We start from the raw sequence: 57671 nt of genomic DNA, 5'->3' as shown, positions 1-57671 counted from the left end.
GATGCCGGCGGTACGAACGACAATTGGCGGATCACCACGCCGTTCGGGCTCGCCCTGCCATACAAGGCGGCCAACTGGGCCTTCGATACCGTGCCGCAGAAGGGATTGAACGGCCGTATCGGCTATCAACCGCGCGGCAAGGGCCTCGGCGGCTCCTCGGCGATCAACGCCATGGTCTACATCCGCGGCCACAAATGGGACTACGACCATTGGGCCGCGCTCGGCAATGAAGGCTGGTCGTACGCCGACGTGCTGCCCTATTTCAAGCGTTCGGAGAACAACAGCGATTTCGACGGCGAATATCATGGCAAGGGCGGCCCGCTGCACGTCAACAGGCTGCGCTCGGACAATCCGATCCATGACGTGTTTCATCAGGCCGCGCGCGAGGCGCAGTTCCGCATCCGCGACGACTTCAACGGCGACGATCACGAAGGGCTCGGCAGCTACCAGGTGACGCAGCACAAGGGCGAGCGCTGGAGCGCGGCGCGCGCCTATCTGCAGCCCCACATCGACAAGCGGGCCAATCTGCGCGTCGAGACCGGGGCCCATGCCACGAAAATCCTGTTCGAGGGCGGGCGCGCGGTCGGCATCGAATATGTGCAGGGCAAGCAGACGAAACAGCTGCGCGCCCGCCGCGAGGTGATCCTTGCCGGCGGCGCGTTCCAGTCACCGCAGCTCTTGATGCTGTCGGGCATCGGCGATGGCGAGGCGCTTGGCAAGCACGGCATCAACGTCACGCATCATCTGCCGGGCGTCGGGCGCAATCTGCAGGACCATCCGGATTTCGTGTTCGTCTACGCCTCGGACTACCCGCACTTCGTTCACGCCTCGATCAGTCGGGTGCCATCCCTGCTCCGCGCCATCCAGCGCTATCGCAAGGAGCGACGCGGGCTGATGACCAGCAATTTCGCCGAGTGTGGCGGCTTCCTGAAAACCCGCCCCGACCTCGATGTGCCGGACATTCAGCTGCATTTCGTCATCGCGATGCTCGACGACCACGGCCGCAAGAAGCACAAGGAGGCAGGCTTTTCATGCCATGTCTGCCTGCTCCGGCCGAAGAGCCGTGGCAGCGTCTGGCTGAAGAGCGCGGACCCGCTCGCCGCTCCAATGATCGATCCGAACTTCCTGGGGGAGGACGAGGACCTCGAGGCGATGGTCGCGGGCTTCAAGACAACGCGACGGCTGATGGAGACGCCCGCGCTGCGCGCGCTGCAGAAGAAGGACATGTTCACGTCCAGCGTGACGACCGACGACGACATCCGCAACATTTTGCGCAATCGCGTCGACACCGTCTATCACCCGGTCGGCACCTGCAAGATGGGCACCGATGCGACGGCCGTGGTCGATCCGAAGCTGAAGGTGCACGGCGTGGACGGTCTGCGCATCGTCGATGCTTCGATCATGCCGACGCTGGTCGGCGGCAACACCAATGCGCCGACCATCATGATCGGGGAGAAGGCGGCGGACATGATCAGGGCGGAGGTGCGGTTGAGTTAGCGGCGTTATCTCCACATCGTCGTCCCGGCGAAGGCCGGGACCCATACTCTCGAGGCGTCGTGATGCGCCGAACTGGTAACCACGAGTCATCGCCAAACTGCTGCTTGTGGTTATGGGTCCCGGCCTTCGCCGGGACGACAGCGGAGTATCTGTCACCGATTGAGGCAATAGTGTTTGATGATGCTTTCTTTACCGACGTCGAATAGTCCTGAATCGACACAATCCCGAGTTGCTGGAGCGAAAGAATACCGACGATTTTAGCGATCTGAAACCGGAACGATCGGTTCAGCGTTCATTCGTTCCACGGCAGGGTTTCGCTCATGAACAGCTTCGATCTCGCGGTCTATGCCGCGCTCGCCATCGCGATCGGCTTCGGCTTCAAGACCGGTCTGCTGCGCAGCGCCATGACCATCCTCGCCTATCTCCTCGCCGCCCCCATCGCGGTCTCGCTGATGCCGATGATCGCGCCGCAGATCACCGGCAATCCGAATGCGCCGCTGGTCCAGAACTGGATCTGGTTCTTCGGCATCTTTCTGGTGGTCGGCATGCTGCTCGGATATATCGGCCGCTTCGTGCTGGACGACACGATCCGCGAGGCCGGGATCGGCGACCGGCTCGGCGGCGCCGCGCTCGGCGCCATCAGGGTCGGCCTCGTCGCCACCACGCTGGTGCTGGTGTTCGACCAGATCGTCCCGGCCAACCACCAGCCGCCCTTCCTTGCCGGGTCGCAGCTGCGGCCGCTGTTCTCGGCGGTCGGGCAGATGGGCTTCAAGTCGCTGCCGCCGGAGGCCGCGGCCGCGATCGACCGGCTCAAGCAGGAGCGGCGTATCTAGGGCGCATTTGCATCGCCACGGCGACCGCCATGCATTTTGACGCGGCTCCATCCCTTATCAGCGGCATCACTCTTGGCTAGAGTGCGCCCCGTCCAAAAACCTGCCTGCTATTTTCGGGAGTGAAACTGTGGATCTTGGGATCAAAGGTCGCCGCGCCATCGTCTGCGCATCCAGCAAGGGCCTGGGGCGCGCTTGCGCCATCTCGCTGGCCGAAGCCGGCGTTGACGTCACGCTGACCGCGCGCGGCGCCGACGCGCTGAAGAAGACGGCCGACGACATCCGCAAGGCCTATCCGGGTGTGAAGGTCACCGAGATCGTCGGCGACATCACCACGCCCGCGGGCCGCGAGGCCGTGCTCAAGGCCTGCCCCGAGCCGGACATTCTCATCAACAATGCCGGCGGCCCGCCGCCCGGCGATTTCCGCAACTGGACCCGCGACGACTGGATCAAGGCGATCGACGCCAACATGCTCACGCCGATCGAGCTGATCAAGTCGACGGTCGACGGCATGATGGCGCGCAAGTTCGGCCGCATCGTCAACATCACCTCGGCCGCGGTGAAGGCGCCGATCGACATCCTCGGCCTCTCCAACGGCGCGCGCGCCGGCCTCACCGGCTTCATCGCCGGCCTGTCGCGCAAGACCGTGATCAACAACGTCACCATCAACGGCCTCTTGCCGGGCCCGTTCGAGACCGACCGCCTGACCGGCACCGCGAAGGCCGAGGCCGACAAGCGCGGCACGACGCCCGAGCAGATTTTGGCCGAGCGCGCCAAACTCAACCCGGCCGGCCGTTTCGGCCAGCCCGACGAGTTCGGCTATGCCTGCGCCTTCCTGTGCGGCGCCAAGGCCGGCTTCATCACCGGCCAGAACATTTTGCTCGACGGCGGCGCTTTCCCCGGCACGCTGTGAGAGCGGTCTGGTACGAGCAGACAGGGCCGGCAGTCGACGTTCTCACCTATGGTGAGATGGCGACGCCGGTCGCGGGCCCAGGCGAAGTCCGCATTCGCCTGGAAGCCTCCGGCATCAATCCGGCCGATGTCGGCAGGCGCGGCGGTTCTTATCGCGCGATGGAATTCTCGCGCGTGATTCCGAACAGCGACGGCGCCGGCTTCGTCGACCAGATCGGCGACGGCGTGACACGCTTCAAGGTCGGCGACCGGGTCTGGCTGTTCAACGGCCAGCGCAACGGCCGCGCCTTCGGCACCGCGGCGGAATACATCGCGCTTGCCGAGCAACTGGTGACGCCGCTGCCGGACACTCTCTCTTTCGCGGAAGGCGCCACGCTCGGCATCCCCGCGATGACCGCGTGGTGCAGCCTGTTTGCGGATGGGCCGATCGTCGGCAAGACCGTTCTGGTCACCGGCGGCGCCGGCGCGGTCGGGCACTATGCGGTGCAACTGGCAAAGTGGGGCGGCGCGCAGGTGATCGCGACCGTCAGCTCGGCGATGAAGGGCGAGCAGGCCCGGCGTGCGGGCGCCGATCTCGTGGTCAACTACAAGGACGAGGACGTCGTTGCGAAGGCGATGGCCTTTACCGGCGGGCGCGGCGTCGACCGCGTCGTCGATGTCGATTTCGGCGGCAACATCGCCACCACGCTGAAACTGATGGCGATCAATTCCACCATCGCGGTCTACGCCACCAACGGCAACCGCACGCCGGTTGTCCCGATGCGCGAGTTGATGGAGAAGTGCATCGTGCTACGCGCACTGGTGTTGTTCGCGCTGCCGCCGGCGCTGCTCGCGGCGGCGCAGGCCGACATTTCAAAATGGCTGGCGGCCGGGCCGCGGCTTCACAACGTCGCGTCCCAGTTCGCGCTGTCGGATACGGCGCAGGCCCATCTGGCCGTCGAGAGGGGCGACAAGCTCGGCACCGTGATCGTCGACTGCGCGCGGTGAGAGTCGAGTGCGCTCCCTCTCCCGCTTGCGGGAGAGGGTGTCTCCGCAAAGGGACAATCCCTAAGAGGAGAGAGCCCCCACCCGGCGCTGCGCGCCGACCTCCCCCGCAAGCGGGAGAGGTTGCACCGAGACTGCCGCTCGATTCTTTTAAATCAACGCTCGCTACGACACGGGCGTCGTCCGCTCGTCGCTCCAGTCGATGCCGAGCTCATCCATACCGTCGGCCAGGAGATCGCCGAGCATCGGCTCTCCCAGCAGATATTGCACCGTCTCGCGCCGGGGAGCCTTGTATTCGCTGCGCGCTTCCACGGCCCGCTCGCGCAGATCGTCCCATTCGTCCACATCGCCATCGCCGCGGCCGAGCCACATCAGCGTGACGAGGTCGAGCTGCTCGTCCTCGTTCAGCGCCCGGATGAAGCCGGAAAGCTCCGCTGCGACCGGATCGGAATTGCTGTCCTCGAGCACATCAATCTCGTCGTCGTCGGACGGATTAGAGCCCGAGTCCGGATCTGAGGCCGCTTCCTTGACGTCGAATTCGCGGGCCTTCTCGATGATGAAGGCGACCTTGTCGGCGGAAATCGCAAGCTCTGGCATGGGCTCCCCCTGCTGGTCGTTTGGCTGGTTCCAGCCTCCCCGGATAACGCAACATCACGACAGATGATCCATTGCGTTCGACGGTGGAAGACCGCATCTTTCGCGAAAGCAAGAAAATGAGGGCACGCCCGATGCAGTGGCAGGTCGGCAACGTCAAGATCACAAAGCTCGTCGAAATGGAGACGGTCGGCTCGACCCGCTTCATCCTGCCGGCCGCAACCAACGACGAAATCCGGAAACTGCCCTGGCTGATCCCGCATTTCGCCACCGAGGAAGGTCGGCTGAAAATGTCGATCCATTCGCTGGTGGTGGAGACGCCGTCGCGCCGCATCCTGGTCGATACCGGGCTCGGCAACGACAAGCAGGGCCGCGGCGTCCCGGTCTGGAATAACCGCGACACGCCATTCCTCGAGATCATGGCGGCGGCGGGCTTTCCCCCGGACAGCATCGACACCGTGCTGTGCACCCATCTTCACGTCGATCACGTCGGCTGGAACACACGGCTAGTCGGGGGCAAATGGGTGCCGACCTTCCCCGGCGCGCGCTATCTGTTCGGCAAGACCGAATATGAATATTGGCGTGACTATTCGGCCGAGCCGGACAAGGTCGCGGTGTTCAACGATTCCGTGAAGCCGGTCGTCGATGCGGGCCTGGTCGACTTGATCCCGAGCGACCACCGGCTCTGCGAGGAGATCAGCGTGATCCCGACCCCCGGCCACAGCCCCGGGCACATGAGCGTCCTGATCGAGTCCGCCGGTGAGCGGGGGCTGCTCAGCGGCGATGTGGCCCATCATCCCTGCCAGATGGCGCATCTCGACTGGTGCTCCGTCGTCGACAGCGATCCCGCCCAGTCAGCGGCGAGCCGGCACACGATATTCTCGCGCTTTGCCGACACTCCGACCCTGGTGATCGGCGGACATTTCTCGGCCGGGCACATCAAGCGGGACGGCGACGCGTTCAGGTTCGAGGCGCTGGGATCGTAGGATTCGTAGGGTGGGTTAGCGAAGCGTAACCCACCTCTTCTGTTTCTGTGGAGGCAGATGTGGTGGGTTACGCCTACGGCTAACCCACCCTACAATGAAGGGCTGCAATGCACCCCTTTTCCGCGGTTGAATTTCCCGCCGCGCTGTTCCATGAAGCTATTCAACCGATCAGTCCATCCCAAGGGAGAAACCAGAATGAAGCTTGTTCGTTACGGCGAAAAGGGTGCGGAAAAGCCCGGCCTGATCGACAAATCCGGCCAGTTGCGCGACCTGTCGGCGCATGTGAAGGATTTCACCGGCGAGGCCTATTCGCCGGAGTCCCTGAAGAAGCTGGCGGCGATCGATCCCGCCTCGCTGCCTGCCGTGTCCGGCAAGCCGCGGTTCGGCGCGCCCGTTACCGGCATCTCGAAATTCGTCGCGATCGGCCTCAATTACAGCGACCACGCCAAGGAGACCGGCGCCGCCATTCCGACCGAGCCGATCATCTTCATGAAGGCCAACACCTCGCTGTCCGGCCCGAACGACAAGGTCGAGAAGCCGCGCGGCTCGACCAAGCTCGACTGGGAAGTCGAGATCGCCGCGATCATCGGTACCCAGGCAAAATACATCTCGGAAGCCGATGCCCTGAACTACGTCGCCGGCTATTGCGTCTGCAACGATGTCTCCGAGCGCGCCTTCCAGACCGAGCGCCTGGGTCAGTGGACCAAGGGCAAGTCGCACGACACGTTCGGCCCGGTCGGCCCCTGGCTCGCCACCAAGGACGAGATCAAGGACGTGCAGAACCTGTCGATGTGGCTCGACGTCAACGGTCAGCGCCGCCAGACCGGCTCGACCAAGACCATGATCTTCTCGATGGCCAAGTGCATCTCCTACGTCTCGCAGTTCATGACGCTGCTGCCGGGCGACATCATCACCACCGGCACCCCGCCCGGCGTCGGCCTCGGCATGAAGCCGCCGACCTTCCTCAATGTCGGCGACGTCGTCACGCTCGGCATCGAAGGCCTCGGCGAGCAGCGCCAGGAGATCGTCGCGGCGTAAGTCGCCGTCCTCCGCCCTCATCCTGAGGAGCGCGCAACGCGCGCGTCTCGAAGGATGTGCCAGGAAAAAAGTCGCCCGACGTTCGCGCCGGGTGACGAGCGAAGATACCTCGTTGTCCATCCTTCGAGACGCGCGCCAAGAGGCGCGCTCCTCAGGATGAGGACCGTCTGTCTCGATAGAGGACATCCCATGAAACTCTCCTTCTCCGCCGCCTCGCCCTTTGCCCGCAAGGTGCGCATCGCAGCGATCGAGCTCGGGCTGATCGACAAGATCGAATTCACGCCGGCGACCGTCGCGCCGGGCACGGTGAACGAGGACTATTCGAAGATCACGCCGCTGAAGAAGCTGCCGGTGCTCATCACCAATGACGGCGACGTCATCCTGGATTCCTACGTCATCGTCGAATATCTCAACGAGATGGCCGGCGGCAATTTGATCCCGTCTTACGGCCCGCGGCGCTGGAAGGCCAAGACCAATCATTCGCTGATCAACGGCATGCTCGATTCCATGCTGCTGTGCCGCTACGAGAAGATGGTACGGCCGCAGGGCCTGCAATGGCAGGCATGGTCCGACGACCACTGGAACCGGGCCTGGACCGGCATGGCGCGCTTCGAGAACATGCCCGATGTGCTGAACGGCCCGTTCGACATCTCGCAGATCGGCCTCGTTTGCGTGCTCGGCTATGCCGACTTCCGCTTCGCCGATTGCGGCTGGCGCAAGGCCTATCCGAAACTCGACGCGTTCCATCAGAAGATGCTGGAGCGGCCCTCGGTGAAGATTTCGGTGCCGCCAGCGGCGTAGCGACAGTGCCGGGAGAATGACGATGCGCGATCAATTCTCCCGGTTCACTGGTCTCAGCGCGGGTCTTGTGCTCGCACTTTCCATCTCAGCCACCACCCTGCGGGCCGAGAGCACGCCGCCCGGACAACAAGGCCAGGCCTGCGGAGCGCCGTCATCGATCGACGATGGCTGGGAGATCGCCTCGCCCGACACTGTCGGCATGGACGGCGCGAAGCTGTGCACCATCGCCGCGCGGCTCGCGCAGCGGTCAACCGCGGTCCATTCGGTCGTCGTCGTCAGGCATGGCAAGCTCGTCTTCGAGCAATATTTTCCCGGCTACGACCAGCCCTGGGGACAGCCCGACGGCCAGTACGAGTTCACCGCCACGACGAAGCACGACATGCGCTCGGCATCCAAGAGCGTGACCTCGCTGCTGATCGGAATCGCGATCGACCGCAAGCTCATCGCAGGCGTCGATGAGCCCGTCCTGAAATTCTTTCCTGATTATGCGGCGGTGAAGCAGGAGGGATGGGACGCCATCACGCTGCGCCATCTGCTGACGATGTCATCCGGCTTCAAATGGGACGAGGCGCGAGCCTGGACCGACCCCAAAAACGACGAGCCGCATCTCGTCGTCGAGCCGGATCCGCTCGGCTATGTGTTGTCGCGACCGATCGCAGCACCGCCCGATACGTTGTGGACCTATAGTGGTGGCAGCACGGAGCTGCTCGGCAATATCATCGAGCGCACCTCGAAGACATCGCTGGAGGCGTTCGCGCGCGAGGCACTGTTCCAGCCGCTCGGCATCAGCGATGTCGAATGGAAGGCCTACAAGAACGGCAAGATCGCAGCGGCCGCGGGCCTGCGCTTGCGGCCGCGCGATGCGGCGAAGATCGGCCAGCTCGTGCTCAATCGTGGCCTGTGGAACGGCCAGCAAATCGTCTCGGCCGACTGGATCGCACAATCGATCACGCCGCGTTTCCAGGCCGTCGGCTATTTCGGCAGCACGCAATTCTATGGTTATCAATGGTGGATGGGTCGCTCGTTCGCCGGCGACAAAGAGATCAAATGGGTTGCTGCCTTCGGCTGGGGCGGTCAGCGCATCTTCGTTGTGCCCGAGCTTGATCTCGTCATGATGACCACTGCTGCGCAATACGGCCAGCCCAAGGAGGGCGTGGCCGCGATCGACATCCTCTCCAATATCGTCATTCCATCCGTGCGCGACGTGCACTGATCACAAAGGAAGCGAGCATGAGCCTGAAATATTCGGTCGGCGATCTCACCATCCAGCGCGTCATCGAGCAGGAAGCCCCTTTCTTCCCCGCTCTGGACTTCTTGCCGGGCCTGACACCGGAGGTGCTGGCCGAGAACCGCTCATGGATGCGAGAGGCCAAGGCACTCGACGATCAGGACGTCCTGATCCTGTGCTTCCAGTCCTATGTAATCAAGACGCCACACCACACCATTCTGGTTGACAGCTGCGTCGGCAACGACAAGCCCCGCCCACAGCGGCCGGCGTGGCACATGAAGACCGACGACACCTATATGCGCGCGCTCAATGCCGCCGGTGTCGCCGTCGATGACATCGACTTCGTGATGTGCACGCATCTGCATGTCGATCACGTCGGCTGGAACACGCGGCTGGAGAACGGCCGCTGGGTGCCCACTTTCCCCAAGGCACGCTACGTGTTCGCCAAGCAGGAATACGACCACTGGTTCGCAGAGAATGCGAAGGCGGAGATCCCACCCTTCGCCGACAGCGTGCTGCCAGTGGTCGAGGCCAAGCGGCACGAGCTCGTCAGCAACGATCACCAGATCGGCGATCACGTCCGCATCGTGCCGACGCCGGGCCACACGCCCGGCCATATCGCGATCGCGATGGGACGCGGCAAGGACGATGCCGTGTTCTCCGGCGACCTCATGCATTCGCCGCTGCAGACGCTCTATCCGGAGCTGTCGATCAAGTTCGACGCCGATCCGGCCAAGGCGGCCACGACGCGGCGCAGCTTCCTGGAACGCTATTGCGACACCGACACGCTGTGCTGCACGGCGCATTTTCCGTCACCATCGGTGGGGAAGATCAAGCGCATGGGCAACGCGTTCGTGTGTGCGGCGGTTTGATCTAGCCGAGATGCCGTAGGGTGGGCAAAGCGTAGCGTGCCCACGTTTCTGTTGCCGTACTGGATAGACGTGGGCACGGCGCTTTGCGCCTTTTGCCCACCCTACGGTACTGCCCGAGTGGAGAGAATCAATGAGCACACTCCCCGACATTCCTCTCCCCGCCGGCATCCGATCGCGATACGTCGACGGCATCAACGGCTTGCGCATGCATGTGCTCGAAGCCGGCTTCGAGACCAGGGGCCGTCCCTGTATCCTGCTGCTGCACGGGTTTCCCGAGCTCGCCTTCTCCTGGCGCAAGGTGATGCCGACGCTGGCCGCCGCCGGCTATCACGTGCTCGCACCCGACCAGCGCGGCTATGGCCGCACCACCGGCTGGACCGCCGATTACGACGGCGATCTCATCCCGTTCTCTCTTCTCAACCTCGCGCGCGACGCGCTCGCTTTGGTGTCGGCGTTCGGCTACCGGCAGGTGGACCTCGCCGGACACGATTTCGGCAGCCCGGTCGCAGCGTGGTGCGCGCTGATCCGGCCCGACGTGTTTCGCTCGGTGACGTTGATGAGCGCGCCGTTCGGCGGGGCGCCCCCGCTGCCGTTCAATACGGCCGATGGTCCGGCGAAGACTGCGGTCGAGGATCCCGTCCATCGCGAACTCGCCGCGCTGCCGCGCCCGCGCATCCATTATCAATGGTACTACGCGACGCGCGCCGCCAACGCCGACATGCAGCACGCGCCGCAAGGCGTGCATGATTTCCTGCGGGCCTATTATCATCACAAGAGCGCGGACTGGATCGACAACAAGCCTTATCCGCTGAAGTCGTGGTCTGCAGGCGAGCTCGCAAAGCTGCCGACTTATTACGTAATGGACCTCGGCGAGACCATGGCCGAAACGGTCGCGATGGAGATGCCCTCGCCGGCTGCGATCGCCGCCAATCGATGGCTGCCGGACAGCGAGCTCGCTTACTACAGCGCCGAATATGGCCGCACCGGATTCCAGGGCGGCCTGCAATGGTATCGCTACGGCACGACGGGCATGCTCAACAGCGAGATGCAGCTGTTCTCGGGCCGCAGCATCGACGTGCCCTCGTGCTTCATCTCGGGCAAGCAGGATTGGGGCACTTATCAACGCCCCGGCGTGTTCGAGGCGATGCAGGGACGCGGCTGCACGAGGATGCTCGGCTGTCATCTCGTCGACGGTGCCGGCCATTGGGTGCAGCAGGAGCAGCCCGCCGAGGTCAGCCGGCTGCTGCTGGACTTCCTGGAAAAGGCCCGCACCGCGTGATTTGACCCGGGAACCACGGCGTCCTATATAGTTTAGAATTATTCTAAACTAGTGAGACAGGGCCGTCGTGAAGAATTTTGCCGATCTGACCGAGCGCGAGGTGCTTGCGGTCGCGATCTCCTCCGAGGAGGAGGACAGCCGCATCTATATGAGCTTCGCCGAGGACTTGCGGGAACGTTATCCGGATACGGCGAAGATCTTCGAGGAGATGGCCGAAGAAGAGCGCGGCCATCGGCACCGCCTGCTGCAACTCTATGAAGAGCGTTTCGGTCCGCATCTGCCGCCGATCCGGCGCGAGGACGTCAAAGGCTTCCTGCGCCGGCGCCCGATCTGGCTGACCAAGAACCTGCCGCTCGACACGATCCGCAAGGAGGTCGAGACCATGGAGCTCGAGGCCGAGCGCTTCTACGCGCGCGCCGCCGAACAGGCCGAGGATGTCGGCGTACGCCGCCTGCTCGGCGACCTTGCCGAAGAAGAGAAGCACCATGAGAACCGCGCGGTCGCGCTCACCGACGAGATCTTGAAGCCCGACGTGCGCGCGGAAGAAGACCGCACGCGGCGGCGGATGTTCGTGCTGCAATATGTGCAGCCGGGCCTCGCCGGCCTGATGGACGGCTCGGTCTCGACGCTGGCGCCGCTGTTCGCGGCGGCCTTCGCCACGCACCAGAATTGGCAGACGTTTCTGGTCGGCCTCGCCGCTTCGATCGGCGCCGGAATCAGCATGGGATTTGCGGAAGCGCTATCCGACGACGGCTCCCTCACCGGGCGCGGCTCACCCTGGCTGCGCGGCATCACCTGCGGCGCGATGACGACACTCGGCGGGCTTGGACACACCATGCCCTATCTCGTGCCCGATCACTGGGCCAACGCGTTTTGGATCGCGACGGGAATCGCCGGCATCGTCGTGTTCTTCGAGCTCTGGGCGATCGCCTTCATCCGCGCACGCTACATGGACACACCGTTCCTGCAGGCCGTATTCCAGATCGTGCTCGGCGGCGCCATCGTGCTGGCGGTGGGGATCTTGATCGGGGCGGCCTGAGGCATTCCGCACCACGGCATGGCAATCGCGATCAAACGGCGGTTGCGGCCTTCCGGCAAACTGCGCATCATCCCCCAGGTGAAGCGCAGGAGCATGTCGTGGCGAAATCGGAATGGAGTTACAAGAGCGCGGTCGAACTGTCGGCCGCTTTGGCAGCGAAGAAAGTCTCAGCTGTCGAGCTCACGCAGGACGCGATCGACCGCATCGAGCGTCACGACGGCAAGGTCAACGCGATCTGCGTGCGAGACTTCGATCGCGCGCTGAGCGCCGCGCGTGATGCGGATGCCGCATTGGCCCGCGGCGAGCGCAAGCCGCTGCTCGGCCTACCGATGACGGTGAAGGAATCCTACAACATCGCCGGCCTGCCGACGACGTGGGGGAATCCAGCGCAAAAGGATTTCATTGCCAAGGAAGATTCGCTGCCGGTCACGCGGGTCAAGGACGCCGGCACCGTCGTGCTCGGCAAGACCAACGTGCCGGTCGCGCTCGCCGACTGGCAGAGCTACAACGACATCTACGGCACCACCAACAATCCCTACGATCTCGGCCGCACCCCGGGCGGTTCATCCGGCGGCTCGTCGGCGGCGCTCGCCGCGGGCTACGGTCCGCTCTCGCTCGGCTCGGATATCGGAGGCTCGCTGCGCGTGCCCGCGTTTCATTGCGGTGTCTACGCACACAAGCCGACCTTCGATCTGTTGCCCTCTCGCGGCCACACGGCGCCGCCGGCCCCGTCGCTAGCCTATGAGCGCGATCTCGCCGTGATCGGCCCGATGGCGCGCAGCGCCGGCGATCTATCCTTGCTGCTCGACGTCATGGCCGGGCCGGACCCAATCGACAACGGCAAGGCCTACAGGCTCGAGCTGCCGCCTGCGCGTCACGGCGCGCTAAAGGATTTCCGCGTCCTCGTGATCGATACCGATCCGGTGCTGCCGACCGACACCGCGGTGCGCGGCAGCATCAACACGCTCGCCGACAATCTCGCCAAGGCGGGCGTCAGAATCGAGCGCAGCAGTCCGCTGCTGCCGGATTTCGCGGCGTCCTCGCGCCTCTATATGCGGATGCTGCTGTCGTTTCTTGCCGCCAGCTTCCCGAGCGAATTCTACGCAGGCGCGGTCGCCGCGGCCGCCACCCTGCCGGCCGGCAACAACAGCCTGCAGGCCGAACGCCTTCGCGGCATCGCGCTCAGCCATCGCGACTGGGTGACCGCGACCGTCGGCCGGACACGGTTGCGCGCACAATGGCGCGAGCTGTTCACATCCTTCGATGCAGTGATCTGCCCGATCATGCCGACACCAGCCTATCCGCACGATCATTCGCCGGATCAGGAGCAGCGCCGTATCGTGATCGATGGCAAGGAGCACGTCTATACCGACCAGCTCGCCTGGCCCGGCATCGCCACGCTTCCCGGCCTGCCCTCGACCGCAATCCCGACCGGCTTCGCGCCGGACGGCCTGCCGATCGGCGTCCAGATCGTCGGCCCGTGGCTGGAGGACCGCACGCCCTTGAGGCTGGCCGAACTGATCGAACGCGAGTTCGGCGGGTTCGTGCCGCCGAAGATGTTTGACGACTAGACGAGAACCTCATCCTGAGGAGACCGCGAAGCGGTCGTCTCGAAGGATGGCCACAGGACAGATCGGGGCCTTCATGGTTCGAGACGGCGCGCCTCCTCACCATGAGGGTCGAATCGGGAGAGACGCATCATGAGCCAGGACCTCGAACAGCTCACCGCACTCAACCGCGACTACGTCGCCTCCGTGCAGAACTGCGACGTCAAACGCTTCGACGAGATTTTGGCGCCGGAATTTTACTGCTCCAATCCCGACAAGTCGCTGGTCGACCGCGCCGCCTTCCTGGAGCAGACCGCGCGGCCGACCGCGATCCGCAATCTGCACGCCTTCGACGTCATCATCCGCATCATGGGCGACTTCGCCATCATCCACGCGGCGACGAGCTACACCACCGCGGATGGTCAGCAGGCGACCGGGCGCTATACGGACTGCTGGACGAAGAAGAACGGCACGTGGCTGGCGGTGTCGGCGCACGTGTCACGGTGAGTTGATGCAGGCCATCCCCACACTCCGCAGTCATGCCCCGGCTTGACCGGGGCATCCAGTACACCGCGGCGGCAATAGTTCGTTCACGCAACTTCCGCCGCAGAGCACTGGATCGCCCGCCTTCGCGGGCGATGACACCGTCCTAGACGTCAACTATCAAACACGATCACGCTCCGCAGCGTCTTGCCGGCTTTCATGTTGGCAAAACCCTCGTTGATCTCGCTGAGCTTCAGCTTGGCCGAGATCCAGTCTTCCAGGTGCAGCCGGCCGCGCAGGTAGAAGTCGACCAGGCGCGGCATGTCGACACGGAAATGGTTGGAGCCCATCGACGAGCCCTGGATCCGACGCTCGCGCAAGAAATCGAAACCGTGCAGCTCGATCTTCTGGCCGAACGGGATCATGCCGACGATAGTCGCGGTGCCGCCGGAGGCGAGCATGCCGAAGGCTTGCTCGGCGGTTTCCTTGCGGCCGAGCACCTCGAAGGAATGCTGCACGCCGCCATTGGTGAGGTCTCGCACCTGCTTCACCACGTCGCCGTCGGCGGGATTGATGATGTCGGTCGCACCGAGCTTGGTCGCGAGCTGGAGTTTTGCGGGATTGGTGTCGATGGCAATGATCCGCCCGGCACCGGCGATCTGCGCGCCGTTGATCGCGGCCATGCCGACACCGCCGCAGCCGATCACCGCCACGGTCTCGCCCGCGGTCACCTTCGCGGTGTTCACCACCGCGCCATAGCCGGTGATGACGCCGCAGCCGATCAGCGCGGCGAGATCAAGCGGCATCTCTTTGCGAATTTTGACGATCGCGTTCTCGTGCACCAGCATCTGCTCGGCAAAGGACGAGAGGTTGAGGAACTGATGCAGCTTCTCCGACCTGTTCCACTGCATCCGGTCCGAGGCGCCCGGCAGCATCTTCACCGTGGTGTCGGTGCAGAGCACGGTGCGGCCCGTGGTGCAATTGTCGCAGGTGCCGCAGAACACGGACAGACAGGTCACGACGTGATCGCCCGGTTTCACATAGGTCACGTCAGAGCCGACCTGCTCGACAACACCGGCGGACTCGTGCCCGAGCACCGCGGGCAGCGGATGCGGGTAGAGGCCTTCCATGAAGTGCAGATCGGAGTGGCAGAGCCCGGCGACGGACGTGCGGATCAGCACTTCGCGCGGCCCGGGCTTCGGCAGGCTGACATCCTCGATGACCAGCGGCTTGTTGACTTCATAAAGGACGGCGGCCTTCATCGAGCACTCCCTATGGCTTTTTTTGCTTGATCGTGCCGAGCAGCCTACGCTGCCAGAACCAGTTCGCCAACCTCGCTCATGGAGGCCACGCGGTCGCCGAGCAGAAGCGCTGCGATTTTCGCTTGCGTGGCATTTTCCGTCAGCCGGAACGGATCGCTCGGCGCAACGCGATGGTCGATCACCAGCCGCGACAGCAGCAGCCGGCGCGCGTCGCCGCGCATGTCGTGGATGCGATGCGCCTCCCAGGCGAGCGCAACGGCGCTTGCGACGTGATAGAGCAGGCTCGTGGCACGGCGCGCATCGGCCTCGTTCTCCGACTTGCCTGCGACCTCGCGCGCGAAGCCGACGGCACGATCGACGAAGCCGCGCAAATTGTCGCGCCAGGCCTGCGGCACGGAGCCGCTGTCGTCGAGGCGGGCGTGCAGATCGGCGGCAAGCGCGGACTCGGCACCATGGCGGCCAACCGCGCGCCGGAGCGCATCGATCGCGACGATGTTGCCGGTGCCCTCCCAGACCGAGCCGAGATGGGCATCGCGCAGCAGGCGCGGCGTCGCGAATTCCTCGATGTAGCCGATGCCGCCGCGCATCTCGAGCGCATCGCCGCAGACTTTTCGCGCATCGCGCGTCGCGCGGAATTTCAGCGTCGGCGTCAGGATGCGCAGCAACGCCGCCGCATCCTGGCTGCCGGCCTCCGCACGATCGAGCGCATCGGCGGTGAGAAAGCTCATCGACAGCGCCTGCTCGACCGGCAGCATGATCTTCAGCATCTGCCGTCGCCCGAGCGGCAGGTCGATGATGCGGTTGCCGAACACGACGCGGTTCTTCGCCACCGTCATCGCGTCGTGATAGGCGCGGCGCATCAGCGCGGTCGATTTCACGCCGTTGGAGAGACGCGACGAGTTCACCATCTCGGCCATCTGCACGAAGCCGCGGTCGAGCTTGCCGACCGCGTACGCAATCGCGCCCTCGAGCTTGATCTCGCCCGAGGCCATCGAGCGGGTGCCGAGCTTGTCCTTGAGGCGCACGATCCGGTAGTGGTTCTGCGAGCCGTCGTCGAGGAAGCGCGGCATCAGGAACAGGCCGACGCCGCGCGTGCCGGGACCGGCACCTTCGGGGCGCGCCAGCAGCATCACCACTTTCGCATCGGCATTCGAGCAGAACCACTTTTCGCCATGAAGGCGCCAATGGTCACCCTCCTGCACCGCGCGCGTGGTCAGCGTGCCGACATCGGAGCCGCCTTCCTTCTCGGTCATGAACTGGCCGCCCTGGGTCAGCTTGCTCATGTCGGTCGAGGTCAGGCCGTCCAGATACTTCGCCTTCAGCGCCTCGCTGCCGAAATTCGCCAGCAATTTTGCGCAGCCGTCGGTGACGTTGATCGGGCAGCCCATACCGAATTCGGTCTGGTTGAACAAGAACGTAAAGGCGTGCTTGGCCACCACGGGATATTTGTCCGGCCAGCCCATGATGCCCTTGCGGATCGAGAGCGCGTGGATACCGAACTCGCCGAAAGCGGCGTTCTCCAACTCGCGATAAGCGGGGTGATATTCGATCCACTGCACGTCGCGACCGAACTTGTCGCGCTGATGAAGTACCGGCGTATGCCGGTCGGCGAGCCGCGCGCAGTCGTCGAGACGGCCGCCGGCAAGTTCACCGAGACGATCGAGATGCGGCTCGATGTGGCGGAATAGCTTCTCCGGCAGATGGATGCGCAAGAGGTCCGTCAGCGCCTGATCGGCGCGGTAGAAATTCATGCCTGACGTATCGGGCGCCAACAGGCCCGACTGCTCCGCCGCGACATTTTTTGGCTGCGCTGTGGCCGGCTTGTGCATGATCGTCCTCTTCGTTTCCGCCCAACGGCAATTCTTATTGCTTGCCGCTTGAGATGATGTCGATCATGCTCCCATCGCGAGAGGCGATAAAGCCGCAAATTGTCAGGGAGGCATGATCGCCGTGAAGGAGCAATTCGCTCTGCGGAATTGTGATCAGCTGGCCTTAGGTCGTGGCTGGTTGTCCGCGCAGCGGATGCCTAGATCAACGGTTTCCCGTCCCCGAAAGATCACGCCAGAGACCACATCATGGAACATCCGAAATACAAGATCGCCCTCATCGTCGGCGCCGGCGAAGGCCTGAGCGCTTCGCTGGCACGGCTGCTGTCCGCGCAGGGCATCCGTGTTGCCCTTGCCGCGCGAAAGATCGAGAAGCTGGGTGCGCTCTGCAGCCAGACCGGCGCGAAGGCCTATGCCTGCAACGCCACCGAGCCTGAGGAGGTCGAGCGCCTGTTCGGCCTGGTCGAGCGTGAGATCGGCACGCCGGACCTCGTCGTCTACAATGCCAGCGGCCGCGCGCGCGGGCCGTTCGTCGACCTGGTCCCGGCTGATGTTGCCAACGCGATTGCGGTCAGCGCCTATGGCGGCTTCCTGGTGGCGCAGCAGGCGGCCAAGCGCATGGTGCCGAACCAGCACGGCGCGATCCTGTTCACCGGCGCATCGGCCAGCGTCAAGGGCTACGCGCAATCCGCGCCATTCGCGATGGGCAAGTTCGCACTGCGCGGGCTGGCGCAGAGCATGGCGCGCGAATTGTCGCCGCAAGGCATCCATGTCGCGCATTTCGTCATCGACGGCGGCATCCGCGGCGCGGCGCGGACGGAGCCTGCGGACAAGCCGGATTCGATGCTCGATCCCGACGCGATCGCGGAGAGCTACTGGAACGTCTTGCAACAGCCGCGCAGTGCCTGGAGCTGGGAGCTCGAGCTGCGGCCCTGGGTGGAGAAGTTTTGAGGCAAGACTGCCGTAGGGTGGGCAAAGGCGCAAAGCGCCGTGCCCACCATCCCAAATACGGAAAGACAACGTGGGCACGCTTCGCTTTGCCCACCCTACGAGAGCGGGGAGAAACAATGTCCACCGAAACCACCATCGACACCGGCACCAATGAGCTCCTCTGCGTCATCCGCGACCGCGTCGCCGTGATCACGCTGAACCGGCCGGAGGCGCGCAATTCGCTGTCGGATACGCTGACGCCGGCGCTGCGCACGATGATCCGGACCTGCGGCGAGAACCGCGATGTCGGCGCGCTCCTGATCACCGGCGCGGGCGAAGCGTTCTGCGCCGGCGGCAACGTCAAGGGCATGGGCGCGCATCGCGATCCCAAAAAGCTGGAGATGTCGCTGGAAGATCGCGTCGCCGATCTGCAGGAGCGGCAGCGGCTGCTCACCGGCGCGCTGGTCTCGGTGCGCAAGCCGACCATCGCCGCCCTGCCCGGCCCTGCGGTCGGCGCCGGGCTTGCGCTCGCCATGGCCTGCGACATCCGCATCGCCGCACAATCGGCCTTCGTCGCCACCGGCTATGCCCGTATCGCGCTCTCCGGCGACTACGGCATCGCCTGGCTGCTGACGCGCCTCGTCGGCACCGCGCGGGCGCGCGAGCTGCTTTTCACCGGCGATCGCGTCGATGCCGTCCGAGCGGAGACCATCGGCCTCGTCAATCGCGTCGTGCCCGATGACAAGCTTCAGGCCGAGGCCTTCGCCCTGGCCAAGTCGCTCGCCGAAGGCCCGCGCCTGGCGCTGCGTTACATGAAGGACAATCTCGACGAAGCCCTGCTGTTCGATTTCGAGACGGCCCGCGACCACGAGGCCGAACGGCTGGTCCGCCTGACCACGACCGCCGATCACAAGGAAGCCGTGCAGGCCTTCATCGAGAAGCGCAAGGCGGTGTTCACGGGGAAGTAGCGGCTGCGCGGCCAAGACCATCAGATCATTCCATAGGGTAGATACCCCCTTTTTTGGGAGAGCCACATGGACTGGTCTGAGGTGGTGCGGAAAGCCGTCATCCTGGCGGAGAAGACCGGCTACGTCACTTTCGATCAACTGAACGAGTTGTTGCCGTCGGCCAAGGTGGAACCGAAAGACATCGAGGCGATCCTGACCGCTTTGAGCGAGCGGGGTATCTGGATTGCCGAGGAATAGGCCGGCACCGTCATCTCCTCGATTGGGCCGCGCCGGCCTCGCCCCGCGCAAAATCCACGAACGCCCGTAGCGCGGCCGGCAACTGGCGGCGGCTCGGGTAGTAGAGGAAGAAGCCGGGATAGGCCGGGCACCAGTCGGCGAGCACGCGGACCAGCTTGCGCCTGGCGAGCAGCGATTCGACCTGGGCCTCGAACACATAGGCGAGACCAGCCCCGTCGAGCGCGGCATCGACCATCAAATCCTGGTCGTTCATCGTCAGCGGCCCGGTGACGTCGATGGCGAGCTCGATGCCGCCGCGCTCGAACTCCCAGTGATAGAGCGCGCCGGAGGTGAAGCGGTAACGGATGCAGGGCAGGCCTTTCAGGTCGCGCGGCGTGGTGGGCGGCTTGTGCGACTTGAAGAAAGCGGGCGAGCCGACCACGGCAAAACGATGCCGCGGGCCGATCGGGACCGCGATCATGTCGGCGGCGATGGTTTCGCCAAAGCGCACGCCGGCATCGAAGCCGGCCGCGACCATGTCGATCAGGGCGTCGTTGATGACGATCTCGACGCCGACGTCGGGGAACGCTTTCAGGAAACGCGTCACGATCGGCAGCAGCACGAGCTGTGCCGACTGGCGCGCGGCGGTGAAGCGCAGCGTGCCGGCGGGCTTGCCGCGGAAATTGTTGAGGTCCTCCAGCGCATCGTCGATGTCGCGGAAGGCGGGCGTGATGCGCGCAAACAGCCGCTCGCCGGCTTCCGTCAGCGCCACGCTGCGGGTGGTGCGGTTGACGAGCCGCAAGCCCAGTCGTTCCTCGATATTGCGCAAGCCATGCGACAGCGCCGACGGTGTGACGCCAAGCTCGGTCGCCGCCGCGCGAAAGCTGCGATGGCGGGCAATGGCGAGGAAGGTCGCGAGGTCGGATGGGTCGATCCGCATTGATGAATTTTTCTCAGGAGCTTGCGAAATATATAGCTGATTATCTCAGTTATGGCGAGCCGCTACACCTTGCCCATCGGCTTCGGCACATCGCCGGCCAAATTGGAAAGGGCAACATCATGCGTGTCTGGTTCATCACAGGAGCATCCCGCGGTTTTGGCGCATTGATCGCCGAGGCAGCCCTGAAGGCCGGCGACGCCGTGGTCGCAACCGCGCGCGATCCGTCGACCATCACCGCGCGGCTGGGCAACCACGAGCGGCTGCTCGCCACCCGGCTCGACGTCACCAGCGAGGCCGAGGGCCATGAGGCGGCCGGCCAGGCGGTGAAAAAGTTCGGCCGCATCGACATCCTCGTCAACAATGCCGGCTACGGCCTGTTGGGCGCGATCGAGGAAGCGAGCGGCGCGGAGACGCAAAAGCTGTTCGCGACGAACGTGTTCGGCCTGCTCGGCGTCACCCGCGCCGTGCTGCCGCATATGCGCCGGCAGCGTTCGGGCCACGTCATCAACATCTCGTCGGTCGGTGGCTACACCGGCTATCCCGGCTGGGGCGTTTATGGTGCGACCAAGTTCGCGGTCGAGGGCCTCAGTGAAGCGCTGGCTGGCGAAGTCGCGCCGCTCGGCATCAAGGTGACCGTGGTCGAGCCGGGCTTCTTCCGCACCGACTTCCTCGACGAGTCCTCGCTGTCGCGCACGACGCAGACGATCGACGACTATCACGAAAGCGTCGGCAAGACTCGCGCGCATGCGGCCGAATTCAATCACGGCCAGCGCGGCGATCCGCGCAAGCTGGCCCAGGCCTTCCTGACGCTCGCCGATGCCAAGAACCCGCCGCTGCGGCTGCCGCTCGGCAGCGACACGGTGGAGCGGATCGAGACCAAGAACGCCTTCGTGGCAAAGGAGCTCGCGGCATGGCGGACGGTCGCGACGTCGACCGACTTCACCAATGACGATCCTGCGTGAAGGCAAAAAAAATGCCCGGCACTGGCTTGGCCAGGCCGGGCTTGGAGTGGTGTCAGGCCGAGGCTGAGGGGCTATCGGCCTGACGGGAAAGCGCTGCAAGACGCCAGCTCGCGCAGGGAATGTCCTTGGGAGCGACGTGGATCTCCTTGTCGAAGCGCACCAGCTTCCAGTCGTCAGGATGATTGACGAAGGCGAAGCCGGATTTACGCGCGAGCGAGATCATGGTCTGGTTGGAACGCAGCGTGTCACCAAAGATGTGCTCGGCACCAAGCGCGGCGGCGCGGCATTCGAGATTCTTCAGAAGTGCGGTTGCAATGCCGTGGCCCTGCCAGCGGTCATCGACCGAGAGGCCGAATTCCAGTGTCGAGGTCTCGATATGGAAGGCGTAACGCGCTTCAGCGACAATGGTCTCGAAGCCGTCGACCATCTTGGTCGCAACGACGGTAAAGCGTTCGCGCGCTCCGATATCGAGGAACTCGCTCAGCAGACCCTTCGGCAGCTCACTGAGGGCGCCGAAGAAGCGGTTGTACCGGGACCGGGTCGAGAGTGAACGGAAATAGTGCTGAAGCTCCTCGGTGTCACCCGGCTCGACGAAGCGGACGTTGAGCGGCTCGCCCTGTCGGGTGCGCAGCACGTCCGAATACTGCTTCAGATCTTCCGGGCGAAGGATGCTCATGACACGAGCCTCAAAGGAAGAGGGACCGCCGGCGCCCCTGTGATCAGGCGGCGCCGGCCTGGCGGCCAATCAGGCCCGCCAGAAGGGTTTGTCGGCCTCGTACGCGACATCGGTCCAGGACAGGCCGACATCGTGGAGATCGCGGGCGGTCCAGTTGGTCAGTTCGCGACGGGTCCGGTAACGCTCGTGCCAGACATGGAGGGTCTCTCCGATCTGGTAGAGCAGGCCGGGTGCATGATGATTTGTCATCGAATTGTCGGTGCAAGTAGACATTTTCAGCTCCTCGAGCTAAATTTGAAGCGAATATCCTCCTGCGCGCGACGCTCGACAAACGACAATTTGTACCTCTTCGCATGAAATAAACTCATGCATCCTGCTGCCAAATGACTGCCAGATTGCCCTCCCTGAACGGATTGCGGGCGTTTGAGGCCGCCGCGCGCCATCTCAGCTTTACGCTGGCCGCCAGCGAGCTGAACGTGACGCAGACCGCGATCAGCCATCAGATTCGGCGGCTCGAGGAGGAACTCGGCATCCGCCTGTTCATCCGCCAGAACCGCGCGCTGGCCCTGACAGCGGAGGCGCGCGACTACCTCCCCGGCGTCCGCGCCGCCTTCAATGACCTCCGCCTGGCGACCGACCGGTTGCTGCGCAAGGACGACGACAAGGTGCTGACGGTCTCGACCCTGGCCTCGCTCGCCGCCAAATGGCTGCTGCCGCGGCTGACCGATTTCCAGGAGGCGCATCCCGGCATCGACGTCCGCATCACCACCTCGACCAGCCTCGTCGACTTCCAGCGCGACGATGTCGACGCCGCAATCCGCTACGGCCGCGGCCAATGGCCGGGCCTGCGCGCCGACTGGTTGATGGCGGATGAGCTGTTCCCGGTGTGCAGCCCATCTCTGCTGCGCGGCGACAAGCCGCTGCGCCGGCCGGAGGATCTCCGCGGCTATCCGTTGCTGCACACATCCAACGCCAACAGCGACGACTGGCGGCTGTGGCTGACCGCGGCGGGCCTGCCGGCCGACATCGCCAAGCAGCCCGGCATCACCTTCGACATGATCTTCATGACCATCCAGGCCGCGATCGACGGCATTGGCGTTGCGATGGGCCGCACCTCCTACGTGAGTGACGACATCGCCAAGGGGCGATTGGTGGTTCCCTTCAAGATCGCCCTTCCGGCCGACGCGGGCTTTTACCTGGTCTCTCCGGAAGGCCGTCGCGAGGCGCCAAAGCTTGCCGCCTTCCGCCAATGGATGATCGCTGCAACGCAGAATAAAGCCTGAAAAATCATCAGCTTCCGCAGCGAAATGGGTTGACTCGCAAGGCCTCGCGCGAGAGGGGTTAGACAGATTGTCACAGCAACAATCTGTCGCCTTGCCGTGAAAATGAGTTCCGGTCCGGCCACGTCTTCCAGGGGAGCAAACGTCAATGGCTGGACCAGCAGCATCAACCAATCCGCCCGAGATCAAGTCGCGCATCGGCGCGATCCTGCGCGCCACGTCGGGCAATTTCCTCGAACAGTTCGACTTCTTCCTGTTCGGCTTCTATGCCGCCGCGATCGGCAAGGCGTTCTTCCCCTCCACCAACGAGACCGCATCGCTGCTCAACACCTTTGGCGTGTTCTGGCTCGGCGCGCTGATGCGCCCGGTCGGCGCGATCGTGCTCGGCGCCTACATCGACCGCATCGGCCGCCGTCAGGGCCTGATCGTCACGCTCGGCATCATGGCCATCGGCACCGTCGTCATCGCATTCTGCCCGAGCTATGCGACCATCGGCATCGCGGCACCGATCATCGTGCTGATCGGGCGCCTGTTGCAGGGCTTCTCCGCCGGCGTCGAGCTCGGCGGCGTCTCGGTCTATCTCGCGGAAATCTCCACGCCCGGCAATCGCGGCTTCTACACCTCGTTCCAGTCGTCGAGCCAGCAAGTCGCGATCTTCGTGGCCTCGATCCTCGGCTACATCCTGTCCGAGCTGATGCCGGCCGATACGGTCGCGTCCTGGGGCTGGCGCATTCCGTTCTTCGTCGGCTGCCTGATCATTCCCCTGATCTTCTTCCTGCGGCGCACGCTGGAGGAAACGCCGGCCTTCCTCGCGATGAAGAAGCACCCGACCGCCAGCGAAGTGTTCGCTTCCGCGCTCGCCAACTGGCGCATCGTCATCCTCGGCATGATGATCGCGATCCTGACCACGACGACGTTCTACTTCGTCACCGTCTACACGCCGACCTTCGGCAAGACCGTGCTGAAGCTGTCGACGCAGGATGCGCTGCTGGTCACGCTGCTGGTCGCCGTCACGAACTTCATCTGGAATCCGGTCGGCGGCGCGCTGTCCGACCGGATCGGCCGCAAGCCGGTGCTGCTCGCCATCGCCACGCTGGCGCTGCTCACCGCCTATCCGGCGCTGAGCTGGCTGGTGGCCGCGCCGACCTTCGGCAAGCTGCTCGCCGTCGAGATGATGTTCTCGTTCTATTTCGGCATGTACAGCGGCACCATGCTCGGTGCACTGGTCGAGATCGTGCCGGCGCATGTGCGCACGACCTGCTTCTCGCTGGCCTTCGCGCTCGCGGCCGCGCTGTTCGGCACCTTCACGCCGTTCGCCTCGACCTGGCTGATCGAGCAGACCGGCAACAAGGCCATGCCCGGCGCCTGGCTGATGTTCGCGGCAGCACTCGGCATCATCGCCGCGCTGATCGTCTATCGCGACGGCGGCAAGGCGGTGCCGACATATGATACGGCGGCGGAACCGGCGACGGGGCATTAGCGGTCACTTGGATCACCGCGAATCTTCACCCTCCCCTGGAGGGGGAGGGTCGGTGCGCATGGAGCGAAGCGGAATGCGGACCGGGGTGGGGTGACGGTCTCTCCACATCGAGTACTGCCCGTGCTGAGAGATCACCCCACCCCGACTTCCATTTCGCTTCGCTCAATGGAAGTCGACCCTCCCCCTCCAGGGGAGGGTAAGCGCAGCTACAGTTCCACCACCACGTAGTCGCTCTCGACCTTCACAGCGATCGTCTCGGCGACATACGGTCCCTTCACCACGCTCGCGCCGGGCTCGACATGGGCCGGATAGGCCTTCACGCGGAAGCGGCGGGGGTCGCAATAGGACTGGCCGGTACGGATGTCGAACTCCCAGCCGTGCCAGGGACAGCGAATGATCTCGCCGAGTTTGGTATATTCGATCTCGCCGGGGTCACGCGACTGTGCGAGCCCGATCAGCGGCCCCTCGCACAGCGCCGCGCCCTGATGCGGGCAGCGGTTCATCAGGCCGAAATACTCGCCCTTGATGTTGAAGACAGCGATCGGCCGGCCGTCGATCTCCAGAAATTTTCGCGTGCCGGGCGGTAACTCATCGACCGCGGCAATCACATGCCGCGCCATCAAGCAATCCCGTAAAGCTGCTTGGCATTGCCGAGATAGAACGCCGAGCGATTGGCTTCGCTGACACCCGCCGGCAGCACGCGCGACGGCTCGTCGTAGTCCCAATGCGGATAGTCTGTCGCGAACAACAGACGGTCCCAGCCGATCCAGTTGATGACGTCGAACAGATCCTCGCGCCGCTCGGGGTCTTCCATCGGCTGCGTCGTCCACCACACCTGCTCGCGGATATATTCCGACGGCGGCCGCTTCACATGCGGCACTTCGCTGCGCAGCCGCTGCCAGACCTTGTCGAGCCGCCACGCCAGCGACGGCGCCCAGCCGAAGCCGGCCTCGATCATCACCATCTTCAGTTTCGGGAAGCGCTCGAACACGCCTTCCAGAACAAGGCTCGCCAGCGCCGATTGCTGGCACTGCGAATGCCCCACCATCTCCTCGATGTAATAGGACGGCCAGCCCGACGGCGTGATCGGATTGCCGCCGAAGCCGAAGGCGTGAACGCCGACGGGAAGACCCGCCTCTTCCGCTGCCTGATAGATCGGCCAGTAGCGGCGCTGGCCGAGCGGCTCGACATTGCGGCTGAGCAGCAGCACCTGCACGAAGTTCTTGTCGCCGGCACGCTCGCGGATTTCGGCCGCGGCCGACAAGCCATCCTCATTGCCGACGACGATCGAGGCCTTCAGCCGCTTGTCCTTGCTGGTCCATTTGTCGATCTGCCAGTCGTTGATGGCCGAGCACAGCGCGGCCGAGAGCTCGTGATTGCGGATGCCCTGCCCGGTGTTGAGCGGATTGAGCACGCCGAGCTGGACATTGTTCGGATCGAGCAGCTGCTTTTGCATGAAAGACAGCGAGGAGCCCTGCGGGCCGCCCTCCGGCGGATAAGCATCGCGGCGCGAGGCGTTGGGCTGCGCCTTCGGATAGGGCGGGCCTTCCATCATGCCCTGATAGGCATGGACGCCGTAGACCTCGAGATGATGCTGCCAGCGTTTGGCGAGATAGGGATAGAGCTCGGTACGGGTCGCGCGCGCCGGATGGATGTCGCAGTCCGCGATCGCGGTCTTGGTCGTCAAGGGAGAAGCGGCTTCGGAGTTTTCGCGGAACTGGATATTCATCGCCTTGCCTCCTTTGGCAGCGCGCTCACGTCAGGCGGGGATAGGTTGCATGCGGATTGTCGATCATGATCTTGCGCACGAGATCGGGAGACAGACCTTGAGGCAGCGCGTCCAGGCCGTCGAACTGCCAGTGCGGATAGTCCGTCGAGAATAGGACTAATTCGTCGGACTGCATATGATCAAACAGGCGAATTAATGTCGCTTCGTCCGGCGGCGCATCAAATGGCTGTAACGAGAAGCGGATGTTGCTGCGCACAATTTCAAGCGGCGCGCGATCGACCCAGGGCGTCTCCATCCGCACCCCGCGCCAGAACTTGTGCAGACGCCAGAGATAGGGCGAGATCCATGAGACGCCGGATTCCAGCATCACCATCTTCAGCCGCGGATATTTGGCGAACACACCCTCGACGATCAGGCTGGTGAGCTGGGTCTGGAACGCCTGGGCCTGACCAACATAATCCTCGATGTGATAGGATCCCCATCCCACCGCGGTCGGCGGATTGTGATAGGCGGAACCGGCGTGGATCCCGATCGGCAGGCCGTGCCGTTCCGCCGCCTCGTAGATCGGCCACAGCGCGCGCTTGCCGAGCGGCGTGTCGCCCATGACAAGCATCAGCACCTGCACGAATCGCTTGTCCTCAGCACAGCGCTCGATCTCGGCGACGGCCTTCTCGATGCTTTGCGTCGGGATCACGATCGAGCCGCGCAGCCGCTTGTCACGGTCGAGCCATTCCTTCGCGAGCCATTGGTTCAGCGCGCGGCAGAACGCGGCCTGCATGTCTTCGGAAAACACCATCTGCACGCCGTAAAGCGGGTTGCAGATGGCGTGCGTCAGTTGGAAGGGATCGAGCACATGGCGCTGCATGTCCTCGAGGCTCTCGCCCGGCTTGCCGTTCTCGGGGCGCCAATCCGGTCGCGCAACGATCGGCGAGTTCTTCGGATAGGATTGCGAGACGAGATCGACCATGCCGCGCGTCGTCACCTGATCGCGCCAATAGTCGCTCAGGTAGGGCAGCAGGCTGGTCAGATGCGGCACGGCCGGATGCACATCGCAATCCACCCCGCCGGCGATCAGGGACGCCATCACGTCTCCCTTCTCACGTTTCCTCGTCATCTCTTGTCGCGGGCGGCGCTCAGCCGCCTCGCCTTGTCCGCCATTCAAGCAGGCCTGCCCTCCGCCCGCAACTCGGCCAAGGCTTCTGTCATATGCTAGGAAGGCTGAGCTCAGTTGCGAGGGAATAAGGGGTCAGGAATGAAAGAGCTCGTCAGCATTGCGGAACAGGTCGCGGCAAAACTGATCGCGCGCAAACAGACCATTGCGGTCGCGGAATCCTCGGCCGGCGGCCTGATCGCGGCGAGCCTGCTCGCAGTGCCCGGCGCGTCCGCCTATTTCCTCGGCGGCGCCGTGGTCTACACCCGCGACGCCAGGCGCGTGCTGATGGATATTTCGGATGAAGGAATGAAGGGCTTTCGTTCCTCCTCGGAGCCCTACGCAAAGCTTCTGGCCGACCAGATGCGCGGCCGCTTCGCATCCGACTGGGGCCTGTCCGAGACCGGCGCAGCCGGCCCGACCGGCAACCGCTACGGCGACGCCGCCGGCCATAGCTGCATGGCGGTCGCCGGACCCGCCACGGAGGTGATGACGCTCGAGACCGGGAACAACGACCGGTTCGCGAACATGCAGGTGTTCGCGGCGACGGCGCTGAACTTGTTGTTGAAGAAGCTGTCAGACTAGCTGCAGTGTTTCAGTGTCGTCCTGGCGAAAGCCAGGACGACACTGGGGCTCATCTTCCCAGATGCCGCGTAAAGATCCGCACGACGTAGCCCTTGAATCGCGGCGCCTCGTCGTAGAGATCCGAGGCCAGCCGCTCGATGGTCTCGCGCAGCGACATGAACTGCGCCTGCCGCGCGCTGCTTTCGGTGCCTTGCATGCCCGCAAGCTCGTCCATCGCGGCATCGCTGATCTGGCAATGCACGACGTCCTCGTCATTCAACATGGTGAAGCGGAAAGCCAGACGTTCGAGGTCGTGGCCGATGATCTTGTCGCGCGCCAGCGGCATCCCATTGTCCCGTTCGCACCCCCGAACGGGACAATGCAAAAAATCCGACGCCTTGTCACCTTGGCCGCAGGACCAGCGCGGCCCCTAATAGGCCAGCGCCGTTCCAGTCGGCTTATCGAGTGCCGCGGCCAGCGATTTGTACTCCGCGCAATCCGTGCCGCAGATGGCTGCAATCCGGCTGAGATGATAGAGCGCCTGCTCGCGGTTACCCCGCTCGAGCTGCCACAGACCGTAGTACTGCCATGTCAGGACGTGGTTCGGATCCGCCTTCAGCGCGCGCTCGTACCAGACCTGCGATTGCTCGTAGTCGCCGAGCTTCCGGTAGGAGTAGCCGATGAGGTTGGCGACGTTCGGATGATCGTCATGGCCAAGCGACTTCAATTGCGCGATCGCGCTCGCATAATCGTTGCGCTCGTAGATGGTGTCATAGGCCACGCGGTAGCCGGCCGCGAAGGCGGGATCGTCGATACTCGACTGGTTGTTCGGCTTCTTGCCTTTCTGGGTCGCCTTGGTGCGGCTCGGGTAGGTCGGGGCCGGCGTGCTCTGGCTGGACGAGGGGTGCGCGAAGGGGTCCATGCCGCCCCCACCGCCACCCCCGCCTCCGCCGCCACCTCCGCCGCCTGCCGCCAAGGCAGGACCAGACCCGGTTAGGGCGACGAGCGCCGCGAGATACGCGCAGCGAACGACAAACCTGATGATCGGAGCGAGCATTGTGGTCTCCTGATGTCTGCTGGAAGTCACCCCGGATGAGATGACAACCCTGCCCTGGCGCGGATATTCCCGGGGACACGCGCGCGAGCACATCAGGGGCTCGGCACGACAGGCGTGCTGCCGTTGTTCAGGCCGCTCCGGCCGGCTTACTGGAACGCGACTTCGGCAAAGCTGCGCAGCTTGCGCGAATGCAGCCGCTCCGATTCCTGCTGCTTGAGCCGTTCCAGCGCCTTGAGGCCGATCTCGAGATGCTGGCCGACGCGGCGGCGGTAGAATTCGCTGGCCATGCCGGCGAGCTTGATCTCACCATGCAGCGGCTTGTCGGAGACGCAGAGCAGCGTGCCGTAGGGGACGCGGAATCGGTAACCGTTGGCGGCGATCGCGGCCGATTCCATGTCGAGCGCGACCGCGCGCGATTGCGACATGCGGCGGATGACCTCGGGCCCCGAGATCTCCCAATTGCGGTTGTCGACGCTGGCGACGGTGCCCGTGCGCATCAGGCGCTTGAGCTCGAAACCTTCCAGACCCGTGACGTCCTCCACCGCCTGTTCCAGGGCGACCTGCATCTCGGCCAGCGCCGGAATCGGCACCCACAGCGGCAGCTCGCGATCGAGCACGTGGTCCTCGCGCACATAGCCATGCGCGAGCACGTAGTCGCCGAGCCGCTGCGTGTTGCGCAAGCCGGCGCAATGCCCGAGCATCAGCCAGGCATGCGGCCGCAGCACCGCGACGTGATCGGTGACGTTGCGCGCGTTGGACGGACCGGTGCCGATATTGATCAGGGTGATGCCGCGATAGCCGGGCATCATCAGATGGAACGCCGGCATCTGCGGAATACGCGTGGGCGCGTCTCCGGTCGTCACACCGCCGCTGCGCGTGATGACGTTGCCAGGCGCGACGAAAGCTTCGAGGCCGGCCTCGCCGGATTGAAGCCGCTGCTGACACATCTGCGCAAAGGCATCGACGTAGAACTGGTAGTTGGTGAAGATAACAAAGTTCTGGAAATGCTCGGGATCGGTGCCGGTGTAGTGATAGAGCCGGCGCAGCGAATAGTCGACACGGGCGGCGCGAAACAACGACAGCGGCTCGGGCGCGCCGGCCTGAAGCTCGAACGTGCCGTCGGCGATCGCGTCGTCCATCGTAGCGAGATCAGGCACGTCGAACGCATCGCGCAGCGAGCGCGTGACGGACGAATTCTCGCTGGTGCTGATGGCGGCTTCGATGTTGATGTCGCGGCGATAGGCGAAATGGATCGGGATCGGCTCGGCCGACTCGCCGATCTCGACGGGAACGCCGTGGTTCTGGATCAGGAGCCCGATCTGCTCGGTGAGATAGGCGCGGAACAGATCCGGCCGCGTCACGCTGGTCTCGTGCACGCCGGGCCCCGCGACGAAGCCATAGGCGAGACGCGAATCCAGCCGCGCATGCGTCGCGGTGGTGAGCCGGACGAAGGGATAATAGGCCCGCACCCGCGTCGTGATCGCTTCGCCCGAGACATAGGCCTCGAACCGGTCGCGCAGGAATTTGGTGTTGCGCTCGTAGATCTCTTCGAGACGGGCGACGGCGAGACCCGCATCGGAGAAGGATTTCGTGGCGATGGGAGATGGGGATTGCATTGTTCGACCGCCGGGTTGATGGGCTTGAGTCGAACTATAGCAAAGAAGAACGTCTCGTAGGGTGGGCAAAGCGGATCGCGCCCACGATCTTCCTCGGCATTCAGAAATCGTGAGCACGGCGCATTGCGCCTTTGCCCACCCTACGAGATCGAACCTGCGGCGCGAGATCCCGGATGCGCGCTAAGCGCGCTCCGGGATGACGCGCTTTCGCGCGTCACTTCTCGCGGAAGGCCCGCATGAACTGGTCGTGCAGCGGCTTCAGCAAGTACGACAGCATCGTACGGTCGCCGGTCTGGACGAAAGCCTCCACCGGCATGCCGGGGATCAGCTTGGAATCGCCGAGCCGGGCGACCTCCTCGGGCGACATCGAGACGCGGATGGTGTAGTAGCTCTGGCCCGTGCGCTGGTCCGTGGTGACGTCGGGCGAGACACGGCTGACGACGCCGTTGAGCTCGGGCGTGGTGCGCTGGTTGAAGGCGGAGAGGCGCAGCAGCGTCTTCTGGCCGATCTGGAGCTTGTCGATGTCGACCGGATTGACCTTGGCCTCGACCTGGAGGTCGTCGGCCTGCGGCACGATCAGCATCAGCGCATCGCCGGCGGTGACGACGCCGCCGACGGTGTGCACCGTCGATTGCAGCACCATGCCGTCCTGCGGCGCGCGAATGTCGACGCGGCGGAGCTGGTCCTCGGCCGCGACCTTGCGCTCGATCAGTTCGCCGCTCTTGTCGTTGGTCTCGCGCAGATCCTTGGAGACCTCGCTCACCATGTCCTTGTCGACCTGGATGATCTGAAGCTCGGTCTCGGTGATCTTGCCCTTGGCCTGCGCCCGCGAGGCGATGTATTGGGCGCGCTCGCCGTTGAGGCGGGCCGAGTCGCGCTCCAGCGTGGTCAGGCGCGAGATCTGCACCAGGTGCTTGTCATAGAGATCGCGCACGCCGGTGAGCTCCTGCTGCACCAGCACGATCTCCTTGTCCTTGGCCTTCTCCTGCGCGGACAGACCTTCGATTTCCTCGTTGAGCTGCTGGATGCGCTCGCGCAGCTGCGCCTTCTGGCCGGCACGGCCGTTGACGCGGACGTCGAACAGCTTGGCTTCGGCGGAAAGCAGTGCCTTGACGTCAGGATCGTCGCCGCGATCGAGCAGCGACTGCGGGAACTCGATCTTGTCGAGACCGCGCTGCTCGGCCTGCAGCCGTGCCGCGCGCGCCTGCGCGGCGTCGAGATTCTTGGTGACGATGGCGAGATTGGCCTTGGTGACGGTGTCGTCGAGCCGCACCACGATATCGCCCGCCTTGACCACGTCGCCGTCGCGGGCGCGCACCTCGCCGACCACGCCGCCGGTCGGGTGCTGCACCTTCTTGACGTTGGATTCGACCACGATCTGGCCCGGCGCGATCAGCGCGCCGGAGATCAGCACCGTCGAGGCCCAGCCGCCAAGGCCCAGGGCCAGCACCAGCACGATCGAGATGCCGAGGATCAGGTGAAAGCGGATCGACTCCCGCACCGTCCTGTTCGCGGCGGGCTTCGTGCCGCCAACCGTCATCGTGCTCATGGTTTGGCCACTCCGCCTTCGCTGACGATCTTGATCGGCGCCGGCGGCGCGACGCGGGGCTGCAGCACCTGGGCGAGCACCTGCTCCTTCGGACCGAAAGCCTGCATGCGGCCGTCGCGAAGCACCAGGATCTGGTCGACCGCCTCGACGCCGATGGGCCGGTGCGCCACCACGATGACGATGGCGCCGCGCTCGCGCGCGCTGCGGATCGCGCGGGTCAGCGCCTCATCGCCTTCGGTGTCGAGATTGGAGTTCGGCTCGTCCAGCACGATCAGGAATGGATGGCCGTAGAGCGCACGCGCCAGCGCCACGCGCTGGGCCTGGCCCGCGGAGAGCGAAGCGCCCTGCTCGCCGACCTGCGTGTTGTAGCCCTCGCGCATCTTGATGATCATCTCGTGCACGCCGGCTTCCTTGGCCGCGGAGATGATGCCGTCGGAGGTCGCCTCGGGGTCGAAGCGGCTGATGTTCTGCGCGATGGTGCCGCCGAACAACTCGACGTCCTGCGGCAGGTATCCGATGTGGCGGCCGAGCACGTCGGACGACCATTGGTCGAGCGCCGCACCGTCGAGCCGCACCTTGCCGCGGACCGGATACCAGACGCCGACCAGCGCGCGGATCAGCGAGGATTTGCCGGAGCCGCTCGGCCCGATCACGCCGAGACCGTTGCCGGCTTCGAGAGCGAAGGTGACGTCCTGCACGATCAGGCGCTGGTCGCCCGGGGCCACCATGGCGATGCCTTCGACCGAGAGGCGGCTGGTCGGCGCCTGCAACTGGGTCGGCGTCGCCTGCGCCGGCATCTGTTCCAGCAGGCGGCTGAGGCGGTGCCAGCTCTGGCGCGCCGCGACGAAGGATTTCCAATGCGCGATCGCCAGATCGACCGGCGCCAGCGCGCGGGCCGAGAGGATCGAGCCCGCGATAATGATGCCGGCGGTCGCCTCCTGATGGATGACGAGATAGGCGCCGACCGCGAGCACCGCCGATTGCAGCATCATGCGCAGCACTTTTGCGATCGCGCCAAGGCCGCCGGCGACATCGCTCGCACGCTGATTGCCGACAAGGTATTTTTCGTTGGCCTCGCTCCAGCGCGCGTTCAGCCGGCCAGCCATGCCCATCGACACCAGCACTTCGGCATTGCGGCGGCTGGACTGGGCGAGATCATTGCGCTGGGCGGCAAGGCCCATCGCCTCCTTCGCCGGCTGACGGGACAGGTACTCGGTGACCAGTGTCAGGCCGACCAGGATGATGGCGCCGACCAAGGCGGTCACGCCGATCATGACGTGGAAGGCGAAGCAGATGGCGAGATAGAGCGGCAGCCAGGGCAGGTCGAAGAACGCGCTCGGGCCCATGCCGCCGAGGAAGGAGCGGACATTGTCGAGGTCGCGCAGCGGCTGCAGCCCTTCGTTGCGGTTACCGACCAGGAGCGGCAGGCGCACGATGGTGTCGAACACGCGCTTGTTCAGGGCTTCGTCGAGCGCGGTGCCGACCCGTCCGAGGATGCGGCTGCGGATCATGTCGAGCACGCCCTGCGCCATGTAGAGGCCGCTGGCGAGAACGATCAGGCCGACCAGCGTCGGAATGCTGCGGCTCGGCAGCACCCGGTCATAGACCTCCAGCATGAAGATCGACCCGGTCAGATAGAGCAGGTTGATCATGCAGCTCATGAAGCCGACGCCGACGAACGCTGTGCGGCAGGCACGGAGCGCGTCACCGAGCTCTGAACGGCGGAGGCCGGGAACGGCTGCCATCAGTCTGATCTCTTTCGGGTAGGGGGTGATACCCCTGATTTTAAAAGGCTAATCGAGGCGTACGCGCCTCGGATTAATATCGGGTTCTCCCCGGCTGCAATGCAATCGAATTAATCCGGGCCTTCGCCACATCTACCCCGGACGGCCCGATCCGCAAGTCCGGTATTTCACAGTCTTTGCGGCTTTTTATAGCAAAGACAAGCGCCTCTCCCCAGGGTCGCGGGGAGAGGCGCTCGGTTCCAATCGATCGAACGGCCTAGAGCCGGCCACCGCCGCGCACCAGCCGCACCACCAGCAGCAGGATGATGGCGCCGATGGCGGAAAAGATGATCTCCGAGACCAGCCCGACGCCAATATGGATGCCAAGCTTCGGGAACAGGAAGCTCGCGACAAACGCGCCGGCGATGCCGATCACGATGTCGCCGATGATGCCGAACCCGCTGCCGCGCACGACCTTGCCGGCGAGCCAGCCGGCGACCAGGCCGACGAACAGGATGACGATGAGGCTTTGGCCAGAAATGTACATAAGTTGAAGTCCCTCTCCATTAACGGGGCCATGGAACCGGAACCGGGATGAATGGGGTCTGAATGGTTCCCGGAGGGGACGCTCAGACAGGAACCGCGAAAACAACCCCATGCACAGTAGAGCGGGGGGTGAAAAAGTGGGGGACGCAAGCGAGGTCTGAGTTCGTGGCTACCCCTCTCCCCCTCCCTCCCCCGGTGTTCAGACCGGGGAGAAGGTGGACAGGTGTTCGGAGACATCGTGGACACTTTCGAGCCGTCCGTCGAGAGGTCGGATGTCGGCGGTTGCAATCGTCTGGGTTCTGAAGAGGACGTCGAAGACGCCATCCTCCATGGTTGGCCGGAATGCGATGTCTTTGCCGCGGAAGGCCTTCGGGACTTTGAGATTGCGACCGCGGAAGCTGACGTGACCGCTCTGCTGAACCCGGCGCACAGCGTCGTTTGGTGCGTATTCGAAGGGCGCGATCGTCTCGACATAATCGCGCGGGCTCGGTTGATAGCGGCTGGCCGGCACTGCGAGCTGGAGCGCTTCGTGCGGCCGTTGCGTGTTGTAGACGGTACGCCATCGCTCGAAAGCCCGCTGAGCGGCAGCGATGTCGGCGAAGGCAGGAGCCGACAACACTTCGGCCTTGAGGCTGCGGTGGAAGCGCTCGTCCTTGCCCATGGTCTGCGGATGATAGGGCCGGGAATGGCTGATCTTGACGCCATGCTCGATCAACCAGACGCCAAGCGGGGTAAACGGGCTGCCCGGACCGTCGCCCCAGGGCGAACCGTTGTCGGTGATCATCCTCTCGGGCAGGCCATAGCGGCGGAAGGCCGCGATGAGGTGCTGCCTGACCGTCTCGGTCTGCTGGTCGGCGCACGCCGCCAGTGTCACCGAAAAGCGCGAATGATCGTCGAGCACGGTCAATGGATGAAGCCGGCCGGTGTGCATGGCCACGTGGCCCTTGAAGTCCATCTGCCACAACTCGTTCGACCGCGACCGCTCGAAGCGAGTGAAGGTGGGCGAGCCGCCACCAAACTTGCCCAGTTCCACCCCATGACGCTTCAGGATTGCCGTCACCGTCGAGGGCGACGGAACGGCTTCCTGCCCCAGATCCTTCAGCCGCCTGGCGATCTTCCGCCCGCCCCAGGCCGGATGCTCGGCTCGAAGCGCAAGCACGGCCTCCTCGATCGCCGCAGCACTGCGTGCCGGCGACGTCTGTGGCCGCCGCGACTGCTCTTGAAGCCCGCTCATCCCGGCCGCTCGCCAACGCTCCAGCCACTTGTAGCCGGTCGTCGGGCTGATGCCGAACCGACGGCACAACTGCCGAACATTGGCTCCCTCGTCCGAGGCCAGCACGACAAACTCCGATCTCGCGTCCATCCGGGACACCTCGTGGAACGGCATCCGACAGCCTCCTTACTGAGCTGTCGAAAGTGTCCACGATGTCTCCGAACACCTGTCCACCTTCTCCCCGGTCTGAACACCCGCAAGGGGGGAGGGAGCGCAGTGGTGCACGAGGCGATGGATGCGCTGAATCTCTTGGGCGCTACGGCGCCGCCACCGGCTCCGCCAGCACGCACCTTGCTGCCCTGCCCGGGCCGACCTCCACATTCGCAGGCAGTTGTTCGACACAGCGCGGCTCGGCGAGCTTGCAGCGGGGGGCGAAGGAGCAGTTGTGGGGTTTCTCGGCCAGCGACGGCGGGGTGCCGGGGATGGTCTCCAGCCGCTGGCCCCGCTTGGCGCCGTGGATGGTCGAGGCGAGCAGGCCCCTGGCGTAGGGATGCACCGGGGAGCGAACGATGTCGCGCAGACTGCCCTGCTCCACAATCTGGCCGGCATACATCACCGCGACGCGGTCGCAGATCTCGATGGCGACGCCGATGTCATGGGTCACGAAGATGACGGACATGCCGAACTCGCGCTGCAGCTCGCGCAGCAGCAGCAGGATCTGGATCTGCACGGTGGCATCGAGCGCCGTGGTCGGCTCGTCTGCCAGCAGGATTTTTGGCCGGCAGGCGAGCGCGAGCGCGATCATCGCGCGCTGGCGCATGCCGCCGGACATTTCGTGCGGATAGGCATCCAGCCGCCGCTTTGCAGACGGGATGCGCACGACCTCGAGCATCTCCAGCGCGCGCGCTCGCCCTTCCGCAAAACTCTTGCCCTCATGACGCACGACGCTTTCGGCGATCTGCGCGCCGATGGTGTAGACCGGGTCGAGCGCCAGTGCCGGCTCCTGAAAGATCATCGAGACGGTCTGGCCGCGGAACGACGACAGCTCCTCGTCGTTCATGGCGAGCACGTCGCGGCCCATCACGTTGACCGTCCCTGAGATCTGCGTGCGCTTCTTCGGCAGCAGCCGCATCAGCGCTCGCAGGGTCACGCTCTTGCCCGAACCGGATTCGCCGAGCAGGCCCAGCACCTCGCCATCACCGAGCGAGAGATTGAGATCGTTCACGGCATAGACCGTGCGCTCCCCGGTGAAGCGGATGTTGAGGCCTGAGATCTCGACGAGCTTTGTCATGACGGCAGTCTGGGTACCCGATCGTGATAGTCGGTGACGCGCTGGAAGGCGGCGCCGATGGTCAGCAAGGTCGCTTCATCGAAGGAGCGGCCGATCAACTGCATGCCGACAGGCAGGCCGCTCCTGGTGAAGCCCGAAGGCACCGTGAGCGACGGCAGGCCGAGGAAGTTCACCGGACGGGTGAACAGCGTGATCCGCTGCAACAGCGCCGGTACATTCGGTCCACCGCCCACATCGCTCTCCTCGATCGTCGGCGCCGGAATCGGCGAGGCCGGTGCGATGATCGCGTCGACGCCTGCGGCGGCCGCATTGTGCGCGGCGAGTGCCGGGCCACGCCAGCGCATCGCCTCGAGGTAGGTGATGGCGGGAACGGCGAGGCCGTTTTGCAACCGCATCAGCGTCTGCGCGCCATAGTCCTGCGGACGCTCGATCATCCAGCGCTTGTGGAAGGCAGCGGCTTCGGCCGCGAGCACGAGCTGGCTTGCCGCCTGCAATTGCCGCTGGTCCGGCAGCTCGACCGTGAGGATGTCGGCGCCCTCGCGCTTGAGCACCGCGATGGTCTCGTCCAGCACGCGCGCGACTTCGCTATCGAGATCGTCGACATAGAACGACGCGGGCACGCCGATCTTGAGGCCCTTCAGCGAGCCCTTGGTCGCCGCGACATAGTCCGACAGCGGCTCATGGCTCGTGGTCGAATCCTCGGGGTCGAGGCCCGCCATCAGCGCCAGCAGCAGTGCGCAATCTTCCGCGGTGCGGGCGAGCGGGCCGACGGTGTCGAGCGATTGCGACAGCGGCATCGCTCCGGCGCGGCTGACGCGACCGACGGTGGTCTTCAATCCGGTGACGCCGCAGAAATGCGCGGGCATGCGGATCGAGCCGCCGGTGTCGGAGCCCAGCGCCGCATAATTCATCCGCGCCGCGACCGACGCGCCGGAGCCCGAGGACGAACCGCCGGTGATATGCGCGACGTTCCAGGGATTGCGCACCGGGCCGTAATGGGCGTTGTGGCCGGTCGGGCCATAGGCGAACTCGGCCAGATGCAGGGTGCCGAGGCGAACCTGGCCCGCATCCTTCAAGCGCTGCAAGGCGGTGGACGTGACGGACGGAACGAAATCGCGGCGGATCAGCGAGCCGCAGGTCGCGACGTGGCCTGCGTCGTAGTACATGTCCTTGTGCGCGAGCGGCACGCCATGCAGGGGACCACGGACCTCGCCCTTGGCGAGCGCGGCGTCGGCGGCATCGGCGGCCTTCAGCGCCGCCTCCGACTCGATCGACATGAAGGCGTTGAGATGCGGCTGCCATTGCGCGATGCGGTGCAGTAGCGCGCGCGTCACCTCATGGGAGGACAGTTGCTTCATCGCGATCGCACGCGCGACCTCGGTGAGCGTCATCAGGGTAGGCTCGGTGCTCATTTCGACACCTTCTGCGTCTGGGCGAGCGGATAGAGCGCGGGCTCGAGGTCGAACGGCAGCGTGCCGGCGATCGCCGCAAAACCTTCGAAGGCCGGCCCGATGGAATTTGAGATGCGCGTCGCGATCTCGTCATTCACGGGAACACCGGCGACTTGAGCCGTCGCCTGGATTTCTTTTGTCGTTGGTCTCGTCATGCGGTTTCCTCTCAGGGCGCGCGGCCATGGCCTGAACCCGGAATCGCCATGTAGCACGCGGCCTCGTGGCCCATCTTATCCACGGCCGTGAGCTTTGGTGCAGCATTTGCGCAGAGCGGCTCCGCAAACGCGCAACGCGTGTGGAAGCGGCAGCCCGCGGGCGGGTCGATCGGATTGGGTGGATCGCCCGAGATCGGCGGCTTCTCGGTGCGGCGGTCCGGGTCGGAGGACGGCATCGCAGCCAGGAGCGCACGCGTATAGGGATGGGCCGGCTGGTCCCAGACCTGATCGACCGGGCCGAGCTCGACCACCTCGCCGAGATACATCACCAGCACACGGTCGCTGATGTAGCGCACGACGTTGAGGTCGTGGCTGATGAAGAGATAGGTCAGGCCGAACTCGCGCTTGAGGTCGGCCAACAGATTGAGCACCTGCGCCTCGACGGATTTGTCGAGCGCGGAGACGGCTTCATCCAGGATCACCAGCCGCGGCGACAGCGCCAGGGCGCGCGCGATGTTGACGCGCTGACGCTGGCCGCCGGAGATCTCGTGCGGATAGCGGTTGGCAAAATTTTCGGGACGCAGGCCGACCTTGCCGAGCAACTCGCGCGCCAGTGCGCGCGCGGCGCCATCGGCGATGCCGTGAACTTTTGGGCCAAAGGCGATCGATTCCTCGATGGTCAGGCGCGGATTGAGCGACGCATAGGAATCCTGGAACACCATCTGCATACCGCGGCGCAACTCCCGCAGCGATAGCGACTGGCCGACGGTCATGCCGTCATAGATGATGTCGCCGGTATCGCGCGGCATCAGGTGCATCAGAAGGCGCGCGGTGGTGGACTTGCCGCAGCCGGATTCACCGACGATGCCGACGGTCTCGCCCTTCGCCACGGAAAAGGAGACATTGTCGACCGCACGCACGGTGCGCTTGGCGGCGAACAGACCGCCGCGAACAGGGAAATGTTTCGTCAGGCCGTTGACCTGCAGCAGCGGCTGCGCGACGCCGCCGACGTCTTCGACGGGCTCCAGCATGGCGACGGACGTGTTGGTCTCACTCATGGCCGCGATCTCCCACCTCTCCCCATCGGGGAGAGGTCGCGCCGAAGGCGCGGATGAGGGGGCGCGGCAAACTCGGTGCAGCGGAGCCCCTCACCCGGCTCGCATCTGACGATGCGATCCGACCTCTCCCGATGGGAGAGGTGTGGCACCGTCGCCTTGGCGAACTGCGTCTTTCTCATCATCTCAGTTCCTGATGTCCATGGCGCTGCGCAGGCCGTCCGAGAGCAGATTGAAGCAGATCGAGACCGCGAAAATCATCGCGCCAGGCAACGCCGCCACCCAGGGGTTGACGTAGATCGCGGTGCGCAGGGTGTTGAGCATCAGGCCCCATTCCGGCTCCGGCGGCTTGGTGCCGAGACCAAGGAAGGAGAGACCGGCGGCCAGAATCATCGAGACCGAGATCAGGCTCGTCGCATAGACGAAGATCGAACCCAGCACGTTGCCGAGGATGTGCACCCGCATGATGGTGAACGGACCCGCGCCCGAAGCGCGCGCGGCCTCGACGAAATCCATATTGCGCACGCCGGTGGTGACGCTTTCGGCGACGCGGGTGATCTGCGGCACGAACACCACGGTCAACGACACGATGGAGTTGAGGATGCCGGCGCCGAGCGCGCCGGAGATCGCGATCGCCAGCAGCACGGACGGGAAGGCGTAGAACACGTCGATCGTGCGCATGATCGCAGTGTTGAGCTTGCCGCCGACATAGCCGGCAACGAGGCCGAGCGAGGTGCCGATGCAGAAGGCGAGGATCACGGGCAGGATGCCGATCACCAGCGACAGCCGCCCGCCATAGATCAGCCGCGCCAGCATGTCGCGGCCGAGCTCGTCGGTGCCGAGCGGATAGCCCACCGTGCCGATGTGGCGCAGGCGGCGGATCATCGAGCCCTTGTAGGGATCTTCGAGACCGAGCCAGGGCGCGAGGATCGCGGAGAGGAAGATCAGCAGCAGCACCAGCGCGCAGGCCATGCTGACCTTGTCGCGCAGGATACGGCGGCCAACGGTTGCCCAATAACCGCGCGCCTTGGTCGCGGGCGCGGCCTGCAGCGCGGCATCGGCGGCGGCGGATAATGGAAGCTCGCTCATTGGCGCAATTTCCGCCGTCGTCCCGGCGAAAGCCGGGACCCATAGCCACGAAAAGTAGTTTGGCGAGGACCCGTGGTGACCATCTCGTCCCACAATCTCCTGCCGGGGTTATGGGTCCCGGCCTTCGCCGCGACGACACTGAATGTGTGGTACGTCATCCCCGCTAGCCCCGCTTGATGCGCGGATCGATCGCGGCTTGTGCGATGTCGACCAAGAGATTGAGGAAGACGAAGAACAGCGCCAGCACCAGGATCGTGCCCTGCAGCAGCGGCAGGTCGCGCTGGAAGATCGCGGAGTTGAGCAGGAAGCCCGAGCCCGGCCAGGAGAACACGGTCTCGATCAGGATCGAGCCGCCGAGCATGTAGCCGAGCTGAAGCCCCATCACCGCAAGTGCGGTGGGCGCGGCATTCTTGATGACATGGCGGAAGACGCCGGTTTCGTGCAGGCCCTTTGCGCGCAAGGCTTCAACGAAATCCTGGCTGAGGATGTCGCCGGTGAGCGCGCGTACGGTGCGGGTAACGATGCCCATGGGAATCACCGACGTCGTGACCGCGGGCAGCACCAGATATTTCAGGTGCTCCCAATCCCAGGCCCAGGCGGCCGAGCCGCCGGGCCCCGCGCCGACCGCGGGCAGCCAGTTCAGCTCCACCGAGAAGATGATGACCAGCACCATGCCGAGCCAGTAATGCGGCACCGAGACGCCGGCGATGGCAAACGACGTTGCCATCTTGTCGATCCAGGTCTCGCGAAAGTAGCCGGCGATCAGGCCGAGCAGGATGCCCATGGTGAAGCCGATGATGGCGGCGGCGATCGCAAGCGTAACGGTGTTGCCGACCGCACGCATGACCTCGGCGAGCACCGGGCGTCCCGTCGCGATGGAATTGCCGAGATCGCCATGCAGCGCGCGCAGGAGCCACAGGCCGAACTGCACCGGCAGCGGCCGGTCGAAACCGTAGGCGGCGCGGAGCTGCGCGGCGAGCTCCTGCGAGGCATCGGCCGGCAGCACCGCGACCAGCGGATCGCCCGGCGTGATGTGCACGAGCAGAAAGCACACCAGCGCCACGCTGATGACGATCGGGATGACATAGACGATGCGTCTGGCGATGTAGGCGAGCACTGGGTAACCTAACAAGATGTTGCACAATACGGTGCGCGGGTTTGAGTAAGGGACGCGAGATGCGAGGGTTCCCTCCCCCCTTGCGGGGGAGGGTTAGGGAGAGGGGTGGCCACACAGGGACCGCCCGTGTGGACCCCCTTCCCCAACCCCTCCCCGCAAGGGGGAGGGGAGCCCTACCAGCGTGCTCACCTCACGGCGTCATCGAGATCGGCGAGAAGTCGATGAACCAGCTCTTCGGCTGGACTACGCCGGTGACCTTCGGGCTCATGGCGCGCGGGCCGACGTCGTGGGCGACGTAGAGGAAGGCCGCGTCGTCGACGGAGGCTGCGTGCAGTTCGGCGAGCGCGGCGTCACGCGCGGCGGGATCAAAAGTCTGCCGCGCCTTCTTCACCAGCTCGTCGAACTTGGGATTGTTGATGAAACCCCAATTGTTCGAGACCGGCGGTGCCATGCTCGATTGCAGGAAGCGCACCAGCGCGAAGAACGGGTCCATCGCCGCATAGGTGACGTTGGTCGCGTTCGCGCCGTTGGCCGAGGGGTCCTTGGCGCCGCGGCGCCAGTTGGTGAACAGCGTGTTCCACTCGATGACATCGAGCTGCACGTCGAAATAGCATTCGGCGAGCGCCTGCTGGAGATATTCGTTCATCGGCAGCGGCTGCATCTGGCCAGATCCTGATGCGGACGTCTGGATCTTCACCGTCAGCTTCTTGTTCGGACCAAAACCTGCCTCCTGCATCAGTTTCTGCGCAGCCGGCTTGTCGTACTTGATCTCGAAGGTCGGCTTTCCCCGCCAGGGGTGGCCGGGCTCGAAGGTGCCGGTCGCGGGCACCATCAGCCCTGCCAGCAGCCCGTCCTTTAGGCCTTCACGATCGACGCAGAGATTCGCGGCCTTGCGGACGCGGATGTCGTTCCAGGGCGAGCCCTCGACGCGCGAGAACTGCCACGGCCAGACATGCGGCTGCTCGTTGGCGTAGAGCTTGAAGCCGCGCTGCTTGAGCTCGGGCAACGCATCCGGCGCCGGCGCCTCGACCCAATCGACCTGTCCGGACAGCAGCGCTGCGGTGCGCGCGTTGGCTTCCGGCATCGGCAAGAGCACCATCTTGTCGATCTTGGGCACGCGGGCCTTGTCCCAATAATCCGCGTTCTTCACCAGCTCGAGCCGCTCGCGCGGCGTGAAGCTCGCCATCTTCCACGGGCCGGTGCCCGCGGCGTCCTTGGCGAAGGCAGTCCAGGCCGCCTGCGACTTCGCCTTGGCGTCGGCGCCTTCCGCCTTGTCGTAGAAGTGCTGCCACTTCGCCGGGCTCGCCATGAAGAGATTGGTGAGATTGATCGGCAGGAAACTGTCGGGCTCCTTGGTGGTGAGCTCGACCGTCATGTCGTCGATCTTCTTTGCGGACGCCAGCGTCGGCATGCGAGATGCGGTGACGCCGACCTGGCTGGCGTCGAATTGCGGCGCGTCCTGCTTCAACACCTTGTCGACGTTCCAGACCACCGCGTCGGCATTGAACGGCGTGCCGTCGTGGAAGGTGACGCCGGGGCGCAGCTTGAAGGTCCATTTGGCCTTGTCGGCGTCATCGACCTTCCACTCGGTCGCGAGCCCGGGGATCACCACGCTGGCCTTCTCGGCGGACGACAGGTCCCAGCCGGTGAGCGCGTCATACATGGTGACGCCGGTGAAGCGATTGCCTTCAAAACCCTGGTCGGGCTGACCGAGCGTGCGCGGAATATCGGCAGCCGTCATGCCGATGCGCAGCACGGTTTCGGCGCTGGCAGCGCGCGGCCATGCGGCCGCCGTCGTCAGGGCCAGCGCCGCGATCAGCGCTGCGCGCGCGGTTGTCTTGATAAGCATTGCCTCAGTCCTCTTCCGGCTTTCAATGATTAATTTTGATGCAATGGCTGTGCCAAATGACCCGCAATGGCGATGCCAAGGAGAAACTTATTCTGCAAATTAGCCCTGCGACGACAAGTCCTTGTGATCGCGGGAAGGCTGAGCAGCCGCGCTGCCTATTCTGGCATCAAGATTGCAAGTTTGGCCCCAACCTTTTCCTTAGGTTTTCCTTGGAGCTTTGGGCCATGCGTATTCGTTTATCGACCTGTCTCGCCGTGCTTGCGCTGGCGTTATCGGCAATCCCGGCGCGCGCCGAAACCGTGGTGCGCTACGGCATCTCGATGGCGGACATTCCGCTGACGACGGGCCAGCCCGACCGCGGTGCCGGCGCCTATCAGTTCACGGCCTACACGATCTACGATCCGCTGGTCGCGTGGGAAATGGACGTCGCCGACCGCCCGGGCAAGCTGGTGCCGGGACTCGCGACCGAGTGGAAGGTGGATGATTCCGACAAGACCAAATGGCGCTTCAGCTTGCGCAAAGGCGTGAAGTTTCACGACGGCAGCGAGTTCAACGCGGACGCGGTGATCTGGAATCTCGACAAGGTGTTGAACGACAAGGCGCCGCAATTCGACAAGCGCCAGAGCGCGCAGGTGAAGACCCGCCTGCCCTCGGTCGCCAGCTACGCCAAGATCGACGATTTCACCGTCGAGATCACGACCAAGACCGTGGATTCCTTCTTTCCCTATCAGATGCTGTGGTTCCTGGTATCGAGCCCGGCGCAATATGAAAAGCTCGGCAAGGATTGGGACAAGTTCGCAAGCCAGCCCTCCGGCACCGGCCCGTTCAAGCTGACCAAGCTGGTGCCGCGCGAGCTCGCCGAGCTCAGCAAGAATCCGGACTATTGGAATCCGAAGCGTAGTCCCAAGGTCGACAAGATCGTGCTGGTGCCGATGCCGGAGGCGCTGACGCGCACCAATGCACTGCTCGCAGGCCAGGTCGATCTGATCGAGACGCCGGCGCCGGATGCCGTGCCGCAGCTGAAGGCGGCCGGCATGAAGATCGTCGACAACGTCACGCCGCATGTCTGGAATTATCATCTGAGCGTGCTGCCGGGCTCGCCCTGGACCGACATCCGGCTGCGCAAGGCGCTGAATCTCGCGATCAATCGCGACGAAGTCGTCGGCCTGATGAATGGCCTCGCCAAACCCGCCAAGGGCCAGGTCGACCCGTCGAGCCCGTGGTTCGGCAAGCCGAGCTTCGACATCAAATATGATCTCGCTGCCGCCAAGAAGCTGGTCGAGGAGGCCGGCTACTCAAAGGCCAAGCCTCTGAAGGCCACCTTCATCATCGCACAGGGCGGCACCGGCCAGATGCTGTCGCTGCCGATGAACGAATTCCTGCAGCAGAGCTTCAAGGAGATCGGCATCGACATCGAGTTCAAGGTGGTCGAGCTCGAAACGCTCTATACCCACTGGCGCAAGGGCGCGGCCGACGAAATGAACGCCGGCATCACCGCCAACAACATCGCCTATGTCACCTCGGACCCGCTCTATGCCATCGTCCGCTTCTTCGCCTCCGACCAGATCGCGCCGGTCGGCGTCAACTGGGGCGGCTACAAGAACCCGAAGGTGGACGCGCTGATCAACGAGGCCAAGCAGACGTTTGATACCGCCAAGCAGGATGATCTGATCGCCCAGGCGCACGCGTTGATCGTCGACGATGCCGTGCTGGTCTGGGTCGTCCACGACACCAATCCGCACGCGCTGTCGCCGAAGGTGAAGCAGTTCGTGCAGGCGCAGCACTGGTTCCAGGACCTGACGACGATCGGGGTGGAGTGAGGGGGCAGTCTGCCCCAACAAACACAGGCGTCGTCCCGGCGCAGGCCGGGACCCCATAACCGCAGGATCGAGTTTGGTGAAGATCGTCAACTCCGATCTCGCGCAACAACTTCTGCTGCGGAGTATGGGTCCCGGCCTTCGCCGGGACGACACTATTGTTGACGCACGAGTGAGCGCAACTCGCGTAGCAGCCCCCTACTTCGTCAGCAGCGCGTACGCTCCCGACCAGCCCTCCGGCGGAGGATTGGCCTTGAATTCCTTGATCCGCGCTTCGTACAGCTTGAACAGCTTTTCCAGCGTGTCGGCGTCCTCGCTGCGGCGGCCGCGCTCGATGGCGTCCTGCGCGCCCTGCCAGTCGCGGCCGCGGTAGCAGCTGAGCATCTCGATGGTGATGTTGCGCAGGCGCTGGAACGCGGCCGACTGCATCACGTCCTCGCGGCCGGCGATGGCATAGATCACCTCCGGCTCGGTCTTGCCCTTGACCATGATGAAATCGAGCTCGAGGATCGCGAACTTGTCCTTGGCGGCGAGCGCCGTGCGGGAGCCGACGATGATCGGAAAGCCGTATTCCTTGGTCTGGCCTTCCAGGCGTGATGCCAGGTTCACGCTGTCGCCGAGCACCGAATAGTTCTTCTTCAGATCGGAGCCCATGTTGCCGACCACACCGATGCCGGTGTTGAGGCCGATGCCCACGTTGAGCGGGATATAGACGTGGCCGCCCTCGGCGGCTTCCTGCTCGCGCTCGCGGTTGACCTCATCGATCTTCTCGAGCATCTGGATCGCGGCCTCGCAGGCATTGACCTGGTGTTCGGCATCGTCGAGCGGCGCATTCCAGAACGCCATGATGGCGTCGCCCATGTATTTGTCGACGTAACCCTTCTGTTCGATGATCACGTCGGTGAGCGGCGTCAGGAAGCGGTTCATCAGCGTGATCAGGCCTTGCGGATCCTGCTTGTAGCTCTCCGAGATCGTGGTGAAGCCGCGCACGTCGGAGAACATGATGGTCAGCTCGCGCTCCTCGCCGCCGAGCACGACTTTCTCCGGCGATTGCGCGAGCTGCTCGACCAGCACCGGCGACATGTATTGCGCGAAGATGCCGCGGATCTGCACGCGCTGCCGCTGCTCGCGCACGAAGCTCGAGAAGATGAAGGTCAGGTAGATCGCGGTGGTTGACAACAGCGGATAGGTGAAGTCGACGAGGTAGCGTTTCTGCCAGTAGTAGAACCAGGACGTGCCGACCAGCACCGCGGCGAACATCGCACCCGCGAGCACCAGCCGCACCGGCCCAAGGTTCGGCGTGAAGATGATGACGAGAAGGCCGATGATCAGCGCGGCCAGCAGCTCGATGCCGAGCGCATAATTCGGCTGCGAGATCACGGCGCCGCCGCTCAGCACGCTTTCGAGTATCTGGGCGTGAATCTCGACGCCCGGCATGGTCGAGGACACCGGCGTGGTCTTGATGTCGTTCAGCCCGGCCGCGGAGGTGCCGATCAGCACCAGCTTGCCGGCGAGCTTGCTGGGCGGCACGGTGTTGTCGAGCACGTCCGCTGCCGACACATAGATCGAAGGATCCCGGCGAGCGTAATGCACCCAGAGCTGCCCGTTCTTGTCGGTCGGGATCTCGACGCCCTTAAGGCGGATGGCACGGATGCCGGTCTTGTCGGTGCGAACCAGCAGTGTCGGGGTACCCGTGACGACCCGCAGGATCTCGAGGCTGAGCGAAGGCATGATATTGCCCTGGGCCCACATGATCATCGGCACGCGGCGGATGAAGCCGTCGCGCTCGGTCTTGATGGAGAACAGGCCACGACCGGCGGCGACCTTCTCGATCACCGGCACGTTGCGCAACAGGCCGGGGAATTCGAACAGGAAGTTTTCCGCATTCGCTTCCCCGACCGTCGCGACTCCGGTGAAAGGAAGCGTCTTGTCGAGTTCGGATTCGACTTGTGGCAGCCCGGTTTCGCCGAGGACCACTTTCGAACGCTTGATCGCTTCGGAGAGAATCTGGTCGTTGCTCGGCAGCTCGCTCAGCTTCATCCGCGTGGCGTCGTCCAGATAGCGCATCTGGTTGGCGACCAGATCCGGATTGAGCCGGTCGGGTTCGGAGAACACCACGTCAAAGCCGATCGCCACCGCGCCGTTATTGGTGAGATTGATGATCAAATCCGCGATCCGCGTGCGCGACCACGGCCACTGGCCGAGCCTGGCGAGGCTCTTGTCGTCGATGTCGACGATGGTGACCGGCCGCACCGTCTTGTGGCGCGGGTCGATCAACTGGAACAGGTCGAAGGTGCGCAGCCGCAATTCCTGGACCGGCGGCGGATCCCAGACGCGCAAGCCGGCGAAGACGACCAGCAGCGCAAGGCACACCAGGCGCGCAAAGCCGAACTTTCGCGCGAACCACCGCCGCAGGATCTTGAGACGTTTCATGCTTACTGAATATCACGCATTGCCGGCCAATGGCAGCGCCGAACGCACCTGCGGGCGATCGGCGTCGTCCGGGCGATCATCCGGAATGGACGATGAAGTCGCTCGCGTGGAGGTTGGCGGCGTTGACGCCCTTCAGGAGGATCGTGTCGGCGGAATCGATCGTGATCAGGGTATCCGCGGAGTTGGCCGGCGAAGCCGCGACGTGCTGCGCGATCCATGCGGCGTCGATGTCGGTCGCCACGACCGCGGTCAGGTTGATGTGATCCTGGTTGGGCGTGAAATTCACGATCGTGTCGTGGTTCGAATTGGCCCCGAACACGAATTGTTCCTGATAGCCGGTCCCGAAGAAGACATCCTTGCCGGTCGTGCCGGTGAGGCTCACGTGATCGTCCGCGCTTTCGGCGAGATTGAAAATCAGGTTGACAGTATTGGTCGCGCCGTGGCCGTCGGTCACGGTGAGCGCGACCGTATCCGTGGAAGGCTCTTCGCTGCCTTCATTGTAGGTCAGGGTGCCCAGCATCGTGTTGATGTCGGCAAGAGAACCCGAGCCAGACGACGGACTGACATCGCCTGCCTTCGCGCCGGTCGCAAGAAGCGTGAAGGTTTCATCGGCCGCGGCATCGACATCGGTGACCTGGAGGCCGTGAACGACGATCTGTTCGTCGTCCAGCTGGGTCACGCTGATCTTGTCGAGGTTGAAGACGGGCGCATCGTCCGCACCGGTCACGTCCACGGTATATGTCGCCGTGGTGGCGGCACCATGCGAGTCCGTTAGCTGGACGGTGAAAGCATCCGAATAGGAGCCTTGAGGCAGCGCATTGATCGAGGCGGCATCGGGGACGTAGGTGTAGCTGCCGTCGGTGTTGAGCGTCAGCGCGCCATAGTGACCCGTGAGGGTGCTGGTCGCGTGATGATCCGAGTTCAGCAGAGCATAGGTCAGCGTATCGCCGGTATCGGCATCGGTCCCGGCCAAGTGGCCGGTGAGGTCGGAGAAAGTGTCGGCGGCGGCCGTGTCGGTGAGCTTGCCGAGGCTGCCATCGGACAGCACCGGCGTGTCGTTGGCGCCGGTCACGTTCACCGTGAATGTCGCGGTGCCGGTCGCGCCGTGCGTGTCGGTGGTCTGCACCGTGAACGTATCGACATAGGAACCTGCCGACAGCGCGTTGATCGCGGTCGCATCGGGCGAATAGTCGTAGGTGCCGTTGGCGTTGACCGTGAGCGTGCCGTAGTGGCCGGCGAGAGTCGATACCGCGTTGTTGTGCGAATCGAGCACGGCATATTTCAGCGTCGCCGTCTCGCCATGATCCGCATCGGTCCCGACCAGCGTCCCCGTGATATCGGAGAAGGTATCGGCGTTCGCCGTATCCACGAGCGGCGCCGTCGTCACCGCGGCCAATGTCGGCGCGTCGTTCTGGCCGGTGATCGTGATCGTGACGTCGGCCGTCGTCTTCTGGCCGTGGCCGTCATCGAGGGTGATGGTCGAGACGACCTTCGCGGTCTGGTCCTGGCCGAGGAAATCCAGCGCACCGTCAGCGATCGAATAGCTCCAGGTGACCGTGCCGTTGTTCTTGCCGGTCTGCTGGAGCGTCAACGCGTTTTCCAGCGCCGCGATCTCGCCGGGCGTCAGCGATGCCGTGAGGTCGGTGCTGTGATCGGCCCCCAGCGAGGTCACGACCTGGCCGGTGATCTTGGCCGCCGGCAGGTCGGTCAGATCGATATCGGTGAAGTCGACCGAGCCGGTCGCAGGCGTTGCGGTATCGACCGTGGAGAAGTCGCCGGTCGCGTTCGCCTGCTCCGAGACGCTCGCGGCCAGCACTCCGCCGTCGGTGAAGGCCGGCGCGTCGTCCGTGGCATGGACCGTGATCAGCGTGTGGCCGGTGCCGTCATCGCTGCCTGCGAAGGTCGTGTTGCTGTAATCGGCGCCGGTCAGCGTCAGGCTGATGTGGTGACCGTAGGCGTCCGTCACGGTCAGCACACCGCCGGTCGAGGCATCGGCGTTGGCAACGTAAACCGCGCTGGTGCCGAGCCCGTACTTGATGGTCGACAGGTCGATCGTGTCGGTCTTGGACAACGCCGCGATCGATCCGCCGAAGGTCGATGTATCAATCTGCAGGTGGGCGCCGTCGCCGGCGAGCGTGATTGTCTGCGAGACCGCGCCCTCGACCTCGAGCGTCGCGCCGGCGTCGACGGTGACCGAACCGGAGCCGGACAGCGAGCCGAGCAACGACAGATCGCCGTTATGGACCTCGATGGTTCCAGTGTTGGTGATGGTGCCCGAAATCGACGCCGTACCCCAGCTGTCGATGGTCGCGTCATTCGTGATGCTCAGCCCGGTCCCGGAAATCGAAGCACCGTGCAGATCGATGTCGCCGTGGTTGACGATCGACGACGCATCGCCGAACACGCCGCTGCCTGCGACCGTCCAGGTGCCGCCGGCGTTGTTGTCGAACGTGGCGCTTGCGACCGAGATGTTGCCGTTGATGTGGCCGCTGTTGTTGATCGTGATCGCGCCGCCGGTCTCGACGATCGCATAGGTCGTCGAGGTCACGCTGGCGGCGTCGGGGCCGATCGTGCCGGAATTGTCGATCGTCGCGGACCCGGTCGTATTCTCCTGGATGGAGATCGCGGCGACACCATCGGCGCCGACCACCGTGCCGGCGTTGATGATGTGCGTCGAGCCGGTCGCGCCGGAATCGTCCTGGTCGACATGAAGACCGAACGACGTCGTGCCCGTGATGTGACCGTTATTAGTGATGGTGACGGCGCCCCCGCCATGGGAGACGACGTCGAGCCCGACCGCGCCGGACGCGGCGCCGCCGATGGTCGCGGTAATATTGCCTGCGCCGCTCGCGCCGTCGTGCAGCACGATGCCGTCGCCGGCCGTGCCGGTGACGTCGCCAACCGTCATCAGCGAGATATCGCCGATGCCGTCCTGGGTGACGGCAATGCCGTTGTTCGCGCCGCTCAGCGCGCCGGTCGGCGTCAGCACGATGTTGGCGCGATTGTCGCTCGTCCCGCCGGACGCCGTGACGTCGAGCGCATCGCCCTTCGACGTCGTGATGTCGGCATTGCCCGTGACCGTGAAGGTGCCGCCTGTCGACGACTGGCCGGCGATGGTGCCGGTGAAGCTGTGGCCGGCGACCTTGTCGAGCTCAAGCGTATTGGTGCCGCCGGCGAAGGTGACGGTCTGCGCATCCGCGCCGCCGAGCGCGAGCGTCGCCTTGTCGTCGATGATCAGCGTGCCGACGCCGGTGATGCCGCCGGACAGGCTCAGCGTGCCGCTCTGGACCTCGATGGTGCCCGTGTTGGTGACACCACCTGTGACCGTGTTGAGGCCGACGCTGTAGAGATTGCCGGCATTGGTGAGGCTGCCGCCATTGATCGAGACGTCGGTCAGATAGAGTTTCGACGTGCCGTCAACCGAGATCGTGGCGCCGGCGTTGGTGATGGTGGCGGTCGTCAGCTTCAGCGTGCCGCCGGTCTCAGCCTTGATCGACCCGTGATTGGCGATGGCGTGGCTCGTCGTGGGATCGATCGTCAGCGTGCCGCTGGTGACGGAGACCGTGCCGGTGCTGGCAACCGTAATGTCGGCGTTGTCGATGGCGCTCGCGCCGGTCGATTCCAGCGTGCCCGCGATCGTCACGGTGCCGCCATCGATCGTCGCAGCCTGGAGATCGAGCGTCGAGCCCGCCTCCACCGACACCGTACCGTCGGTGTTGGTCACGATGTTCGAGATCAGCTTCAGCGTGCCGTCGTTGATGGCAGCCAGCGTCCCGGTGTTGGTGACGGCTTCGCCGTTGATGTCGAGCTCGGCGCCATTCGCCCGGAGGGTGCCGCCATTCGTGATCGCGGTGGTGGACGTCGTCGCGACCAACGCAAGCAGGCCGCCCAGCGTCGACTCCAGCAGATTGGAGTTCGAGATATTGGCATTGGTGATCGTCGTCGCGCCGGTCGAATCCAGCGTGCCGGAGACCGTCAGCGTGCCGCCCGTCAGGCTCGCGCCCTTCAAGGTCAGCTTCCTGCTGCCGTCGACCTTGACCGTGCCGTGGTTGGTGATCGCGGTGCCCGCAACAGTGGCATCGTCGAGCGTCAGCGTGACATCGCTCTCGACCGTGACGGGGCCGGTCGTGAGGGTCGCATTGCCATCGATCGTGCTGTCGCTGGTCACGTCGATCGTGCCGGCGCCCTTGATGGCACCGCCGCTGATCGTGGCGCCGTCCAGGGTCAACGCGGCGTCGACGATGACGTTGCCGCTGGAATTCTCGACCGTCGATCCCGAACCGATGGTGAGTGCGCCCGAGAGCACCTCGATGGTGCCGGCATTGGTGACCACTTCGTAGTTGAGCGCGTTGCCGGTACCGCTGACATTGACGGAGCCGTTGTTCTTCAGGATGCCGTTGCTGAGCACGGCGTTGCCGGTGAGATCGAACTCGCCGTTGTTCGTGACCGTGCCGACGCTGCGCAGCCCGCCGATGTCCGTCCCCTCGGTGCCGTCGCCCTCACCACCTTCGCCCCCCGGAATTCCGTGGAAGACGGGGGTCGCACCACCGTCGATTGTCGCGCCGTTGACTGTGAGCTTGCCGGCGGCATCGATCTTGACGTTGCCGGTGTTGGCAATGCCGGTCTTCAGCGCCAAGGTTCCGCCGGAAAGCTCAATCGTGCCGGAATTGGCGATGGTCGTCAGGGTATCGATCACGCCGCCCGCGGCCAGCGTGAGCGTGCCCGCATTGGTGATCGTGACGGTATTGACGACGACCTCACCGGTTTTCCTGGTGATCGTCTCGACATCGATCGCGCCGCCGACGAGAACCTGGCCATCGGCAGCGTTGGTAAACTTCGCGTCGGCATTGAGCGTGAGCGAGCCCGCGAGCGTCAACGTGCTGTGGTTGATGACCTCCGGCACGGTGTGGTTCCGCGTCGTGTCGTAATCATCCATCGTCAGCGACTTGCCGAACGCCGCGAGGTCGATCGTGACCGGATAGGACGGCGTCAGCCCGTGCAACTGATCGGTGATGACGATGACGTCGTCATTGATCGTCGGCGCGTTGCCGGTTTCCCAATTCGCGCCGTCCTTCCAGAAGCCACCCGCGGGAGATCCCTCGGTGTTCGTCGCGATCCACACCACGGCAGGTGCATCGGTGCCGGTGATGGTGACCGTAACGGTCTGGTCCGAAGTCGCGCCTTGCGAGTCCTTGACCGTCACGGTGTACGTCACCGTCAGCACTTCACCCTTCGGGATGAAGTCGGCGAGATAGACCGGAATATCTTTCAGCGACCAGTCGATCGATCCCGTGCCGGTCCCGGTGCTGTCGTGGCCGGATGCGATCGAGACCAACAAGGCACCCGCGAGGAAGTCCGAGATGGCCTTGGGGACCGTCCCGCCGGGCAGCACCGCGCTGAATTTGCTGACCGACACGGTGTGCGTGTCGGTGAGGTCGACGTCGGTGAAGGCCAGCGTGCCCGAGGTCGGGACGTCGCTGGTGAGCGGACCGCCCGGGACGCTGGTGCCGCCCGAGAACGTGATGGTCGGGACGCTCGTGGTGATCACGGGCTTGTCGTTGGTGCCCGTGATCGTGATGGTGATCGTGATCGGAAAGGATTCAGGCTGGACTGCGAAATTGTTGTTGACGAGGAACGTGTAGGTCAGCGTCAGCGTTTCGCCGGCCCCGAGGAAGTCGAAGACGTGGTCGGGGATCGTGTAGGTCCAGATCGCCGAGCCGTTGTTGCTGTTGGCCGGGTCGGGGACGACGCTGATCTGAATCTGCGTTGCCGCGATGTCCTGCTTTTGCAGCGCGCTGAGCGAGCCGGTGACGTCCTGCTGGCTGGCGTTCTCATAGACGAAGTTCGGCGCATCAGCGAGCTTCACCGAAACCGTCGGCCGATCGCCCAGGTTCTGATCGACGAAGTTAATCTGGCCCGACACTGTGTCAGCGCCGACGGCGCCGCCGGTCGCGTCAGCCCGGCCGGCGGTCGCGTTCGCGTGCTCGGTCAGCTTGAACGACGTCGTGACGTTGCCGTGGCTATCGAGGCTGCGCGCCTGCGGTGGCCCAGGAATACGGTCGACCGACTTGTCCCCGCCACCCTGCCCCGAACCGGAGCCATTGGCGTTGACGGTGTTGGTGAAGATCGCCGTCGCGGACGCACCGCTCGCCGTCTTGATCAGGAGGTTGTTGCCGTCCTGCGTAATGCTGTCGGTGAAGTTCGTGGTGAGCTTGGTGTTGGTGTTGTTGTCCGTGAACTTCAGCGTGAACACGTCCGTGATCAGCTTTTGCACGTCCGGCGACAGCAGCCCATTCGTGATCGAGACGTTGCCGCCGCTGATCTGGATCATCTGGCCGGCCTGGTTGACCGTCGCGATCGGCAGCAGCGTCAGCTTGTCGAACAGGATGTAGGAGCCGGTGGTGCCGTTGGGCTCGACCAGCACCTGGAAGTTCGCCTGCGGCTGCGGATCACCGCCGCCTGCGGGAACGACGAAGTTGATCTCGGTCAGCACCGCCGTGCCGCGGATGCCCATGGTGGCGACCGGCGTGTCGATCTTCATGTCGCCGTGCTTGGCGGTCTCGCCGGCAACGAAGGTGATGGTGCCCGCGACCAGGCTGAGCAGCGAGGAATTGTTTGACCCGTTGGGGTCATAGACCATCTCGTTCAGCACCATCCGCGCGTTGGAGGACAGGCCGAACACGGTGCCGTCGATGAAGGTCACGCCGAGCGTCGAGTCCGAACCAGTCGAGACCACGTCGCCCTTCTCGACGTTGTCGCCGTTGTTCAGGATAACCGAGACGCCATTACGGACCGCGGTCGCGCTGCCGGTCAGCTTGGTGACGTGGCCAATGACCTGCGCTGCGGCGGCACCGGGCGCGGCCTGCGCGACCTGGACGTAACCCGTGAGCGCGCTGACGATGTCGCCGGTGAGATGGGCGCCATCGGGCGAGGCGATCGCGGCGCGCTTGTCGCCCCTGAAATAATCGTGAACGACGAACTCATGGCCGTCGTGCGACAGCACGAGATCAACACCCGTGCGCTTGAACTCGCCGTTGAAGATCAGGTTGGGGTCGGCAACGACGACCGCGCCTTCGGGCACGTGGCCGTGCGCTTTGGCTATGAATGAATCGACGTGGTGGCCATTCGAATGGCCATCAAAAGAGAGCGCGGCGTCAAATTTGCCAGCGTAGTTCAACCGGGCACCGTAAAAGGGTTAAAATCTAAGTAAGTATCCACCGCCTAAGCTTGCATAGCATTACCAAGTCCTTAGCGAAACCATCTATTGCTTGTGTGATTCCGCATCACTTGGCTGTCCACGACTATGCCTACGGCGACATCCATAGATGAGTTGAGGTATTTTTTCGAATATTTTGAAGTCGAATCCGGCTTATTGCGCACATTTCAAGTCGTTCAAAGTAATCAGCCGCAGGGATTTGACGGCGGATACTTATGTCATCTTTTCTTCGTAGTCCCCCGGAACATCCTGCGGCAAATACGGAGTTAAATCTGTGACCCAACTAACAGAACTCGTGAACTAGCCGGTCATTAGCCATAAGCGACGAATCGGCCCGCCCACAATTTCTCCCTGCGATTTGTTCGTTCTCGCGGCATCGCGGCAACACATAGCCGGCGAATCGTAAAATTTTACGCAATTGCGGCAGGCCCGATTCAGCCTGCCCCACGGTTTCGGCGCCCTGCCCAAGCGCGTTAAGCAGAACAAAACGGCCCGCCTCGCACTATCTCCGCGAAAGCAACAAGCCCGGCACGTCGAGGTCGAGGGGGACCTGACGAAGCCGGATAAGGGGATGTCAGATGGAGACCGCTGCTCGCTCGCGCGCCTGGCGCGCTATCCTTGTCCTGTGCGGATTGATCCTGCTCGGTTCGGCCGCCGACCTTCGTGCCGGCACATTGCTGTCGCCGGGCGCCGGCATGCTCGTGCGCAAATCGGCCGAGCCTTTCGGCGTGTTCGCCTTCGCCATTTCCACCGGCGGCCTGCGGACGAAATGGCTCGCGCTGAAGGAGAGGCTCGACGACGACATGGTGCAGCTCGCGCTGTGTGACGGCGACCGCGACCATTGCGCCTCGCCCGCGGCGCTGAAGCTGCTCGCCATCGTCGACCAGGCCCGCACCCGCGACGGCCGCGCGTTATTCGGTGAGACCAACCGCGCCATCAACCTCGCCATTCGCGCCGAAAACGACGGAGCCGAGGACATCTGGAGTTCGCCGCTCGAGACCTTCGAACGCGGCGCCGGTGATTGCGAGGATTACGCCATCGCCAAGCTGGCCGCGCTGCGGCTTGCCGGCGTCGCCGCGGAGGACCTCCGCCTCGTCGTGGTGCGCGACACCCGCAGCGGCGAAGGCCATGCGGTCGCCTCGGCAAAGCTCGACGGCCACTGGCTGATGCTCGACAACCGCCGCATGGCGATGGTCGAGGACGACGACGCGCGCAACTACCAGCCGCTCTACGTGCTCTACCAATCCGCCGTGCTGAGATATGCCGGCGAACCCGTACGGTTCGCCGCGGTCGCCCCCGAGGCGAATTGACCGTCGCGATCGCGTAGCCCGCCACAAATCCGTTTCGCCGCACGATCCGGGACGCTAGCATGGCGATGGCCATGCTGGGGACAATTGGAATGCGGTTGATCGTGCTGACTGTGCTTGCGCTGCTCGCCTGGCCGGCAGCATCAGGCTTCGCGCAATCCGGGAGATCCGACCACTCTGTTGCCGACAGGCTGCCGCTGTTCGCGGGGAATAACTGCCAGCAGATCCGCGACCCCGGCAATCAATTGTTCTGCGGCGATCCCGAACTGTCTGCCGCCGCCGAGAAGCTCTCTACCGCCATCGAGGCACGGCTCGCCCGCCTGCCTGATCGCCTGCCCGCCATCGAAGAGAACGCGATCTGGATCCGCCAACGCAATCTCGGCTGCGGCATCGTCGGCCAGACCGCGATCCGCATCGAAGATTTCGACCGGGTGAAGGCCTGCCTCCTCAAGGTGACCGAGGATCGCGCCGCGATCGTGCGCGATCCGGATTTCGATTGCCTCGCGGCCAACACCGCGGCCGGCGCGCTGATCTGCGCAGACCCCTCGCTTGCGCTCACCGAGACCGAGCTCAACAGCCAGGTGCTCGGCCTGATCGGCAGACTGGACCCGACCGCGGCACGCTTTGCCTTCGCCGAATACGGTCGCTGGACGCGAGAGCGCGATCGCAAGTGCAATCTGGTCGGCAAGGAGAACGTGCCGCCGCAGGAGCTTGGCTCCGCAGAAGATTGCCTCGCCGATTTTCTGAAGCGCAAGACCGCCGAGATCGCCGCCGCCAAGGGCGATCCGAAGAAGGTGTTCGGCCGGCAGGTCGCGGCCAGGGAGCCCGACACCGACGCCGTCGATTTCTGCGCCGCGCGCATCCACGCCGCCAATTCATGCGGCAATTTCCTCCGCATCAACCGCGTCTACGCGCTCGACAGCCAGGTGACGGATCAGGAGGCGCAGGTCACCGGCGAGATCGAAATGGTCGTGCTGGCGCCGTTCACCACCTGCAGCAAGGTCGCCTCGACCTGCACCGGCACCTGCTGGGACGCAGCGACCGGCCGCCCGCAACCGGGCGCCGGCAACAAGGAGCGCTCCGCAGCAGCCTTCAACGTCACGCGACGCCTGC

Annotated in this window: 48 protein-coding genes (2 of these 48 cut by a window edge); 23 read left to right on the top strand and 25 right to left on the bottom strand. The window is 64.5% G+C overall.

Going from position 1 to position 57671, the window contains the following annotated elements; all coding sequences use genetic code 11:
* The 4 genes from QA645_RS04125 to QA645_RS04110 all read left to right on the top strand — a co-directional run.
* Nucleotides 1–1497 carry the 3' portion of a choline dehydrogenase gene (locus tag QA645_RS04125; RefSeq protein ID WP_283048358.1) on the top strand. The gene continues 102 nt to the left of window position 1, outside the view, so only the last 1497 of its 1599 coding nucleotides appear in the window; its start codon lies off the left edge, out of view; it ends in the stop codon at nt 1495–1497.
* A 320-nt stretch (nt 1498–1817) separates the two neighbouring features.
* On the top strand, nt 1818–2330 hold the full coding sequence (locus QA645_RS04120; protein WP_283048356.1) for a CvpA family protein: 513 nt from the start codon (nt 1818–1820) through the stop codon (nt 2328–2330).
* A 127-nt stretch (nt 2331–2457) separates the two neighbouring features.
* The gene (locus QA645_RS04115; protein WP_254134770.1) at nt 2458–3240 is read left to right on the top strand and encodes an SDR family oxidoreductase; all 783 of its coding nucleotides are present in this window, start codon (nt 2458–2460) and stop codon (nt 3238–3240) included.
* Complete coding sequence (locus QA645_RS04110) at nt 3237–4226, top strand: NADPH:quinone reductase (RefSeq protein WP_283048353.1); 990 nt, start codon at nt 3237–3239, stop codon at nt 4224–4226. The genes QA645_RS04115 and QA645_RS04110 overlap by 4 nt, the downstream gene beginning before the upstream one ends.
* Before the next feature lie 162 nt (nt 4227–4388).
* Here the strand turns inward: QA645_RS04110 and QA645_RS04105 are convergent, their stop codons facing one another.
* Nucleotides 4389–4820 carry a DUF3775 domain-containing protein gene (locus QA645_RS04105; protein ID WP_283048352.1) on the bottom strand — a complete coding sequence of 144 codons (432 nt, stop codon included), beginning with the start codon at nt 4818–4820 and terminating at the stop codon, nt 4389–4391.
* A gap of 131 nt (nt 4821–4951) precedes the next feature.
* Between QA645_RS04105 and QA645_RS04100 the strand changes: the two genes are divergently transcribed.
* The 9 genes from QA645_RS04100 (at nt 4952) to QA645_RS04060 (ending at nt 14114) form a co-directional block, all read left to right on the top strand.
* Entirely contained in the window at nt 4952–5803 is an 852-nt protein-coding gene (locus QA645_RS04100) for an MBL fold metallo-hydrolase (protein ID WP_283048351.1), read from the top strand.
* Nucleotides 5804–5998: 195 nt separating this feature from the next.
* Nucleotides 5999–6841: a fumarylacetoacetate hydrolase family protein gene (locus QA645_RS04095; protein WP_283048349.1), complete on the top strand. Its 843-nt coding sequence runs from the start codon at nt 5999–6001 to the stop codon at nt 6839–6841.
* A 189-nt stretch (nt 6842–7030) separates the two neighbouring features.
* A complete protein-coding gene (locus QA645_RS04090) occupies nt 7031–7642 on the top strand; it encodes a glutathione S-transferase family protein (RefSeq protein WP_254195856.1) in 612 nt (203 codons plus the stop codon).
* 22 nt (nt 7643–7664) lie between these two features.
* A complete protein-coding gene (locus QA645_RS04085) occupies nt 7665–8855 on the top strand; it encodes a serine hydrolase (RefSeq protein ID WP_283048346.1) in 1191 nt (396 codons plus the stop codon).
* 17 nt (nt 8856–8872) lie between these two features.
* A complete protein-coding gene (locus tag QA645_RS04080; RefSeq protein WP_283048345.1) occupies nt 8873–9742 on the top strand; it encodes an MBL fold metallo-hydrolase in 870 nt (289 codons plus the stop codon).
* A 130-nt stretch (nt 9743–9872) separates the two neighbouring features.
* The gene (locus tag QA645_RS04075) at nt 9873–11021 is read left to right on the top strand and encodes an alpha/beta hydrolase (protein WP_283048343.1); all 1149 of its coding nucleotides are present in this window, start codon (nt 9873–9875) and stop codon (nt 11019–11021) included.
* A 67-nt stretch (nt 11022–11088) separates the two neighbouring features.
* Nucleotides 11089–12060: an iron exporter MbfA gene (mbfA, locus tag QA645_RS04070; protein ID WP_254134778.1), complete on the top strand. Its 972-nt coding sequence runs from the start codon at nt 11089–11091 to the stop codon at nt 12058–12060.
* Between the two features lie 98 nt (nt 12061–12158).
* Nucleotides 12159–13631, top strand: a complete 1473-nt coding sequence (locus tag QA645_RS04065) for an amidase (protein ID WP_283048341.1) — start codon at nt 12159–12161, stop codon at nt 13629–13631.
* Nucleotides 13632–13760: 129 nt separating this feature from the next.
* Entirely contained in the window at nt 13761–14114 is a 354-nt protein-coding gene (locus QA645_RS04060; protein ID WP_283048339.1) for a nuclear transport factor 2 family protein, read from the top strand.
* Nucleotides 14115–14263: 149 nt separating this feature from the next.
* Here the strand turns inward: QA645_RS04060 and QA645_RS04055 are convergent, their stop codons facing one another.
* Together QA645_RS04055 and QA645_RS04050 are read right to left on the bottom strand one after the other, a co-directional pair.
* Nucleotides 14264–15352, bottom strand: a complete 1089-nt coding sequence (locus QA645_RS04055; RefSeq protein ID WP_254195859.1) for a Zn-dependent alcohol dehydrogenase — start codon at nt 15350–15352, stop codon at nt 14264–14266.
* 44 nt (nt 15353–15396) lie between these two features.
* Nucleotides 15397–17181, bottom strand: a complete 1785-nt coding sequence (locus tag QA645_RS04050; RefSeq protein WP_283048336.1) for an acyl-CoA dehydrogenase family protein — start codon at nt 17179–17181, stop codon at nt 15397–15399.
* 246 nt (nt 17182–17427) lie between these two features.
* Here QA645_RS04050 and QA645_RS04045 point away from each other — a divergent pair, with 246 nt between their 5' ends.
* The 3 genes from QA645_RS04045 (at nt 17428) to QA645_RS04035 (ending at nt 19313) form a co-directional block, all read left to right on the top strand.
* The gene (locus tag QA645_RS04045; protein ID WP_283048335.1) at nt 17428–18129 is read left to right on the top strand and encodes an SDR family NAD(P)-dependent oxidoreductase; all 702 of its coding nucleotides are present in this window, start codon (nt 17428–17430) and stop codon (nt 18127–18129) included.
* Nucleotides 18130–18245: 116 nt separating this feature from the next.
* Nucleotides 18246–19076: an enoyl-CoA hydratase gene (locus QA645_RS04040; protein ID WP_283048334.1), complete on the top strand. Its 831-nt coding sequence runs from the start codon at nt 18246–18248 to the stop codon at nt 19074–19076.
* 66 nt (nt 19077–19142) lie between these two features.
* Nucleotides 19143–19313: an RNA polymerase sigma factor region1.1 domain-containing protein gene (locus QA645_RS04035; protein WP_254134785.1), complete on the top strand. Its 171-nt coding sequence runs from the start codon at nt 19143–19145 to the stop codon at nt 19311–19313.
* Between the two features lie 10 nt (nt 19314–19323).
* On the opposite strand, the gene QA645_RS04030 is transcribed toward QA645_RS04035, so the two are convergent.
* On the bottom strand, nt 19324–20232 hold the full coding sequence (locus QA645_RS04030; protein ID WP_283048332.1) for a LysR family transcriptional regulator: 909 nt from the start codon (nt 20230–20232) through the stop codon (nt 19324–19326).
* Between the two features lie 119 nt (nt 20233–20351).
* On the opposite strand from QA645_RS04030, the gene QA645_RS04025 reads away from it, so the two are divergent.
* The gene (locus tag QA645_RS04025; RefSeq protein ID WP_283048331.1) at nt 20352–21194 is read left to right on the top strand and encodes an oxidoreductase; all 843 of its coding nucleotides are present in this window, start codon (nt 20352–20354) and stop codon (nt 21192–21194) included.
* Nucleotides 21195–21246: 52 nt separating this feature from the next.
* Here QA645_RS04025 and QA645_RS04020 read toward each other — a convergent pair whose 3' ends face one another.
* Both QA645_RS04020 and QA645_RS04015 read right to left on the bottom strand, forming a co-directional pair.
* Nucleotides 21247–21870 (bottom strand): GNAT family N-acetyltransferase, encoded by a 624-nt coding sequence (locus QA645_RS04020; protein WP_283048330.1) that lies wholly within the window; start codon nt 21868–21870, stop codon nt 21247–21249.
* 69 nt (nt 21871–21939) lie between these two features.
* Nucleotides 21940–22143: a DUF1127 domain-containing protein gene (locus QA645_RS04015; protein WP_254134788.1), complete on the bottom strand. Its 204-nt coding sequence runs from the start codon at nt 22141–22143 to the stop codon at nt 21940–21942.
* 110 nt (nt 22144–22253) lie between these two features.
* On the opposite strand from QA645_RS04015, the gene QA645_RS04010 reads away from it, so the two are divergent.
* Both QA645_RS04010 and QA645_RS04005 read left to right on the top strand, forming a co-directional pair.
* A complete protein-coding gene (locus tag QA645_RS04010; RefSeq protein ID WP_254134789.1) occupies nt 22254–23153 on the top strand; it encodes a transcriptional regulator GcvA in 900 nt (299 codons plus the stop codon).
* Nucleotides 23154–23298: 145 nt separating this feature from the next.
* A complete protein-coding gene (locus QA645_RS04005) occupies nt 23299–24630 on the top strand; it encodes an MFS transporter (protein WP_254195866.1) in 1332 nt (443 codons plus the stop codon).
* Between the two features lie 206 nt (nt 24631–24836).
* Here the strand turns inward: QA645_RS04005 and QA645_RS04000 are convergent, their stop codons facing one another.
* From QA645_RS04000 to QA645_RS03990, 3 genes are read right to left on the bottom strand one after another with little or no spacing between them, the layout of a single operon-like run.
* Nucleotides 24837–25250 (bottom strand): Rieske (2Fe-2S) protein, encoded by a 414-nt coding sequence (locus QA645_RS04000; protein WP_283048329.1) that lies wholly within the window; start codon nt 25248–25250, stop codon nt 24837–24839.
* A complete protein-coding gene (locus QA645_RS03995; protein WP_254195867.1) occupies nt 25250–26359 on the bottom strand; it encodes an amidohydrolase family protein in 1110 nt (369 codons plus the stop codon). Before QA645_RS03995 ends, QA645_RS04000 begins: the two co-directional genes overlap by 1 nt.
* A 25-nt stretch (nt 26360–26384) precedes the next feature.
* The gene (locus QA645_RS03990) at nt 26385–27443 is read right to left on the bottom strand and encodes an amidohydrolase family protein (RefSeq protein WP_254134792.1); all 1059 of its coding nucleotides are present in this window, start codon (nt 27441–27443) and stop codon (nt 26385–26387) included.
* 168 nt (nt 27444–27611) lie between these two features.
* On the opposite strand from QA645_RS03990, the gene QA645_RS03985 reads away from it, so the two are divergent.
* Nucleotides 27612–28094, top strand: coding sequence for a CinA family protein (locus tag QA645_RS03985; protein WP_283048328.1), 483 nt, complete (start codon nt 27612–27614; stop codon nt 28092–28094).
* Between the two features lie 49 nt (nt 28095–28143).
* Here the strand turns inward: QA645_RS03985 and QA645_RS03980 are convergent, their stop codons facing one another.
* The 14 genes from QA645_RS03980 to QA645_RS03915 all read right to left on the bottom strand — a co-directional run bounded on the left by QA645_RS03980 (nt 28144) and on the right by QA645_RS03915 (nt 43785).
* Nucleotides 28144–28419, bottom strand: a complete 276-nt coding sequence (locus QA645_RS03980) for a DUF1488 family protein (protein ID WP_254134794.1) — start codon at nt 28417–28419, stop codon at nt 28144–28146.
* Nucleotides 28420–28503: 84 nt separating this feature from the next.
* On the bottom strand, nt 28504–29130 hold the full coding sequence (locus QA645_RS03975; protein WP_254195870.1) for a tetratricopeptide repeat protein: 627 nt from the start codon (nt 29128–29130) through the stop codon (nt 28504–28506).
* 146 nt (nt 29131–29276) lie between these two features.
* Entirely contained in the window at nt 29277–30746 is a 1470-nt protein-coding gene (locus QA645_RS03970) for an AMP nucleosidase (protein ID WP_254195871.1), read from the bottom strand.
* A 214-nt stretch (nt 30747–30960) separates the two neighbouring features.
* Complete coding sequence (locus QA645_RS03965) at nt 30961–32295, bottom strand: HlyD family type I secretion periplasmic adaptor subunit (protein ID WP_254134797.1); 1335 nt, start codon at nt 32293–32295, stop codon at nt 30961–30963.
* Entirely contained in the window at nt 32292–34040 is a 1749-nt protein-coding gene (locus QA645_RS03960; RefSeq protein WP_283048325.1) for a type I secretion system permease/ATPase, read from the bottom strand. Before QA645_RS03960 ends, QA645_RS03965 begins: the two co-directional genes overlap by 4 nt.
* Before the next feature lie 256 nt (nt 34041–34296).
* The gene (locus QA645_RS03955; protein WP_254134799.1) at nt 34297–34566 is read right to left on the bottom strand and encodes a GlsB/YeaQ/YmgE family stress response membrane protein; all 270 of its coding nucleotides are present in this window, start codon (nt 34564–34566) and stop codon (nt 34297–34299) included.
* A gap of 198 nt (nt 34567–34764) precedes the next feature.
* Nucleotides 34765–35952 (bottom strand): IS481 family transposase, encoded by a 1188-nt coding sequence (locus QA645_RS03950; RefSeq protein WP_283046081.1) that lies wholly within the window; start codon nt 35950–35952, stop codon nt 34765–34767.
* 142 nt (nt 35953–36094) lie between these two features.
* Entirely contained in the window at nt 36095–37069 is a 975-nt protein-coding gene (locus QA645_RS03945) for an ABC transporter ATP-binding protein (RefSeq protein WP_283048323.1), read from the bottom strand.
* Complete coding sequence (locus tag QA645_RS03940) at nt 37066–38481, bottom strand: amidase (RefSeq protein ID WP_283048322.1); 1416 nt, start codon at nt 38479–38481, stop codon at nt 37066–37068. The genes QA645_RS03945 and QA645_RS03940 overlap by 4 nt, the downstream gene beginning before the upstream one ends.
* Nucleotides 38478–38675: a hypothetical protein gene (locus tag QA645_RS03935; protein ID WP_254134802.1), complete on the bottom strand. Its 198-nt coding sequence runs from the start codon at nt 38673–38675 to the stop codon at nt 38478–38480. Before QA645_RS03935 ends, QA645_RS03940 begins: the two co-directional genes overlap by 4 nt.
* 11 nt (nt 38676–38686) lie before the next feature.
* On the bottom strand, nt 38687–39733 hold the full coding sequence (locus tag QA645_RS03930; protein WP_283048319.1) for an oligopeptide/dipeptide ABC transporter ATP-binding protein: 1047 nt from the start codon (nt 39731–39733) through the stop codon (nt 38687–38689).
* Between the two features lie 183 nt (nt 39734–39916).
* Entirely contained in the window at nt 39917–40819 is a 903-nt protein-coding gene (locus QA645_RS03925) for an ABC transporter permease (RefSeq protein WP_254134804.1), read from the bottom strand.
* Between the two features lie 163 nt (nt 40820–40982).
* A complete protein-coding gene (locus QA645_RS03920) occupies nt 40983–41936 on the bottom strand; it encodes an ABC transporter permease (RefSeq protein WP_283048316.1) in 954 nt (317 codons plus the stop codon).
* Nucleotides 41937–42126: 190 nt separating this feature from the next.
* Nucleotides 42127–43785: an ABC transporter substrate-binding protein gene (locus QA645_RS03915; protein ID WP_283048314.1), complete on the bottom strand. Its 1659-nt coding sequence runs from the start codon at nt 43783–43785 to the stop codon at nt 42127–42129.
* Nucleotides 43786–44009: 224 nt separating this feature from the next.
* Between QA645_RS03915 and QA645_RS03910 the strand changes: the two genes are divergently transcribed.
* A complete protein-coding gene (locus QA645_RS03910) occupies nt 44010–45605 on the top strand; it encodes an ABC transporter substrate-binding protein (protein WP_283048312.1) in 1596 nt (531 codons plus the stop codon).
* Nucleotides 45606–45800: 195 nt separating this feature from the next.
* Here the strand turns inward: QA645_RS03910 and QA645_RS03905 are convergent, their stop codons facing one another.
* Nucleotides 45801–48035 carry an adenylate/guanylate cyclase domain-containing protein gene (locus QA645_RS03905; RefSeq protein ID WP_283048311.1) on the bottom strand — a complete coding sequence of 745 codons (2235 nt, stop codon included), beginning with the start codon at nt 48033–48035 and terminating at the stop codon, nt 45801–45803.
* A 76-nt stretch (nt 48036–48111) separates the two neighbouring features.
* The gene (locus QA645_RS03900) at nt 48112–55116 is read right to left on the bottom strand and encodes a VCBS domain-containing protein (protein ID WP_283048310.1); all 7005 of its coding nucleotides are present in this window, start codon (nt 55114–55116) and stop codon (nt 48112–48114) included.
* Nucleotides 55117–55829: 713 nt separating this feature from the next.
* On the opposite strand from QA645_RS03900, the gene QA645_RS03895 reads away from it, so the two are divergent.
* Nucleotides 55830–56561 (top strand): transglutaminase-like cysteine peptidase, encoded by a 732-nt coding sequence (locus QA645_RS03895; RefSeq protein ID WP_283048308.1) that lies wholly within the window; start codon nt 55830–55832, stop codon nt 56559–56561.
* An 89-nt stretch (nt 56562–56650) separates the two neighbouring features.
* Nucleotides 56651–57671 carry the 5' portion of a hypothetical protein gene (locus tag QA645_RS03890; protein WP_283048307.1) on the top strand. The gene runs 104 nt beyond the window's last position, so the window shows 1021 of its 1125 coding nt (coding positions 1–1021); its start codon is at nt 56651–56653; its stop codon lies off the right edge, out of view.

The sequence above is a fragment of the Bradyrhizobium sp. CIAT3101 genome (genome assembly GCF_029714945.1).
In the GTDB taxonomy this organism is placed as follows: Bacteria; Pseudomonadota; Alphaproteobacteria; order Rhizobiales; family Xanthobacteraceae; genus Bradyrhizobium.
This window is presented reverse-complemented; position numbering and strand designations above follow the sequence as displayed.

What these genes read in the sequence shown, in the direction of transcription:
- QA645_RS04120 (WP_283048356.1), top strand. Translation starts at nt 1,818, where the DNA reads ATGAACAGCTTCGATCTCGCGGTCTATGCCGCGCTCGCCATCGCGATC.
- QA645_RS04105 (WP_283048352.1), bottom strand. Translation starts at nt 4,820, where the DNA reads ATGCCAGAGCTTGCGATTTCCGCCGACAAGGTCGCCTTCATCATCGAG.
- QA645_RS04100 (WP_283048351.1), top strand. Translation starts at nt 4,952, where the DNA reads ATGCAGTGGCAGGTCGGCAACGTCAAGATCACAAAGCTCGTCGAAATG.
- QA645_RS04095 (WP_283048349.1), top strand. Translation starts at nt 5,999, where the DNA reads ATGAAGCTTGTTCGTTACGGCGAAAAGGGTGCGGAAAAGCCCGGCCTG.
- QA645_RS04090 (WP_254195856.1), top strand. Translation starts at nt 7,031, where the DNA reads ATGAAACTCTCCTTCTCCGCCGCCTCGCCCTTTGCCCGCAAGGTGCGC.
- QA645_RS04085 (WP_283048346.1), top strand. Translation starts at nt 7,665, where the DNA reads ATGCGCGATCAATTCTCCCGGTTCACTGGTCTCAGCGCGGGTCTTGTG.
- QA645_RS04080 (WP_283048345.1), top strand. Translation starts at nt 8,873, where the DNA reads ATGAGCCTGAAATATTCGGTCGGCGATCTCACCATCCAGCGCGTCATC.
- QA645_RS04075 (WP_283048343.1), top strand. Translation starts at nt 9,873, where the DNA reads ATGAGCACACTCCCCGACATTCCTCTCCCCGCCGGCATCCGATCGCGA.
- QA645_RS04060 (WP_283048339.1), top strand. Translation starts at nt 13,761, where the DNA reads ATGAGCCAGGACCTCGAACAGCTCACCGCACTCAACCGCGACTACGTC.
- QA645_RS04055 (WP_254195859.1), bottom strand. Translation starts at nt 15,352, where the DNA reads ATGAAGGCCGCCGTCCTTTATGAAGTCAACAAGCCGCTGGTCATCGAG.
- QA645_RS04050 (WP_283048336.1), bottom strand. Translation starts at nt 17,181, where the DNA reads ATGCACAAGCCGGCCACAGCGCAGCCAAAAAATGTCGCGGCGGAGCAG.
- QA645_RS04045 (WP_283048335.1), top strand. Translation starts at nt 17,428, where the DNA reads ATGGAACATCCGAAATACAAGATCGCCCTCATCGTCGGCGCCGGCGAA.
- QA645_RS04040 (WP_283048334.1), top strand. Translation starts at nt 18,246, where the DNA reads ATGTCCACCGAAACCACCATCGACACCGGCACCAATGAGCTCCTCTGC.
- QA645_RS04035 (WP_254134785.1), top strand. Translation starts at nt 19,143, where the DNA reads ATGGACTGGTCTGAGGTGGTGCGGAAAGCCGTCATCCTGGCGGAGAAG.
- QA645_RS04030 (WP_283048332.1), bottom strand. Translation starts at nt 20,232, where the DNA reads ATGCGGATCGACCCATCCGACCTCGCGACCTTCCTCGCCATTGCCCGC.
- QA645_RS04025 (WP_283048331.1), top strand. Translation starts at nt 20,352, where the DNA reads ATGCGTGTCTGGTTCATCACAGGAGCATCCCGCGGTTTTGGCGCATTG.
- QA645_RS04020 (WP_283048330.1), bottom strand. Translation starts at nt 21,870, where the DNA reads ATGAGCATCCTTCGCCCGGAAGATCTGAAGCAGTATTCGGACGTGCTG.
- QA645_RS04015 (WP_254134788.1), bottom strand. Translation starts at nt 22,143, where the DNA reads ATGTCTACTTGCACCGACAATTCGATGACAAATCATCATGCACCCGGC.
- QA645_RS04010 (WP_254134789.1), top strand. Translation starts at nt 22,254, where the DNA reads ATGACTGCCAGATTGCCCTCCCTGAACGGATTGCGGGCGTTTGAGGCC.
- QA645_RS04005 (WP_254195866.1), top strand. Translation starts at nt 23,299, where the DNA reads ATGGCTGGACCAGCAGCATCAACCAATCCGCCCGAGATCAAGTCGCGC.
- QA645_RS04000 (WP_283048329.1), bottom strand. Translation starts at nt 25,250, where the DNA reads ATGGCGCGGCATGTGATTGCCGCGGTCGATGAGTTACCGCCCGGCACG.
- QA645_RS03995 (WP_254195867.1), bottom strand. Translation starts at nt 26,359, where the DNA reads ATGAATATCCAGTTCCGCGAAAACTCCGAAGCCGCTTCTCCCTTGACG.
- QA645_RS03990 (WP_254134792.1), bottom strand. Translation starts at nt 27,443, where the DNA reads ATGGCGTCCCTGATCGCCGGCGGGGTGGATTGCGATGTGCATCCGGCC.
- QA645_RS03985 (WP_283048328.1), top strand. Translation starts at nt 27,612, where the DNA reads ATGAAAGAGCTCGTCAGCATTGCGGAACAGGTCGCGGCAAAACTGATC.
- QA645_RS03980 (WP_254134794.1), bottom strand. Translation starts at nt 28,419, where the DNA reads ATGCCGCTGGCGCGCGACAAGATCATCGGCCACGACCTCGAACGTCTG.
- QA645_RS03975 (WP_254195870.1), bottom strand. Translation starts at nt 29,130, where the DNA reads ATGCTCGCTCCGATCATCAGGTTTGTCGTTCGCTGCGCGTATCTCGCG.
- QA645_RS03970 (WP_254195871.1), bottom strand. Translation starts at nt 30,746, where the DNA reads ATGCAATCCCCATCTCCCATCGCCACGAAATCCTTCTCCGATGCGGGT.
- QA645_RS03965 (WP_254134797.1), bottom strand. Translation starts at nt 32,295, where the DNA reads ATGAGCACGATGACGGTTGGCGGCACGAAGCCCGCCGCGAACAGGACG.
- QA645_RS03960 (WP_283048325.1), bottom strand. Translation starts at nt 34,040, where the DNA reads ATGGCAGCCGTTCCCGGCCTCCGCCGTTCAGAGCTCGGTGACGCGCTC.
- QA645_RS03955 (WP_254134799.1), bottom strand. Translation starts at nt 34,566, where the DNA reads ATGTACATTTCTGGCCAAAGCCTCATCGTCATCCTGTTCGTCGGCCTG.
- QA645_RS03950 (WP_283046081.1), bottom strand. Translation starts at nt 35,952, where the DNA reads ATGCCGTTCCACGAGGTGTCCCGGATGGACGCGAGATCGGAGTTTGTC.
- QA645_RS03945 (WP_283048323.1), bottom strand. Translation starts at nt 37,069, where the DNA reads ATGACAAAGCTCGTCGAGATCTCAGGCCTCAACATCCGCTTCACCGGG.
- QA645_RS03940 (WP_283048322.1), bottom strand. Translation starts at nt 38,481, where the DNA reads ATGAGCACCGAGCCTACCCTGATGACGCTCACCGAGGTCGCGCGTGCG.
- QA645_RS03935 (WP_254134802.1), bottom strand. Translation starts at nt 38,675, where the DNA reads ATGACGAGACCAACGACAAAAGAAATCCAGGCGACGGCTCAAGTCGCC.
- QA645_RS03930 (WP_283048319.1), bottom strand. Translation starts at nt 39,733, where the DNA reads ATGAGTGAGACCAACACGTCCGTCGCCATGCTGGAGCCCGTCGAAGAC.
- QA645_RS03925 (WP_254134804.1), bottom strand. Translation starts at nt 40,819, where the DNA reads ATGAGCGAGCTTCCATTATCCGCCGCCGCCGATGCCGCGCTGCAGGCC.
- QA645_RS03915 (WP_283048314.1), bottom strand. Translation starts at nt 43,785, where the DNA reads ATGCTTATCAAGACAACCGCGCGCGCAGCGCTGATCGCGGCGCTGGCC.
- QA645_RS03910 (WP_283048312.1), top strand. Translation starts at nt 44,010, where the DNA reads ATGCGTATTCGTTTATCGACCTGTCTCGCCGTGCTTGCGCTGGCGTTA.
- QA645_RS03905 (WP_283048311.1), bottom strand. Translation starts at nt 48,035, where the DNA reads ATGAAACGTCTCAAGATCCTGCGGCGGTGGTTCGCGCGAAAGTTCGGC.
- QA645_RS03895 (WP_283048308.1), top strand. Translation starts at nt 55,830, where the DNA reads ATGGAGACCGCTGCTCGCTCGCGCGCCTGGCGCGCTATCCTTGTCCTG.